Below are 51,959 nucleotides of genomic sequence, written 5' to 3'. Positions count from 1 at the left end.
CACCTGTATACTTAGAGGGCATTATAACCCCAGCCGATTTGGGACGTTTTTTCTCACTCTCTTTACTTAATACGCTAAAGGACTAATCCTTCTTTGACTGAATACCGCCGTCATTTTCCATCTCGTCCAGGAATTCCTGGTTCTTTTCCAACTTCGGGTTGATGTTGAAGAAGTGGTGGTGGATACCAAGCATCCCCGCCAGTAGGAGAAGGTTGAAGACAACCGCGATTCCAAGCAGAACGAGGTTGCAGAACAGTGCATAGTGGGCACCAATTCCGCTACTGATGGACTGCCGCAATCCTAAGATGGAGTAAGTCATTGGCAGGTACCAGTGAATAACGTTGTAGAACTTCATCGTGACCTGCATTGGGAAGGTCCCACCGGAACCACCCAGTTGCAGCATCAGCAGAACCATGGCAACGAACCGGCCCGGGTTATCGAAGGTCATCGAAAGGAACATCACGATTGCCATCGAGGCGAGCCCGAAGCAGATGCTCGTTGCGAAGAGGGACGGGATATGGTCGGTCGTTAAACCGCAGGCCAGCATGATGGCGTCTTCGATTACCGCCATCAGCGTAACCGCGACAGCACCGACAAAGACCTTGCTTGCCCACCAAGCAACCGCAGAGTGACCCTTTTCAGCCACCCGCCGAATTGGGTAGATGAAGTTAAATACCAAGATACCAACATACAAGGCAACTGACAGAACATATGGCGCCAGAGCGTGCCCATAGTTTGGCACGTAACTGTAATTCTTGTGCTTGACCGTCGTTGGCTCAGCAAACATCTTTGCCGTCTTGCCAGTCGGTTTGATTCCGTTGATGGTCTTGGCACCCTTGCCTAACTGACTAGCCAGCTGACTGGCACCATCGTTCAGCTGGGTAATTCCGCTAATCAACGCTGGTGAGTTGTCAGCTAACTGCTGGGTCCCAGCAGCTAAGAGGTTAATCCCGCTGATCAGGCTCGGCATTTGCGCGTTCAATTGAGCAAGCGCACTCGCTAGCTGGCCAGCACCAGAAATCAAGGCTGGACTGTTGGCAACGAGCTGGTTGGCACCGGCCCCCGCCTGGGCAACCCCCGCAGTATATTGACCAATTCCCGCGTTCAGGGTGTTAGCACCGGCGGCAGCAGTGGCAACACCACCCGTGTACGCGTTAACACCAGTGTTCAGTTTGTTGGCACCGGCAGCCAGGGCCCCAGTAGCGCCCTGCAATTCGGCTGAAGCGGAGCCAAGGGTCGCGCTGGTCGTCGCATCCATCCCTTTAAGGGTTGCTTCCAAGGCCGCCGCGGCACTCTCAATCTTTTGGGAACTAGCAGTTGCTGAGCTAGCAGAAGCGTCAATCGTGCTCTTTAGCTTATCAACTCCGCTTTGAACTGCCGTGATTTCAGCGATTACCTTGCTGTTATCCTGACTGCCGCTCTTTGCTGGAGTTGTGTTATTAGAAGCATTGTTCATTGCCGCCTGGATAGCAGACTTCGCACTGTTAATCTGGTTTTGACTATTTTCGTCCTTCCCCTGCGCACCATTTAACGCTGCCAATGCCGCCTGGAGCTGCTGACTGTTGTTTGCGCTGGCTGGTGTTGACGAAGCCTGACCACTATTTGATTCCAGCTGGTTCTTAACACTGCCTAAAGTAGTGCTAATCGCCCCTAATTGACTAGAAACTTCCTTTAATTGCTGGGGAGTCTGGGCAACCGGCGCCAAAGCCTGTTGCAATTCATTGGCCTGCGCCATAATGGTAGTGGATTGGGAGCCAAGCTGCTGTTGCAAGCCGGGAATCATCCCACTAACTTTATTATTCAGCTCCGTACTCCCGGCGGCTAATTGACCAGCCCCAGATTGCAATTCGGCGGACCGGCCGTTTAGGGTGTTTAGACCGGACGCCAATTGACCGGCACCGCCACTCAGCTGGCCCGAGTTTGACTGCAAGAGTCCCAGACCGCTGGCTAATTGGCCCACGCCCCCGGTGTACTGTTGGATTCCGGCGGCGAGCTGGGAACTACCGTTAGCCAGTTGCTGGGCACCGCTGGCTAATGGAGTCACGGCTACCTTCATCTGCTGAACACCGTTATTGACCTGGTATACTCCAGCGACGTACTGGTTTACCCCATCGTTCAGTGTCACGATTCCATCGCTCAGCTGGTGGGCACCATCCGCAGCCTTAGTCATCCCCTTGCCAACAACGCCTAATTCCTTAAACATCGCCTTTGCATAGGCTTGGGTCACCTGAGAACGAATGCTGGTGTTTAGCCGGCTCGTCCCGATTTCCGTCATCACCTGACCGATGTAGTTCAAAGAACCGTTCGTCTCGTAGTGCAGCTTCATCTGCTTCGGGTTCTTATCCATCACGGTCGTCGCGTTTTCAGAGAAGTTTTGGGGAATCGTAATTACGGCATAGTACTGCCGGTGATGGAGGCCATAGTCGGCTTTCTTCTTGGACACAATCTCCCACTTCATCTGGTGGTTCTTCCGCAGCTGGTCAACCGTTTGCTGACCAACCGCCATCTTCTTTCCCTGGTACTCCACCGGTACATCCCGGTTGACGACCGCAATCGGCAGGTCCTGGGTACTTCCGTACGGATCCCAAACCGATTTCAGGAAGAAGATACTGTATAGAAACGGTAACAGGCAAATTACAGAAATAGATAATAGCAAAATATGGTTATGAAAAAGATTCTGTACTTCTGCCTTGATCATCTTGATCATTTTCTTTCCTCACCTCATCTAATTAACTTACTTTGCTGAAAGGGAAAGCACAGACTGCTTAGCAAAGTTAATGAACTCTTCCGTTGGAACATCATAATTATTCTTTTGCCACCAATAGAAGGCCCCGATAATCGACCCGCTAAAGACGTAGGCCATCATTTCGGGATTGCTGGCCTGCTGTAAGGCCTTAATCACGGTGTCCTTCGTCCCGTGGTCCCAACGGTCAAGCAGCACCTGGCTAAACACCTGCAGCATTTCCGTATACAGCGAGCTGTGGGAATTGCTGGATGCCAGGTGGCGAATCATATCCTTATGTCCATCAATATAGAGGACAAATTGCTTAACGACGTCCTCCTCTGATTCACCAGAGTCGGCAATTTGACTGATTTGTGCATCCATCGTCTGCTCCAACAAATCGTACTTATCATTAAAGTAACGGTAAAAGCTGCTCCGGTGCAGCAGCGCCTCGTTGCAAATCTGGTCAACCGTCAAGTGGTCAAAGGAATTCGTCTCCAAGAGCGTTAACAAAGCATTCTGGAAATCCCGAACGGTCCGTGTCACGCGCATACGTTCACCTCCCCTTGTAGCATTTCAATAAAGAACAGTGTATACCGTACGTTAGCAAGACAACAGAATTAATTGGGTATACAAGTATCATCATAATACAAATCAATGAAAATGTTTCAGAAAAATCACCACCGGTTGACATACCAAGAATTTTCTGCCAAAACACGGCACCTCTCCGGCAATATGCTACAATTTAAGTGAGAGTGGGACGACGCGCAGCAAGATAGTTTGACTTGCCAGCCAGCTGCTGCACTGTTGCATTTCCATTTTAAAAATTAGTGAAGAATTTCCAACTTCTTCCAGGAGGCGCTTATCGTGAAGATTGAAAACGTAAAGTTCGGCAGCTATGAGGACCGCGACGTGATTAAGTACACGCTGACTAATGACAACGGCGTTAGCATCAGCGTACTCAACTTCGCCGGAATTTGGCAGGCTTACATGGTTCCCAATAACGAGGGCGGGCAGGTCAACCTGCTGCTCGGTGCCGACAACATCGAAGCCTATGTCAACCCTAATAACGCACCGCTGTATGTCGGCCGGATTGTTGGCCGTTTCGGCGGGCGAATTGCCAAGGGCCAGTTCGACATCGATGGCAACAGCTACCAGATTCCCGCTAACGAGGGCGATAACAGTCTGCACGGTGGCGCTAATGGCCTCAGCCAGCAGTTCTACGACGTCACGACCAGTCAGGATCAGGAAAAGCTGCAGGTGATTTTGACGACCACCATCGGCACGGCAGTTGACCAGTTACCCGGTAACGAGACCGTTAAAATCACCTACACCCTGGACAATGATAACGGGGTCACGATTGACTTTGACGGTCAAACCGACGCCAAGACCCTCTTTAACCCCACGACCCACGCCTACTGGAACCTTTCCGGCGAAGCAAAGACCATTCAAGGGCACGTGTTGACGTTAAATTCGACCTACCACCTGGAGCTAGATGACGAAAAGATTCCCACCGGCCGGAAACTCCTCAATAAGAACACCCCGTTTGACTTCTCCCATCCGACCGTCATGGGGACGGCCTTACAAGAAATGCAGGAACAGCACGTTCCAGAGGGCGGCTTCGACGACATCTTTGTTGTCCTGCCAAGCAACCGGCTAGCCCACGAGCCAGTGGCAACCTTGATGGACGCCGCTTCGGGACGGAAAATTAAAATGTATTCCGACCGCAACGGCCTCGTCGTGTACACTGCCAATGGGCAGCACGCGGATGGCTTCAACCGTCCTGCTGGACAATGGTTTGCCATGGCGATGGAAGGGCAGACCCTTCCTGACACACCGCACCACCCACAGTTCGGTGACATCTCCCTGCGGCCAGGTTACCCGCAACACTATCAAATTCACTATGACTACTTCGCTTAATACGGAATTGGAGGTTATCTTATGCAGAAAAAACTAACTAAGTCCAAGGACAAAGTCTTTCTCGGGGTCTGTGGCGGCATTGCTGACTACCTCGGTGTTGACCCGACAATGATCCGGCTGATTGCGGTCGTCCTGATTGCCTGCACCGGTTTCTTCCCGCTGACCATCATTTACCTGGTGGCAGCGGTCATCATGCCGGATTACCAGGAACCAAGCAAGTATGACGACGCGGTTGACGGTGAATTTAAGGAAAAGTAACTAAAAAAGGGGTTGGGAATTAACTCAACCTCTTTAATATTTTAAAGTTAGTAATGTCTTAGCGCAGTAGCCGGCTGGCAGTTCAAACGCTGATAAATCAGCGCTTGACCGACCCCAAATAGGCTAGCTTTGCGTCGAAAGACAAACGCTAAAAATCAGCTTATTAGCCGATTTTTGGCGTTTTTTCTCACTCGCTTTTTTACTCTTCTTCATTCCGTTCCCGGTAAGCTACCTGGGCGTTCAGCCGGTAATCCGCCGTGGTCAGGATCGTTGAGCCCCGCCGACCAGCGATTTTATGCGGTCCGGCAGTAACTGCTAGCCCGGCGAGGTAAATCCGGTATTTCTGGTGGGCTGAATGAACGTCAGTCAAGCCAATCCGGACTATGTGACCAACTGCCCGCCGCTCCATCTGGTTGATCCCGATGTAGATTTCCAAGCGGTGCCGCAACCGGTCATGTTCCAACTCGAAGTACGGTGGGACCGAGTGGGTATTGAGGGCCTGGACTGGCTTCCCAGTCTCGTTGTACTGCGCGACAATCTGGGCCTCATCCAGGCCGTTATAGTCATTAACAAAGATGCCGTTTGTCAGCAGCTGGTCGACAACCCGTTGCAAGTTGTGCTGTTCGTAGTCATCAATCGCCACCACCGCAGGAATAGTGTTATCCCCACTAAACAGGCCGTTAGACTGGTTGGCAATTACTGGCCCAGCCTGTGCGGCCCGGCCACTGCCCACCCGTTTACCATTGCTATCAAACTTTTGTCCCGTGATTTTCGCAAAGCGGGGCGAGATAAAATCAAACTGCGAAGTTTTTCCCAGGAAATAATAAACAAAGTTGAGGTAGAGGAAGTAGGTGATTGCCACCATCGCGAGACAGTACAAGAAGCCCCGCAGCCAGACCTGGTTGGCAAACAGCCGAAAAGTTACGTAGACCAGGTAGATATCACCGGCGCTCGCAATCCCGATGTAGATACGGGCTTTGAGCTTGGCATCCAAGTTGAAATAACTCAGTGATGAGTTGATCATATCAAGAAAACTAAACATGGTAACCCAACACCTCCTTATTGATCATTGCCAGTGGTCGTTCCAGCCTGCTGGTTAGTAGTTGTCCCGGTACTATTGCCCCCGGTGCTGTTGGTCTGGTTACTATTACCACTATCGTTATTATTGGTCGTCTGCCGTGACTGGTTGCTGTCAGTATTATTATTCGACTGCTGGGTACTGTTCGTCGGCGTGTCTTGGTCATTGCCAGCGGTCGACCGGTTATTGGCCGAACTGCTGTTATCATCAGTCGTGTTATCACTGGACTTGTCTTTATCACTATCACTATGACTATCAGCTGGGTTTTGGCTAACGGACCGGCTAGAGGTGCTGACCACTTTGGCCCCTTCCGTCGTGTGAGTAGCTTTATTAACAACCACGTTCGTTGCTCCCAGCGCTAGGACCAAGGATACCAGCGCAAACGGCGTTACTAACGGTGGAATTTTTGCTGCCATATTACATTCTCCTTTTCTCAACCTATATCATAACCGATTTTGTGTGATGTAAATGTTAAGGAAGATTGAAATTTATTGTAAGTGCTTGCGGCGGCATTCGGCACAAATCCCCCGCAACTCAAAGGTATGGCCCGTAATCTGGGCCCCTGGCAGCTGTTGGGCATAGTAATCCATCTCCAGCGGTGGCATCTGGATTTCCTGTACCCGGCCGCAAACTTCACAGATGAAGTGGTGGTGATGGGCCGCATCACAGCGGTACTTGACCTGCATTTGGTCATTATGCTGACGCAGCTCCACAAGGTCCAGCCGTTCAAACTCCTTTAAGTTCCGGTAAATTGTATCGTGACTAAGGCCCGGATACGCTGCCCGGAGCGCATCATCAATGACCGTAATGTCTTGATAGTGTTCCGGGTCCGCGGTCATAATTTTAAGCATCATTGCCCGCTGCTTGGTCCAGCGTAAGTGCTGGGCACGCAGCTTCACCCGGGCCTGTTCAACCAGCTTATCCAATTACGCCACCTCCTTACCGAAGTACCAATTCTACCATAATTACCGTTAATCCGTTACTGTCTTGCCCACAATCTGGCGCAAGCGTTTCGTTGTCGTTGCCCAATCATCATTCGTGACCACCTGGGCGATTCCCCGGAGCTCCGCTGGCAAATGCAGGTCCCGCTGGTATTCCAGGCTATGGAGCCGGGATTCAATCGCCGGCCGGGCATCCCCCCGTTCCGCCATCCGGTGAGCTAAGGCCGCCAACTTGCTGACTGTCAAAAAGATAACCGTCACCCGCGCACCTAATTGCTGGTAGTAGGTCAGCGCCCCCTTAGTGTCAAGGACAATCACGTCGTCTTGGCCCTGTTGCCAGCCCTCTGCTAACCCTTCTAATGAAGAACCATAGCGGGCCTGGTCGTAAGTCACCGCCTCCAGCAGGTGGAGCTTAGCCATCGACTGGGCAGTTTCAAAATGGTAGTCCACCCCGTCACGTTCACCCGGCCGGGGCAGCCTGGTCGTGTGGGTAATGACCCGGTGGAGGTGAAATTCCGTCCGCAAGTAGCGGGCGACGGTGGTCTTCCCTGAGCCCGCCGCCCCGCAAATTACAAACACCCGTCCCTGCTTAGTCATTGTTCTTCGTCAGGTGGGTATTGACCTGGTCTAACAGCTGCTTGAGGTTATCGTAGGTCAGTCGTTTGCGGGCGTCCTGGTAGTTAAACCAGCCGCAATTTTTAATCTCTTCGGCCTGCAGGTGAATATCCTCCTGAGCGGTCAAGTCTGCGGTGAAGAGGGTCATCTGCTTGCGGTTGCCATTGGGCAGGTCGTATTCAGTGTAAACCTTGAAGCTGGTGTCGATTGGCAGGGTCAGCTGAGTTTCCTCCTTGATTTCCCGCGCCGCCGCCTGCTCTAAGGTCTCATTGCCTTCGACGTGGCCCTTGGGGAAGCCCCAAAAATGCCCCTTATTTTGACTCTCCAACAACAGGTACTCCAATTCACCGGCATTTTGGCGGTAAACCACTGCTCCACTGGTTACTTCAATTGCCATCGTTTAACCATCCTTTTAATAAATAATTAATTCTCTAATTGACTTTTAATCTTATTCTTGGGTATCATGGAATAAGATATTTTTGACTATATTATAGCAAAGGTGGTTTGAAGATGCGCTTAAACATTCTGCGGAAAGAAAGTCTTGATCGTTACCTCGGGGTCGACAAGGATTTCGTTAAGTCCATGACGGCGGTTGACTTAATGGCCCTCGGCATCGGTGCCGTGATTGGGACCGGGATTTTTATCCTGCCCGGTACGGTTGCCGCAAATTCAGCGGGCCCGGGGGTGACCTTATCATTTTTCTTCTCGGCAATCGTCTGCGCCCTCGCCGCAATGTGTTACGCGGAATTCTCCTCCGCCCTCCCCGTTGCCGGTAGCGCCTACTCTTACGGGAACGTGGTCTTCGGTGAATTTTTCGGCTGGATCCTCGGCTGGGCCCTCGTCCTGGAATACATGCTTGCGGTCGCTTCGGTTTCGACTGGGTGGGCCGCCTACTTTAATTCCTTCATCGCCAGCTTTGGGATAAAGCTGCCCAAGGCGGTGTCCGGCCCCTTTGACCCGGCCCACGGCACCTACATCAACCTGGTAGCGATTGTCATCGTCCTCTTGATTAGCTGGATGCTATCCAAGGGAATGCAGTCCTCGATGCGGATTAACAACATCGCGGTTGCCATTAAGATTGCGATTATCGTAATTTTCGTGGTGGTCGGTCTCTTCTTCATCAAGCCGGCCAACTACCACCCCTTCCTGCCCTACCACATGAAGGGGGTCTTTCACGGGGCGACCGTCGTCTTCTTCGCCTACCTCGGCTTTGACGCCGTTTCGTCGTCAGCCGCGGAAGTTAAGAACCCAAAGAAGAATATGCCGGCAGGGATTATCGGCACCCTGGTCGTCGCCACAGTCCTGTACATGGCCGTTTCGGTCGTCCTGACGGGGCTGGTCAAGTACACCAAGCTGGACGTGGCGAACCCGGTCGCCTACGCCCTGGAAATGGTTCACCAGGACTGGATTGCGGAACTGCTGTCCATCGGGGCTTTGATTGGGATGTTCACCATGATGGTGACGATGATTTACTCCAGTTCCCGATTGATCTACTCCATCGGCCGTGACGGGCTCTTGCCATCATTTCTCGCTAAGCTCGACGACAAACACCACGTTCCCCAGCAAGCCCTCTGGGTGGTTTCCATCATTATTGCGTTAATGGGTGGGTTAGTTTCACTAGACCAGCTGACCAGCCTGGTTAACATTGGGACCCTGCTGGCCTTCCTCTTCGTTTCCTTCGGGATCATCCCCCTGCGCCGACGCAAGGACATCGGTAACAAGGGCGGCTTCCGTGTTCCCTTCTACCCGGTCCTGCCGGTTATCTCCGGTTTGGCCTGCCTGGGCATGATGGCAATGCTCTCCAAGGAAACCTGGATTGGCGCCGGCATCTGGTTCGGTCTCGGCATCATCCTCTACTTCAGCTACGGATACTGGCACAGCAAACTTAATCAGGAACGGTAAAAAGGAAGTCCTCGACAGGGCATCTGCCCAACCGCCAATTGACACGGCCGTCCGGACCTGGATACTAGCCTTGCGTTGGCGGAACACGTTATCTCTAGAAATAGTAAAAAAAAGAGTCCGAGAAAATCTCAGGCTCTTTTTTCGTGCGTCCCTTTTCGGGATATTCCGCACTTACTTAGCAAACATCTTAAATTCCAGGAAGAGGTCGTTGTACACGCCCAGCGTCTTGAGAGGCAGGTCGCGGTAAACCTGGAGGTGGGTCATCGTCTTGGCGGGTGGGTAGAATGCCCGGTCCGCCGTCACCCGTTTCGGCAACCGCCGCCGGGCCGCCGCGTTCGGGGTCGCGTAACCAACGTATTCCGCATTTTGGGCTGCGTTGGCTGGTTCCAGCATAAAGTTGATAAAGGCGTAGGCCGCGGCCTTGTTTTTGGCCGCACGAGGGATGACCATGTTATCAAACCAGATGTTGCTTCCCTCGCTCGGCACGACATAATGCAGGTGGTGGTTGACCGATATCATTTCCCGGGCATCCCCAGAGTAGGTGACCCCAACCGCTGCCTCATCCTGTTCCATGTACATCTTCATCTCATCAGCAACGATTGCTTTCACGTTTGGCGTCAGAGTCTTCAAATGATCCTGGGCCTTTTTTAGTTTCGCGTAACTGGTTGTGTTGACCGACTGTCCCTGGGAAATCAGGGCCATGGCGAAGACATCCCGGGCACTGTCGATCAGCATCAAGTTATTCCTGAGCCGGGGATTCCACAGCTGGGACCAGTGCTGGACATCCTGGGCCCGGACTTTCTGGTCATTGTAGATAATTCCCAGCGTCCCCCAAAAGTACGGGACCGAATAGCGGTTTCCCCGGTCGAAGGGCTGGTTGCGGAATTCGGGGGCAATGTAGTGGAAGTTGGTCAACCGGCGGTGATCCAGCGGGGCCAGCAAGTGCTCCTTTTTCATCCGCTGAACCGTGTACTCGCTGGGCACCACCAAATCGTAGTTAGTTCCCCCCTGACGGATCTTCGTCAGCATTGACTCATTGCTATCAAAAGTTTCGTAATCGACCCGGTAGCCGGTTTGCCGTTCAAACTTGCTGATCAGGGCCGGATCAATGTAGTCGCCCCAGTTGTAAATTGTCAGCAGGTTGGCCGTGCCGCCCCGCCGGTGGTTGAGCGCCCAATCGCCAAAAGCCAAGGCCGCGCACAGGGCGACGATTCCGCAGATCACCGCGAAGAGTTTTTTCATTGTGCGTCCCCCTCCTTAACGGTTACAATCCGGTTCCGCCGCCCGCCATGCTTGCTGATAAAGTAGTAGCCCAGCACCAGCAATAGCGATACCAGGAACATGATGGCGGATAGAGCATTGATTTCTAAGTTAATTCCCTGCCGCGCCCGGGAGTAAATCTCCACGGACAGGGTCGAGAAGCCGTTTCCCGTAACAAAGAAGGTCACCGCAAAGTCATCCAAAGAGTAGGTCAGGGCCATAAAGTAGCCGGCCCCAATTCCGGGAGTAATGGCGGGCAGGACGACCTGGGAAAGGGCCTGCCAGCGGGTTGCACCGAGGTCGTAGGCGGCGTCCACCAGGGTCGGGGAAAGCTCATTGATTTTCGGCAGAACCATCAGCACCACGATTGGGATACAAAAGGCAATGTGGCTTAGCAGGACGGATACAAAGCCGAGGCGGATCCCCAGCATGGTAAAGAAGATTAAAAAGCTCGCCCCGATGATAACATCCGGCGACACCATCAGAACATTATTTAAGGACAACAGGCTGTTGCGCCACTTCCCCCGGGTGTTTTTAATTGCCAACGCCCCCAGCGTCCCGATGATGGTCGCAATCAAGGACGCCAGCAGGGCAATAATGATGGTGTTAAAGACGATTGTAATCATCCGGGTATCCCCAAAGAGGTCCGCATAGTGGCGCCAAGAAAAACCGTGGTAGTGTTCCATCGTGGTCCCCGCGCTGAAGGAGAAGACCACCAGGTAGACAATGGGCGCGTATAAAATGACAAAGACCAGGGCCAGGTAAAGTCCCGACCAGTTAAAATGACGCTTGCTCATCGGCGGGTCCCTCCCTTCTGCTTAGTCTCTCCGGTAATGAACATGACGATAAACATGGCAATAATCAAAATCATCCCGATGGTCGATCCCATTCCCCAGTTCTGGGTGGTCAGGAAGTGCTCCTCAATCGCTGTCCCCAGAGTAATCACCCGGTTGCCCCCAATCAGGCGGGTAATCATAAAGAGGGAGAGCGAGGGAATAAAGACCGCCTGAATACCGGCCTTAACCCCCGGCATTGACAACGGCAGGACCACCTTGCGAAAAGTCTGCCACTGGCTGGCGCCGAGGTCCTTGCTGGCATTGATCAGTGATGGGCTGATTTCGGCCAGCGAGTTAAATATTGGCAGGACCATAAAGGGAATTTCAATGTAGGCCGCCACAAACATAAAGCTGGCGTCGGTAAAGAGCAGCTGGTGGCTGCCCAGGCCGACGAACTGCAGGAACTGGTTGATCGACCCGGACCGGCTAAAGAGGCCGATGAAGGCGTAGGTCTTCAGTAAAAGGTTGATCCAGGTTGGCAAGATCACCAGGAGGAGCCAGAACTGCTTGTTTGGCAAGTGGTTAAGTACGTAGGCCGTCGGATAGCTGATCAATAGGGTCACCAGGGTAATCAGAAAGGCGTACCAGACGGAGTTGAAGGTCATCTTCAAGTAGACCCGCGAGGTCAGGTAGCTGCCGTAGTTGCCTAGGGTAAAGTGCCCGCTGATGTCAAAAAATGATTGGTAGAAAATCAGGACCAGCGGCGCAATGACAAAGAGGACGATCCAGAGCGCGTAAGGGACGATAAAGAGTGTTTTTTGCCGCATCAGTCGTCCTCCTCATAGCTGTCCAGCCGGGCATCAAAGTCGGCCTCGGTTTCGTTGTAGCGCATCACGTGAATATCCTCGGGGTCAAAGCTGATTCCCACCTGGGCCCCGACCGTCGTCTTATGGATGGAGTTGATTTTCCACTCGTGCCCGCGGACGTCGTGAACCATGATTTGGTAATCGACCCCCCGGAAGAGCTGGGTATCCACGGTTCCCACCAACTGCCCCTGTTCGACCGAAGTGATGTCCAAGTCTTCAGGGCGGATGACAACCTCGACCCGTTCGTTCGGCCGCATCCCCGCATCGACGCATTCAAAGTCTTGACCGTTGATGGACACCAGGTAGTCCTTCTTCATAATTCCCGGCACGATGTTGCTCTCGCCAATAAAGTCAGCGACAAAGTGGTTCAACGGTTCGTCATAAATATCAACCGGAGTCCCCGTCTGCTGGATTGTACCATCGTTGATAATCATAATCTGGTCGCTCATCGCCAGAGCTTCCTCTTGGTCGTGAGTGACGAAGATAAAGGTGATTCCCAGTTGACGCTGCAACTGGCGCAGTTCTGTCTGCATGTTGACCCGGAGCTTGTGGTCAAGAGCCGACAATGCCTCATCCAGGAGGAGGACTTGCGGTTCGTTGACGATTGCCCGGGCAATTGCCACTCGCTGCCGCTGACCACCAGACATGGCAGTAATTTCCCGTTCCCCGTAGCCCTCCAGTTGGACCAGCTTGAGGGCCTCCTGAACCCGGCGCTTGATTTCCGCCTTTTTGACCCCCCGGATCTGCAAGCCAAAGGCGACGTTTTCGGCCACGTTCATGTGTGGAAAGAGCGCGTAGTCCTGGAAAACCGTATTGACCTGGCGCTGGTTAGCCGGGACATTGTTAATTTTTTGACCATTAAACAGGATTTCCCCGCTGGTCGGCTGGTCAAAACCGGCAATCAGCCGCAGGATCGTCGTCTTTCCGGAGCCCGAGGGCCCCAGCAGGGTGTAGAACTTCCCCGCCTCAATCGTAAAATCAATGTCTTTTAGAACCACGTTATCGTCGAACCGCTTTTCAACGTGGCGGAATTCCATAATATTTTTCGCCATTAGCTATTTCCTCACAAAGTTCTGAATTAAGTCAAGCACCTAAATTATACCGTTAATTAATGAAAAAGTCGGCCCTGCTGCTGGAGAAAATGTTTACAATGGAAGGGAGAGTTAAATTATCAGTAGTCCTGTTTTTAAATGAGGTGAACCAAATGAAATTCAACCAATTTAGCATTATCAGCGCCAGCCCGGCCCAGGAACGCCAGGAGTTGGCAATGCTGCACCTGTTGCGGGCGGAGGAAGTCGACCAGCTGACCCCCGCCGAGCTCTTCGAAACCCTGCTTGTCCGCACCCGTTTAGGTATCAACAGCCCACTGACCGCCGCGGAATGGCTGCACGACCTCCTCGCTACCCCGACCCTAGCCCTCGACGACTGGTTTAAGCTGGGGACGTCCCTGACGACTGATGTTTTTTACCGGGTCGCCTTTCAGCTGTTGCGCTTCGAACCAGAAGTCGACTTTCAACTAGACCAACCCGTTGCCAGCTGGCGAAAGTTGAATTTGCCGCTCCGGGAACACGAAGCGTGGACCAGCGCTGATGTAGTCGACGCTTTCTACCTCCTCCTCAACACCCGGGCCAAGAATGGGCAAAACTACTTGGACCTGCTGACGGCCCAAGGCTTTTTGACCTGGACCTACGACCTGCCAGCTGAACAAAAGCCGCTCTTTTTTAATGGCAAACCCATCGCCAGCTACGACCCCCAGCAGTTTATCCGGGAAGTCGTCTACGTGGAAACCGACATGGACACCGACTTTGATGGGCAGGCTGACCTGGTAAAGGTGGAAATCATGCGGCCACGGGAATCTAATATCAAGAAGGTGCCCGCAGTATTTACCGCCAGCCCGTATAACCAGGGAACCAACGATGAATGGGGCGAAAAAGCAACCCACAACGTCAACCATCCCCTCACCCATAAAACGGCCGACCAGCAGGCCCCAGCTGAAGAAAAATTCCCAACCACCTTTGCCTACCACGCCGTCAAGGGAGAGGCCCAGGAGGCCACCACTAGTTTCACGGGTACCCCTGCCTATACGCTGAATAACTACCTGGCGGTACGCGGCTACGCCATTGTTTACGCAGCCGGAATTGGAACCAAGGATTCAGACGGCTTCCAAACCTGCGGCTCGCCAGAACAAACTGCGTCCATGAAGGCCGTGGTCGAATGGCTGCACGGTGACCGGCGGGCGTTCACCGACCGGAATAGCGGCTATACCATTACGGCCGGCTGGTGTAACGGCAACGTCGCGATGACCGGCCGGTCCTACTTAGGCACCCTCGCAACGGCCGTGGCGACCACCGGAGTTGCCGGCCTCAAAGCAATTATCAGCGAAGCCGCCATTTCGAGCTGGTACGACTACTACCGGGAAAATGGGCTGGTCCGGGCAGCCGGGGGCTTCCAGGGGGAGGACGCCGACACCCTCGCTGACGAAACATTCAGCCGGACGAAGCGTCCCGCCGACTTTTCCCGGGTCAAGGGCCGTTACCTAAAGTATGTTGACCGGATGGCTGCTGCCATGGACCGGCAGACTGGCAACTACAACGACTTCTGGGCTGCCCGGGACTACCGGCCAGCGATTAGCCACATCAAGGCGGCGGTTATGATGGTGCACGGGCTCAACGACACCAATGTCAAGCCGAGCAACGTCAAGGCCTTAGCGGACGGGCTGGCACATTTGCCGGTGACCAGCAAGTTGATCCTCCACCAGGGCCAGCACATTTACATCAATGCCTTCCAGTCCCTCGACTTTTCGGAAATGGTCAACCTCTGGCTGGCTAACAAGCTCTGGGGACTGGACAACCACGCCGATGAGGTCCTGCCGAACGTCCTCGTTCAGTCCAACCTGACGCCAGCTACCTGGACCAGCTATGACCAATGGACCGCGGGGCAAACGGTCAACTACTACCTCCAAGGGCAGACTTTGACCACAAAGCCTAACGATAACGAGGCTGACATCCAACAATTCACCGACCGGCAACCGGATAACACCTACCATGACTGGTGCAAGCACCCAGCCAAGTGGCAGGCCGCACTACTCCATGATGCTGGCCGGTTCAGCCGCCACTTTACCAGTGCTCCCCTTAGCCGGGACACCCTGCTTCGGGGAACGCCACGGCTGACCTTGCAGGTATCTTCCTCCGCCGACCACGGCCTGATCAGTGCCCTGCTGATTGACCGGGGAACTGCCAAACGCCTGACCACGTCACCTGTGATCGTCAACCGGGGCGGCCTGCCACTAGGCTACCACTGGGCCAGCGATGACCTCCGTGAGTTCCAGTTGCAAAAGGCACCGACGGACTACAAAGTCGTCAGCCGTGGTCACATTAACCTCCAAAACCGCCACGGTGCCAGCCAAACCGACGAGCTCTTTGCTGGTCAACTGGTGACGGTCGAATTTGACCTCCAGCCACTGTTCCACCGTCTGGCGGCTGGGCACCAGCTCGAACTAATTATCTACGCGACTGACTACGCCTTCACCCTGCGTGGCAACGAAGACATCAGCTACCGTTTGCCGGTTGCCAACGCCAAGTTGACCATTCCGGGCAGTCAGCAGGTTGGCTAGGCCAAGGGCTGTTCTTAGCATCCCGCGCCAAAATGCGGTAAAATTAGTATTACGTTTTACCATGAATTGGCAAAGGAGAGAATTTGCATGAAAACAGGAACAAAGATTATTACGCTCGATAACGGCTACCACCTCTGGACCAACACCCAGGGCGAGGGCGACATCCACCTGCTCGCCCTCCACGGTGGTCCCGGTGGCAACCATGAATACTGGGAGGATACGGCCGAACAGCTGGCTAAGCAGGGCCTGAACGTTCAGGTAACGATGTACGACCAGTTAGGCTCCCTCTATTCTGACCAGCCCGACTACTCCGACCCGGAAATCGCCAAAAAGTACCTGACTTACGAATACTTCCTCGATGAAGTCGACGAAGTACGGGCAAAGCTGGGGCTCGACAACATCTACCTGATTGGGCAAAGCTGGGGTGGCCTGCTCGTTCAGGAATACGCCGTCAAGTACGGGCAACACCTCAAGGGCGCCATCATTTCTTCAATGGTAGATGAAATCGACGAATACGTCGACCACGTGAACGCCCTCCGGGAAAAGACGTTGCCGGCTGACGCGGTGGCCTTTATGAAGGAGTGCGAGGACCGCAACGATTACAGCAACCCAAAGTACCAAGAGTACGTTCAAATCATGAACGAACAGTACGTGGACCGCAAGCAGCCGTCCAAGCTCTACCACCTCAAAGACCTGGGTGGGGACGCAGTCTACAACGTCTTCCAAGGTGACAACGAGTTTGTCATCACCGGGAAGCTCAAGGACTGGCACTTCCGCGACCAGTTGAAGAACATCAAGGTGCCGACCCTGCTGACCTTTGGGGAGCATGAAACCATGCCGCTCGAAACCGCTAAGACAATGGACAGCTTGATTCCAAACTCCAAGCTGGTCACGACGCCTAACGGGGGTCACCACCACATGGTCGATAACCCGGATGTCTACTACAAGCACCTCGCCGACTTCATTCGGTCAGTCGAAGATGGAACGTTTAATAAGTAAAAATAATCTGAGGCCCAGAGCTCAATAAAATTCGAGCTCTGGGCCTCTATTTTAATTTGTTCCCGTAATAATTTTTAATTATGGTCGCACTAATCCTGCTTCCGACGTTTGCGACTAAGTCCGAGCCAGCCACTGGTTAGTCCAAATAAGGCTAAACCAACTGCTGCTAGTGATTCCTGGTTATTACCAGTTTGCGGTAGCTGGGCAGCGACCGGTGCGGTTTTGCCAGTATCGGCTAGTTTAGCCATCCCAGGAGTAGCAGCACTGACCCTCACACCTTGAGGATTGGACTTTTGGCTGCCAGTGCTTGGCGTAGTCGGCTCAGTCGTAGCTGGTCCTTCCCCTTGTGCCGTTGGATCCGGCAGGTAGGTAATCAAAATTGGGCTAAATTCGCTCTTCGCCGTAACCGTCACGGCTGGTGCGTTTCTGCTCGGCTTGTAGCCAGGTATCTCAGGAGCATTATACTCGGCGAAACTAGCAGTCGACCACTCTTCTTCAGGGGCGTTGTAAGTGATGTTCACCCGTTTATCCAGCGCTGCCTGCTGGATGATTTGCTGTTTGCTACCATCTGGTTTAACCACGGTAATGGTACGTGAAATCGTCTTTTCCACGTATGGGTAGTAGCCAACCATCACTGGCAGGTACGTTTTAGCCTTCAAAACACCATTATCGTCATCGAGTGAATACGGGCCGTAGTCTTTGATGTCGTTCGCGCTGAGATCTGCAAACTTAAATCCCGTAATTTCTTGGTCATTCCGCTCCCTTGCAGGCTGGAAGTCACTGTTGGTAACAAATTGAATAAACGACGGCATGGGGAAGGGGAGTGGCAAGGCAGTATTAATCTGCTTGGTCTCCGCAGTGGAAGCGTACAGCCGGATCGGGTACTTTTGGTAGTCAGAATCCGTTCCCGCCTGACCAACCCATTCGGCGACTCCTCTGCCATCCGTATCAGAAGACCCAGTCAGCACTCCATTAGCCAGCTCACCTGGATCCGTCAGCTTAAACACCTGCCCAGCTGTCTTCAAGATTGTCCAGTCATCATCGTAGGACACAATCTCGTGGGTCACCAAGTCATAGCTGACATGACCGGTCATTTTACCAAGCAGCGTTCCGTTAGTTATTGGCCAGTACCGAACTCCCTCACCATTATCATACTCATGCTTAGTAAGCGAGCCGACCATGACCGGTTCCTTATCCGAACCAAAGTTGATTTCCCTAACTTGCTGGTAATAAACGTCATTTTCTACCAACCGGTGTTCGAGCTGGTGTTTTAAATGAATCCTGACAAGCTGTGGCGTAAAGTAGCTGCTAGGTACATTATAAGTGTATTCCGTGGGGGTCGTGCTATCGGTCAGCCGATAATTGTCGGGGATTTCCACCTGAAAGCTCTCACCAAACTTCCCGTACTTATATTCGGAGTCAACCTGCTGACCGTTCCGATCGTCATCAATAAAAATAACCTCGGCAACAGTCGGGTTGGCAGCATACGTGATGCTAACGTTACTATCACTGGTGTTACTATCAACATGAAGCCGGTCCACCTTAGTTGAACTAGGCGTATAGCCGGTAATTGCCGGTACGTCATACTGGTCAAAATTGCCAGTCGTCCAAGCGGAGTATGTTACCTTCCCGGTAGCACCGTCTACACTTGCCGTCCGGGTCAACTTAACCTCTTGCGGAACGGTGGTAACTTTCCCCTGGGGATCCGTAACCGTGATGGTCCTGGTAATTATCTTATTTAAGTCACTATTAGTTACGCCGCTAGACTGGTTACTAGCAGCTTGGGGTGCCGTCTGAATGTTTGCCGCTTGAGAGCTCCCCTGGCTCCCCGCCGCTGCCGTATTTGCTTACTGGTGGCTGCACTGCCATTTTGAACAACTACTGAAGATTTTTCAGCCTCATTGGCAGGAGTTGCAGCAAAACTTGTCTCACCCGTAGAATAGATGGCAACACCAACTAAAATAGATACCACGCCAACAGACAGTTTTCGTAACGCAAACCGTTCTCGCCCCGGCTTCTCCTTTCGCAAACGTTCTTGGGTATTATTCTTTGATAATGCCATACTAAAACCTCCTTTATAATACCTAAATACACCTATACTATACCCAAGTTAGTTATGAAAAATAAGTGGATTTTTTGTCAAATAAGTGGACATTATTTAACATAAGTCGCTTAATAAGACATATTATCTACCGGTCACACCGGCCTTAATTTTCGCGCTTAAATAAGTTAAAAATCCCTTAACCGGGCCTAGTCAGGCTGCTAAATATGGTAGGATAAGATTAGTAAATATAAGATGGGAGGAGAACAACGCATCACAATAAAGCCGCACTAACTACCCGCCGATCTGGCCCGTTGTAATGTCGCTTTACTACTTGTCGAAGGAGCACAATGAAACAAGCATACCAACTAACTACTGACGAAATCATGCATGCCAACGGTCTGACAGAATTGACCGCCGGCCTGAGCGATCACGAGGCTCAGCAACGGCTTGCCAAGGATGGTAAGAACGTTTTGGAAGTTAAGCCAACACCAAAATGGAAGATTTTCCTGCGTCAGTTTAACAACATCGTGATCTACATCTTACTCGTCGCTACTCTGCTGACGATTCTAATCGGTCACTACACCGACGCCATCGTCATCCTGGCGGTGGTTATCCTCAACTCGCTGATCGGTTATTTCCAGGAGACCAGCGCTGCCAACGCCCTTGCTAAGATCCAGGAAATGATGGCCCAGCACGCGACCGTCTACCGGGATGGGCAACGCCAGGATATTGACGCCGCAAACCTGGTTGTCGGTGACGTGGTCTTCCTCGAGGTCGGAGATAACGTTCCCGCCGACCTGCGGATTGTCTCGGCCGACAACCTCCGGATCGAAGAATCAGCCCTGACCGGGGAAACCAACTCGGTCATCAAAACGGACGAGGCCCTGACCGATCCCGACGTTCCCCTCGCTGACCGGGTCAACATGGCCTACTCCTCCACCTCCGTCACCAGCGGGAGCGGAATCGGAATCGTCGTCGCCACCGGTGAGCAGACCGAGATCGGAAAGATTTCCCAAGAGGTTGCCCAGATCAAGCCGAAGAAGACCCGCCTGACGAAGGAAATCGACCACGTCGGCAAGGTCGTTTCCTACATCACCATCATCGGCTCGGCAATCATCTTCATCGTCGGTTTCTTCCTGCAAATCTACTCCCTGCCAGCCCTGGCGCTGGCCGTCGTCGCCATGCTGGTCGGGTCGATTCCAGAAGGACTCCCTGCTACAACCTCGGTCATTCTGGCTTTCGGGGTTTCCAAGATGGCGAAACGCTACCAGACGATTATCAAGTCGATGCCGGCAGTGGAAACGCTCGGTTCAGTCGACGTAATTGCAACCGACAAGACCGGGACGCTGACGAAGAATGAAATGACCGCGATTGAACTCTGGGCTGGTGACCACCACTACACGGTCACCGGGACTGGCTACGCACCAAAGGGCCAGCTGCTGGCAAACGGACACCCCGCTGAGTTGACCGACCAGCTCAAGCTCTTGGTCGAAGCCGGCTTCCAGGCCAACGATACCGTACTCAGCGAAGAAGATGGCATGTGGACCATCAACGGTGAGCCGACGGACGGGGCCTTCTTAACCCTCTACCGGAAGGTCATGGGAGTCGACTACCAGTCACCATTTAAACCACTGGACCTCCTGCCCTTCGATTCGGACTACCGATACATTGCCGAACTGACGAAGGATCAGAAAAACGACCAGCAGGTTATCTTTGTCAAAGGGTCCCCGGATAAGCTCTTTGAAATGGCTGCGAAGGCGGATCCGCACTTTAACACCGCCAAGTGGCAGAACCGGGTCGATGAGTGGTCCAAGCAAGGGAAACGGGTAATCGCCCTCGGCTACCAGACCGTCACCGGCGAAAACCTGATGGAAGTTGAACACGACCACCTCTACCGGGGAATCCACCTGCTCGGCCTTGCCGCTCTCCAGGATGCTCCGCGGGAAGAAGTGATTGCCGCCCTGAAGAAGATGAACCAGGCCGGCGTAGCGGTCAAGATGATTACCGGGGACGACCCGCAAACCGCCCGGGCCATTGGTCATCAATTGGGCTTGGCCCCGGGCGAAATCCACGCCATCACTGGTGCGGAATGGGACCGGCTCTCGCCAGACGAACAGGCAGAAGCCGCCAAGTTTAACCAGGTCTTTGCCCGGACCACCCCGCAAAATAAGCTCGAAATCGTCAATGCCCTGCAAAAGGACCAGTTGGTGACCGCCATGGTTGGTGACGGGGTCAACGATGCCCCAGCACTGAAACAGGCCGACATTGGGGTCGCAATGGGAATCAAGGGAACCGACGTGGCTAAGGACGCCGCTGACATGATCCTTGGCGATGATAACTTCGCCACGATGGCCGCGGTGATTGAAGAGGGCCGGCGGATTTACGACAACATCAAGAAGAGTATCCTCTTCCTCCTGCCGACTTCCTTTGCCGAAGGGCTGGTCGTCGCCTTCTCCATTCTGACCGCCCAGCAGGTGCCACTCCAGCCAGTTCAGCTGCTGTGGATCAACCTGGTGGCCGCCATCACGATCCAGTTTGCCTTCGTCTTTGAAAAGGCCGCGCCGGGGTTGATGAACCGGCCGCCGCGCCCCGTTTCCGCCCGCTTGATGGACCGGCACGACTTAATCCAAATGGGCTACGTTTCCGCCCTGATGGCAATCTTTGCCCTCGTTTCCTACGATTGGTTTACGGGCCACGGGAGCAGCGTCGTGAACGCGACAACGATGATGATTAACGTCATTGTCATCAGCAAGCTGTTCTACTTCTTTAGTATCCGGACCGACCGTTATGGCATCAGCCAAATCAAGACGATCACTGGCAAAGCCTGGCTGGTAATCGGGATCATGCTGGCCTTCCAACTGCTTTTGACCTACCTGCCATTTATGCAGGCCGCCTTCCACGTGACGGGAATCAGCCTGACCGAGTGGCTAGCAGTTGTTATCTTCTCCTGCCTGATTATGCTAGTGGCAGAGTTTGATAAGTGGTTACGGTTGAGAAAGGAAGCACACAATGACTAAGATTAATACCTTTATTTTTGACATTGATGGTACCCTGATTGATACCTTCGATATGTACATGCCAGCGATGGTGGAGACCCTGCGCAAGCACGGTTACCCAGTCAAGGATGAGCAGGCAACGATGAAGCACCTCTTCGGAATCACCGGGGACGACGCGCTAAGACTCTTTGGCGTCCAGGCCGCCGAACGGGCAGCAATCCAAAAGGAATGGTTCGCCCTTGCCTACCAACGTGAGGACCGGGTCAAGCCCTTCCCCAAGATTCCTGAGGCCCTCACCGAATTAGCGGCCGTTTCCGGGAACCGGCTAGGGGTGGCCACTTCAAAACTGCGGTCAGAATACGACCACTTCGCCGAGACCTACCCCTTCGCACAACTGTTTGATACCGTGATTACCTCGGCGGACACGGTCAACCACAAGCCCGACCCCGAGCCAATCCTCGCGGCAGTCGAAAAGCTCGGCGCCCGGCCAGAAGAAAGCGTCTATGTTGGTGATACCGTTAATGACCTGCGGGCGGCGAAGGCGGCTGGGGTCAAATTTGCCGGGGCCCTGTACGGTTCGGCTAATCCAGACGCCATTAAGGATGCCGACTACCCGTTAACCAGTCCCCTGGACTTACTAAAAATCTAATAAGACTTTGGCGCCCCCGTCGACGCGTAACTAGTCTTTAAAAGCACAAATAGGGTTCCAGAGTTCGGCCTTGCCGAGCACTGGAACCCTATTGTGTATTGTCTTGCTTTTATTAAAGCGAAAGGACTTCTGTCGCAGCCGCCTTCGCATTCTAAACTTGCTTAGTTATTAATCTTGTCGTTTGCGATTTACCGCGCCCAGGCCAATTGCCGTTAAGAAAGCGGTCAAGCCAAGGGCCAGCAGTCCCCGGCTATTCGCCTGCCCCGTTTGCGGCAAGTGCTTACCTTGTGCATTCTGGCTGTCAGCGGCGGACAGCTGAGCAGCAGCGGGGCTAACCGCCACACTGGCAGAAGTAGCTGTTCCCGCTCCGCTTCCTGGCGTGTTTCCTGGAGTGGCGGGGGTAACCTTCCCAGCGTCGTTAGGGTCAATCGTCTCTGGGGTTTGTGGTTGGGTGTAGACCAGGTAAACATGTTCGACCGTCCCGTCTGGAAGATCATTGTCAACCGCTTCTACTGGTGCAGTCTTAGTTGCCAGTTGCTGACCATCAACCGTGTCCCTTGCGGCCCGTTCAATTTGCCAGTGCCCCGCAAGTGCTCCCGCTGGTACGTCAATGAAGTCTTGCCGCACCTGCTGGTAACTAGCCTGGTTACCGGTAACCGTTACCCCGTCACCTGTGGCGGGAGTAAGAACCGTCCAGGTCTTCCGTGGTGTCGTCTGGTTAGCTGAATCAACAATATAAATTGGGTTGCCAGCGTCATCCTTAACAACGTTCCCGTCCTTATCTACCAGCTGCTTAGCATTGACCAAGTTGCCATCCGGGTCCGTGAAATAGGACGTCGTGTAGTTAATCAGTTGTGTTTGACTAGCCTGCAACTGGTCGTGGGCCGGGTTATCAGCCACAAAGTGCACGATCCGCTTAACCGTCTTTTGCTCCGTCTGTGAAGTGGCTTTCTTTGCCAGGTGAATCGTGTAGACATACTTAGCGTAATCCTCAATTCCCTCGCTGTGGCTTTGGTTGGCAGCATTATTAGTACTGATCTGACCAAAGTCATCGGAAACTACCACGTAGCCCTGGTCCTGGTAACCGGCAACCGCAGCATAAATTGTCCGCCGCGTTTGTTCCGCCGCATCCCGGGTATGCTGGTAACCATCCCCAGCTTCGGGAACTGACAAGTAGTTATCACGGTCACCACCGTACACGTTTAGGACCTTGTTATTCGTATCATCAATAATTGAGACCTTGTAAGTTGGCCCGTAAGGATCGTAAACGGTAATCCCTGAAAGGGTGCTTAAATCCGCATTCGGGTCAATCGTGACTGCCGGAGAGTAGCCATACGGCAAGTCGTAGCCCTGCGGGTGTCCATAGTGTTCCTGGTAAACGTACTTCGGGAAGGTGTTCGTAGTTACCGCCTGCCAAGGACTATAAGTGGTGTTGCCAGCACTATCAGTGGCCTTTTCCCGAGTAAATTCAAGTGACTGGGAACCTCCGTAGTGCTGAATCTCCGGGTGGTCGAGGTTGTCACCAGAGTCGTCAGTGAAACCATAATAGAAGGTCCGGGTAACCGTCATCCGGGTACCGTCTGCGGAAATTTCCACTATTACGGCCTCATGACGGGCGGCTTTAGGAACCACATCGCCAATCTTGAGCTTGCTCTCGTCGTACTTATAGGTCACCGTTTGCAAATCCTGCCAGTCGTTAGCGGAAACCTTCCAGGAATCGATGCCAAAGTTCATTTGGTAGTGGCCCCCAACCGCTGCTTCGTCTGCAATCCAATCCGTAACGGTTGGTGAAGCAACTTGGTCATAGTCGATTGTAATCGGGTCGGTCCCGTCGTTTTCAATAGTCGTGACCTTGCCAGTTTGGAGGTTTTTGATCGTATAAGTGACGGTCTGCTTCCCCGTTGCCTTATCAATTACCACCACCGGTGTCACTTCGTATTGGACCTGGTAATCTGGAATCAGTTTGCCATCATCATCCACCATCTGGCTGCCATCATAGGGGTAGGCCCGGCGGTAATGGATAGTCCGGGTAATCGTTTTCGTTGGGTAGTCAGCGTGTGTTTCTACCCGGTGCTTGAGGTGGATTTGCACCGTCATCAACGAATCTGTAAATTCTGTCGGCAGGGTATAGCTGCCATTCAGGACATAGGGATCATGACGACCAGTCAGCGCCCGCAGCATCCGGTCAACACTCCGGGTGCCGTTATTGTACGCGGTGGTGCTGATTTTTTCACCAATAAAACCGTGTGCATAATGGTGGCCGTTATTTTCACTTGGCAAGTACGGGCTGTCGATAATTGCACCATTATTGTCGTCATCGACAAAGGTCAAGTCCACCGTCGCGGGCTGCTTGGCCGGTTCGCTAGTGCTAGTCGCCTGCGCTGAACGAGCTGCCGTTGGTGAAGCTACCTGATGGGCGCTATTGACCGACGCACCTGATTGGTCGCTAGTGGCCTGGGTCGTTTCCGTTACAGTAGACTGCTTGCTATTAAGTGCCACCGCATCCTGGTGGGTGACCGGGGAAGCCGCTACCGTTGCTACAGACTGGTCATTACTATCGGCCAACTCAGCATTACTACTAGCGTGGGCGGTTGTGTTTCCAGCAACAACAATGCTAGTTCCTAATAAAACGGAAGCAACTCCAATGCTAAGTTTGCGCAAGCCAAACCGCTGCTGCTCTTGCGTGTGGCTACGTTGATACTCCTGCTTATTATATTTAACCAACATATTTCCTCCCTTGAGTTAAGTACAATTAGAATATAATAAAAGTATTATACACTGCTTGGTAAGAGTTGAAAACACCTTTAGTTCATCCTAGAATATTTATTTAGGGTCTTCCAAAGGAGTGGTTAACGATGACCTTCTATGCAGAAAGCTATTTTGAACAGCAACAGCAACTGGAGAGCATGATCAACTATGCAATCATGGTTCTTCTCCTCATCCTGATTGTCTTTAATGTCAGTCGCTACCTTCGCCACCGTCTACATTCACGCAACCGGGACCTCGGAATCATCTTTTTTCTTCTTTTGCTAATCTTCACGGGCTTGCAAATCACCAACTTGGAACATGACTACCACCAGCACGCCCAGACATTACAAATGCGGCCCTTCATCCAAGCCGTGGCTAAGGATCACGGCCTGCGGGCTTCACAAGTCGTTGTTAATTCAACAACGCTCACGGACGGAATCCTTGTCCGCTTCCGGGGTCGCGACTACCGGGTCAATATGAGCCCCAACGGCGATAACTACACGCTCACCCGCGCCCACGTTGTCGACCACACCGTCACCATTCGTAAGTAAAGGAGTGAGCATATGGACTACGGTCTGATTACGATTAAGTTCATCCTCGGGATGGTCTGCTTAATCTTTCAAATCAACATTCTTGGCAAGGGGAATCTGGCCCCGACTTCTGCCGTCGACCAGGTTCAAAACTACGTCCTCGGGGGAATTATTGGCGGAATTATCTATAACCGTGACATTACGGTCCTCCAATTTGTAATGGTTCTCCTCATTTGGACCGTAATTGTCTTTATCGTTAAATTTTTCAAAGAACACAACCGAATAATTCAAAAGGTAATTGATGGCCAGCCCCAGATCTTGATCAAAAACGGACAAATCCGGGTTGAAGAGTGCATGCGTGCTGGCATAACCGCTAGTGAGCTCATGTTTCGCCTGCGCACCCAGGGGGTCTACGAGCTCAGCAAGGTCAAAAGCGGCATTCTGGAACAAAACGGCCAGCTGGTTGTAATTGAAAATAACGAGCAAGATGTGCGATTCCCCCTTATTAACGATGGACAAATCAACCATGACGTCCTCGAATTAATTCACCATGACAATGACTGGCTGCTAGAGCAAATTCACCGGGCCGGCTACCAGGAAGTCAAGGACATCTATCTCGGTGAATACGTCCATGGTCAATTACACCTAACCCCTTATCCCAGTGATTAACGAGCAACGAGGGAACGTGACAGAAGTCATTTATGACTTCGTCTTCACGCCCCCGTCGACGCGCAGCTAGTCTTTAGAAAGCACAAAGAGGGCTTCAGAGTTCGGCTTTGCCGAGCACTGAAGCCCCTTTGTGTACTGCGCTGTTCGTCTTTTATCTAAGTAATAGTACTTATGTCACAGCCTCTCTTACTAGTTCTTAACTATTATCCTTCGTGCCAACTACTCCAGTCCTACGCCCAGTACGTGGCTCTCAGCACTTCCTATTTCTTAAAAAGTGCCGCCATCTTGGCAGCTACCGCCGGGTCTAAATTATCGGCCAGGGTGCTCTCTTCTTGCTTGTGCTCCTCCTGCTGGTTCTCAATCGTCTGGGCCAAGTCATCAGCGACTGCCTGTTCCCCGACCTTGACCGGGTTAACGTTTAGCCGGCCCCCGGCAGCATCAGCGTGACCACCACCGCCAAAGTATTTTTCAGCAAATTTAGCCACGTCCAGCTTGCCGTTACTCCGGAGGGAAACGCTGACCGGGCTGATCACCAGAGCGGCCTCCACATCCGGATGCTGTTCCAAAAGCGCGTGGGCAATCTCCGACTTGTAATCACTCGCGTAGACGATGCCAAATTGGTGCCCGTCTAATTCGGTTTTCAGGACATCCTTGAGGTGGCTCTTGAGGTACTTCGCCCGCCGCTCATTCAGGGTCCGGATCAGCAATTGGTTAGCCGCGTGGTACTTTTCCCAGCCGGCCGCGAAAACATCCGCCACAAAGGAAGCCGAATCTTGCAAGGGGTAGAACCAGAAGAGCTGGTCCAGCTCGTCAGCTGCGGTCCGTTCCTCGTCGGCCATCTCCGGGTCGTTTTGCCAGTCCCAGGTATCGTAAGCCCGGATTAATTCCACCAGGTAGGCTAGTTCCTGCCGCCGCTCTGCTGGCAGGTCAGCAAAGTGGGGCTGCTGGGTCAGCCAGTCCCAGGCTAAGCTGGCCGCACTTGGGTTCACCTGCGGATTGGCTGGCACCACGCTATTGGCGGCGTACTTTTGCCGCAAGCCGGCCTCGCTCTCGTGGTGGTCAAACACCAGCCAGTGGTTGGCAAAATTGGCATTCAGCTGTTGGAAGGTGTAGTCGCTATCCGGGGTCATATCCATGATGTAGACGTCCGTAAAGCGGCCGGCCTCTGGGCTCCGCAGCCAGCGGGCAAATTCGTCATCGATCCGCCCCGCACCGCAGTTGGTCATGTCAAACTCGACATCCCCAAACATCGTTGGCTGAACTGCCTGGAGGAGCATTGGCGCGCCAAAGCCATCTAAATCATTATGTGAGAAAAGTTTAATTAACCGTTTGACCATGTTCATGTCCACCTTATTAAATTTATTTAAGCTCATTATACAATTTTTTATCCCGGACCGCTGAACCGGCCAGCGGATTAACTGACAGGTCCGGCACAAATTGGTATGATTGAGGTAATCAGCTTTTTGAAAGGACCATGTCATCATGAAAATATATGATTACCGGCAGGAACTGATTGACCTGCTGAATAACACCAGTGCGGATCCAGCTAGTCTGACACAGACCCTCCGCAGCCTGACCACCATTGTCCACGTCCTCAACCACTATGCAGAGGTTCCCGTGTCCCCGGCCGTTAGCGGCCAGCCGCGCCAGACCAAGCCCCGGTTCCACCAGCACCAGGTTCACCCGGCCAACCAGCCACTGCCTGAAAATAGCAAGCGCCAGTTGAAATCACTGCTGACCGGCCCCGCGACCGACACCCAGGAAGAAAATCAGCGGCCGACCGTCAGCCAAGCCCAAACGGCAGCTGCTCCCCAGGAAATCACCCCTGAGGAACGCCTGGCCGCCGACAACCGCTACATCGTTCACCGAAAGCTAAGCGGTGCGGAAATCAACCACCACTACTACTCGGAAACGCTACTCCACCGACTGCCCTTTGCGGTTAACGACGGTGATATCGTTGAAGTCGACCCCCAGCAACGGGTCCGGGGACTGCCCACCATCCGCCGTGTAACCGGCGACCAGCTGCCTGACTACCAGCCAGAAAAAGTAACGGTGATTGAATACGCGGAACTCAAGCCGGTTCCCGGTTCGGATGTTCTCCAAATCAGCAGCACCCTAAAGAAGAACTCACTCCTCGACCAGGCACCGGAAAACACGATCGTTGTGGACCCCTTCAAGTATCCTGGACGGAACCTCAAGGCGGGAATGGTTATCGACTACGCCTACTACGACCGTGACAACGGCCTAAGGGATGCCGCTGATGGTGCGATTCGCTGGATCCACGAAAAAAGCGACTACGACACTACTAAGCAACCGGTCAAGCCCAAGCAGGTCAAGAAGGTCGCCCACCCACGGCATGATTATGAAAAGAAACTTGACTACGACCTAAAGCAGCGGACCGTCCTCGTGATTACCGGGGTCCGGGATAAGGTGCAGGGTCTCAAGCCGGTCATCACCAAGCACCACGGGGTCTTTCACGGCCTCGACGCCTCTGCAGAAGAAAAAGTTTCCTCCTCCACTCTCAAGCGGGAGATTCGCAATGCTGATATCGTCGTGGTCTGCATTGATGCAATCCACCACCGGATTAGCCAGCTGGCTAACCACCACGCTAAACGTTATGAGAAGCCCCTGGCCATTGCTAACGTCACTTCGAATACGGGGGTTGAACGGGCAATTGGCCGGGCATTAAATGGCGACCCTGCCTATGCAGCTGCGAGTGAAAAAATGGATTAATTTAAAATTCCTATTGACAATCATTAGACTATGGTTAAAATAATAAGCAACATTTTAATTATCTGATCGCAATGAGAAAGAAGAGTAGGTTGTCTGTTACCGGCAGCGAGTCCCGTGAGGTGTGAGGGGATCGGTTAACATTCGACTGAAAATCACTTTCGAGTCCTAATCTTAAAATCCAGTAAGATTAGGTGGGTACACCCATTATCGTGTCAGCGTATCGCTTATTAGCCGTACGTGAAGAGGCCGGAGAACGGCCTGAATAAAGGGTGGTACCACGCCACGGCGTCCCTTAACCAATGTAAGTTGGTTAAGGGACTTTTTTATTGGATCAGAATAATTGCCATTATTTTATCCTAGGAGGGATTTACCATGCGTGATTTAACATCACCTCGTTTATCATTCAAGCAATATTTGATCGTTGCCTCACTATTGTTCGGGCTCTTCTTCGGTGCCGGAAACTTGATTTTCCCCCTGCACCTCGGTCAGCTGGCCGGGGCCAACTGGGCTCCGGCCGCCCTGGGCTTCTTAGTAACCGGGGTCTTGCTGCCGCTACTATCGGTCCTCGCCGTCGCCGTTACCCGGGCCGAAGGGGTCTATGACATCGGCCTGCCGCTCGGGCCGGCCTTTGCCCTCGTCTTCATGGTATTGATTCACGCCACGATTGGTCCCCTCTTTGGAACCCCGCGGACTGCAACCGTCTCCTTTACCGTTGGGGTCGCCCCGTTCCTGCCAAAAGTTGCTCAGGGCTGGGCACTGCTCCTCTTCTCGGCGCTTTTCTTCTTAGCCGCCTTTCTCTTCTCCTACAAGGAAAACCAGATCCTGGCTAACGTCGGCAAGGTCCTAAACCCCGTCTTTTTGGCGCTCCTCTTCCTCGTCTTTGTCGTGGCCTTTGCCAATCCGCTGGGGAACCCCGCTAGTGCACCGGTTACCAGTGCCTACGTCCACAATGCCGTCACCAACGGTTTCTTGGAGGGTTATAACACGATGGACGCCCTCGCCGGCCTCGCCTTTGGGGTCACCGTCGTTACCGCTGTTCGTTCGATGGGTCAGCGCCAGGCCAAGGATGTTTCCAGGGTAGTCGCTAAGTCCGGGGTCCTTGCGGTAAGCGGCATCGGGCTGATCTACCTGCTCTTAATCCTGATGGGCGCCATGTCCCTGGGACGGTTTAAAGTTTCCGCCGATGGTGGGGTCGCTTTTAACCAGTTGGTCAACGCCTATGCCGGTGCCTTTGGTCAGGTTGTCCTTGCCTTTCTCCTGACCGTAACTTGTTTAACCACCGCGGTAGGCCTGGTGGCCGCCTTTGCCCAGGACTTCCACAAGCACTTCCCTAAGGTCAGCTACCACGCTTGGCTGGCCCTCAGCTGCCTCGCTTCATTTCTAACAGCAAACTTCGGTCTGGATCAAATCATTGCCTGGTCAACGCCAATGCTAATGTTCCTCTACCCGCTCTCGATGGTTCTAATCCTGCTATCGGTCAGCTCGCCGCTCTTCCACCGGGATGGGGTTGTCTACTTCTTCGTCGTACTGTTCACCGTTGTTCCAGCACTTGGCGATATGGTAGTTGCCTTTCCAGCAGTCGTCAGTGCCAGTCACTTTGGACAGGTGGTAGCCGGCTGGCGCAGCACCCTGCCACTTGCTAGCATGGGTCTTTCCTGGCTCGTACCAGCGCTGGCAGGCCTGGCCGTTGGGCTTGTCTGCCACCACTTCCGCCGGCAACATGCAACCGACGAAGGTACTGAGTTAAATTAACGCAGCGAAAGAGCGTAGAAGTAACATTACTAAGTAAAAAATCAAATGAGGTCTAAAGCTCGACTAAGCCGAACTTTAGACCTCTGTTTGTGCTCGCGGGGGTTCGCCACAGGGCTAGCTGCGGGTCGAAAGACGAAGTCATAAATGACCTCTGTCTCCCCTTTTTCTACTTATCATATTGTGCTAGCTTAAATTTCTTAATCGCGTAAATCAGCTTGCTGGCGTAATCCGGATCCGTTGCATAGCCGCCGGTTTGCAAGGCCAGTGCTGCCTGCCGGTATGTCTTGGCCGTTTGGACCGCCCTGAAACGCGCGTGATTATCACTCGTCCCGTTGACAATCAGTTGGGTGTGGGCGTTGATTGATGCAGCCCAGCTATTATAGGTTTGAAAGTATTGCTTGACCTTCACCGTCTTGCCATTCACGTTTTCTGTCGTGTACATCCGCACCCGGTTACTCTTGCCGTTCGCCTTGATACCAAAAAGGTTATTATACTTCGCCGCCAGCTTGCTCCGGCCCCAGTCGGATTCCAATCCCGCCTGGGCAATCGTGATGCTTGCCGGGATGTGGTACTTTTTCTGTTCCCGCTGGGCTGCCGGGGCCACCTGTTTGATAAACTGCTGGACCGTAATGTCGGTCGAGTGGCGCTCACGTTGCGGCTGCTGCTGAGTATGCAGCTGGTAGAGTCCCACCACCAGCAGGACTAGCAGAATCCCACTGATGAGTGTCCCGATAATTAGAGGCTTGCGCTTAATTTGCATTGCCGCCCTCTCCCCTCGTCTGATTCTTTTTCCCATTATAAGAACCAGTGAGCGTTGATACGAGCACTCCAACGGAAGTTTTAGGGAATCTTCGCAAAATAAGCACAGAAACTACTTATTCGATAGGTGCTGCTTGACCTTATTAAACCGTTTGGCGTCCAAAACCTTCATCTTCGGGAAGCTCTTAATCATCCGCCGCTCATTCCAGCTCAACGCGGTCCCAGGGTGCTTTTGGAGGTGGTCAACAAAGGTCTGGTCCCAGTGCTCCAACTGGTGGCGCCGCAATTGCCGCTCCTCTGGCAGGGCCTTTTTGACCCGCTCCCGCAGCTGCTCTTGAAAGGCGTTGATCCGCTGGTCCCACTGCTTGGTGGTCATGTGGAAGTGCTTGATACTGATCATCGTCAGCACAGTATCAGTTCCCATCCCCACAACAATCAGTAGGGCGAGCATTCCATGGGTCCAGCCTTCCTCCCAATTAATCACCCGTTGAATGAAGGGTTGGATGTAGCGGACGAGGATAACCACCCCAATTCCCCAGAAAAGGGAGATCTGGGGTGCAATCCGGCCCTGCAGGTTCCCCCACAGGTCTGAGTAGTCCCATAGTTTCATGTGAAACACCTTTTCTAAAAAGAGGCTGGCAACGTATTCAAAGACGCTGGCGACAATCATCCCCACAATAAATAGGAGGATAACGTTATCCCGCACTCGGTAGGTCGTAATCAGAATCGTGGTGACGGCAAAACCGTAGACCGGGCAGTAAGGGCCAAACAAAAATCCCCGGTAAGCATACTGGTGGTCCTTAATCGAACAATAGGCTGTCTCCCACAGCCAGCCAACGACGGAATAGGTAAAGAAGAGCACAATCACTTCCGAAAGTGTGTAGGGCATGTTGGGCCTCCTAGTTCTTTAAGCTCAGTTTTTCAACATTTAAAATTTTATCCAGCCAACCGGTGTAGAAACTCTCCTCGTGACTGACCAGAATCAGGTTGCCCGGGAATTCCTGGAGTGCTTTTTTAAGGCCCTCCTTGGTTTCATCATCCAGGTGGTTGGTCGGTTCATCCATAATCAGGAAGTTACAAGGGGTCAATTCCAAGATTGCCAGCTTGACCTTCGTCTGTTCACCACCGGAAAGCTGGTGGAGGGGCTTCATCGTATTGGCGGCGTTAATCCCGGCCCGGGCCAATTTCGTCCGAATCGTCCGCGGCTGCATCGTCGGAAACATATTTTGAATTGTCTGCAAGGGGGTAAGCTGGGGATCATCCCATTCCAGGTCCTGGTCGAAGTAGTTAACCTTCGCGGATGGTGAGAAGCTGGCCTTCCCCGCGAGTGCCGGAATCTTTTTCAGGATTGACTTAATCAGCGTTGACTTGCCGACCCCATTGAAACCGGTAAAAAGGAGTTTCTCCCCCATCGTCATGGAGAAGGTCACCGGGGCCAGCAGGGGCCGCCCATAACCAACGGAGAGTTCGTTGACCCGCAGGGCGTTCGCCGAACCGGTATTCTCATACGGAAAGTGAAAGGTCGCCTTGAGGTTGTCAGCTGGCGGATCGGTCTTTTTCATCCGTGCCAGCATCTTTTCCCGGGACTTGGCCATCGTCGACTTGGAGCCGGCCTTGTTTTTCCGAATGAACCGTTCAGCCTTTTCAATTACGACCTGCTGCTTTTCGTATTCCCGCTCCTGAGCCTCCTTGCGTTCTTCCTTTTGCCGCATCGCCTGTTGGAAGCTTCCCCGGTACTTGGTAATCTTGCCAAAGGAGACGTCACAGACCGTGTTGGTGACCCGTTCAAGGAAGTCGTAGTCGTGGGAAATAATCATTGCGGCCCCCTGGTACTGGTTGAGGTAGTCAATCAGCCATTCGATGTGGGCAGTGTCCAGGTAATTGGTCGGTTCGTCAAGAAGGATAACGTCCGGATTTTCCAGCAGCATCTTCGCCAGGATAATCTTGGAACGCTGGCCGCCACTCATCTCAGACACCACGTGGTCCTTGCCGATTTCAGTCAAGCCCAAACCGTTCATGACCCGCTCGATTTCAGTTTCAATGTCGTAGAAGTTATTGGCATCAAGCTGCTCCTGGATGCGGCCGGCCCGGGCCAGCAGGCTGTCGTCCATCTTCGTAGCGTAGTCCTCATACAGCTTATTCATCCGGTCGTTCAATTCGTATAGGTTGGCAAAGGCCGTGTGGAGAAACTGAATCAGGGTCATCCCCTTGGGAATATCCACGTACTGGTCCAGGTAGCCAATCTTGACTCCCTTTTGCCACTTGACCGCCCCCTCGACCGGGAGGACCTTACCAATCAAAATTTTAATCAATGTTGACTTGCCGGCCCCGTTTTGACCAACAATCCCCATGTGTTCGTGTTTTTCCAACTGGAAGCTGGCGTCTTCATAGAGTTTTTTATCGGCATAACTCATCGTCAGCCCTTCGACATCTAAAACTGCCATTCTTTTCTCCTTTATGTCTATCAAGCTCTTATTTTCATAGTATCACAGCCGGCCTGGTACCAGCAATTCATCGGGTTCGCCAACAAAATGAGAAGATTTTAATATTTTCTATTGACAGGGCCAGGCCGCTTAGCTATACTAAAAAACAATTACTAACAAGGGAGTAAGTTTAATGAAGCAAAATCAGTTCAACAAGCAAATTAACCGTTGGCAAAGCCGGTAGTTTCAGGTTGATTCGTCATGGATGCAACCTGAAAAGCAGATTGCATCTGTGCCGGCTGATTTTGCAATCATTCAGTCCGCATGGATCCACATGCGGACTTTTATTTTGCCCAGCGAAACGGGAGTCCAGGTCATGTGGGCTCCCGTTTTTATTTGGAAAGGTGTGAAGATTAATGAAGCGAATGTATACCCTGATTGCCCTGCTACTGGCCTTCCTCGGTGTCGCGTTCTTTAGCGAAAATGGCGGGTTGGTCAAACGGCGGGTCCCGCGAGTGGGAGTGTTGACCTTGATGCACCACCCCGCCCTCGACCAAATCTATAAGGGATTCGTCGATGAGCTAGCCAGGGAGGGTTACCACGACGGCAAAAATATTCAAATCGAATACCAAAACGCCAACGGTGACCAGAGCAACCTTAAAACCATGGCGTCCAAGCTAGTTAACGATAACTGCAACGTTATTTACAGCATTACGACGCCGGCCGCCCAAGCCGCGGCGAACTCTACCAGCAAGATTCCCATCGTTCTAGGCGCCGTCACCGATCCGAAGGGGGCTGGCCTGGTCAAGAACAACCGCCACCCCGGTGGCAACATCAGCGGCGTTTCCGACCAGTCGCCAATCAGGGAGCAGCTCAACCTGGTTAAGGAATTTATGCCCCACCTCAAGACTCTCGGGGTAATTTATACTTCCAGCGACGCCTCAGCAGTCGCTGGTCACCAGCAGATTCAGCAGGAATGCAAGAAGATGGGGATCCGGCTCAAGTCCTACTCAATCGCCAACAGCAACGACCTCAACCAGGTCTCCGAGCAGATGCTCCAGGAAGTCGATGCGGTGGTTGTACCAACCGATAACACCATCGCCGGCGCTATGCAGACACTGGTCAAGAATGCTAACGCGGCCAACAAGCCGGTCTTCCCAGCGGCCGCCTCGATGGTTAAGCAGGGCGGCCTCGCCACATACAGTGTCAACCAGTACCAGCTAGGCGTCCGCGGTGCCAAGATGACCGTCGCCATTCTCAAGGGGAAGAAGCCAGCGAACATGCCAATCCAATACGTCCGGCATGGCGACCCAGTGTTAAACCTTAAGCAGGCCCGCCGGCTTCACATCCAAATACCCAAGCAATTTGAACACGAAGCCAAGACGAAGGGAGAGATTTATCAATGAATCTAATGGTATCAGCAATCGGGCAGGGACTCTTATGGGCACTCCTGGGTCTCGGCCTCTACCTCACCTTCCGGATCCTCGACTTCTGTGACATGACCGTCGAGGGAACCTTCCCCCTCGGCGCAGCCACCGCGGTCACTGCAATTTCACACGGTATTAACCCCCTGCTGGCAACCCTGCTCGCCATCGGTGCCGGGATGCTGGCTGGCCTAGTCACCGGCCTCCTCTATACGAAGGGGAAAATTCCCAGTCTACTTGCCGGAATTCTGACGATGACCGCCATCTATTCGGTCAACCTCCGAATCATGGGGAAGTCGAACATCTCTTTGCTGGGGAAGCCAACCCTCTTTAACGGTCGCTTCATGACCAGCCTGCCCCAGTACTTCGACAGCGTTGTCATGGGAATCATCATCATTGCCGTTATCACCATCTTGATGGTCCTCTTCCTCGCTACGGATTACGGACAGGCCTTCATCGCAACTGGGGACAACCCAACAATGGCGAAATCACTGGGAATCCACACCGATAAGATGATCATCGTTGGCCTAATGGTTTCCAACGGGATGGTCGGCCTCTGTGGCGCCCTGATTGCCCAAAATAATGGCTACGCCGACATCAACATGGGGATTGGGACTATCGTGATTGCCCTGGCCTCCATCATCATTGGCGAAGTGGCCTTTGGCGAATTAACACTTAACCAGCGGCTAGTCGCGGTGACTCTCGGAAGTATCATTTACCGGATCATCCTGCTGGTCGTCCTCCAGCTCGGCTTCTCCGCTAACGACCTCAACCTGATTTCGTCCGTCGTCCTGGCAATCTGCATGATGCTGCCGCAGCTTGAACAGCACCTCCACCTGAAAAAGCCGATTTTGAAAGGAGTACGTCCGCATGAGTAAGCCGATTTTAGAATTAAAAAACGTGCAAACCGTCGTTAATAAAGGAACCGCCAACGAAACGACGATCCTCAAGGGAATCAACCTTGCCATTAACGAAGGCGACTTCATTACCATCGTCGGGACAAACGGGGCCGGCAAGTCCACCCTCTTTAACGTCATCGGCGGCAACCTCAGCGTCGACGCAGGACAGATTCTCCACAACGGCACCGACATCACGAAGAGTTCTGAGGAACAGCGGACGACCTTTTTAGCCCGGGTGTTCCAGGACCCCAAGCTCGGTACCGCCCCGCGGATGACCGTTGCCGAAAATATGCTGCTCGCCACGAAACGTGGTGAACGCCGCCACCTGGTACACCGGAAGCTCAAGGCCAACATCGCCCGCTTCACAGAGCTGGCCGCAACGATGAACAATGGTCTGGAAAAGCGAATGACGACTGCGACCGGTGCCCTATCCGGTGGACAACGACAAGCCCTGAGCTTCCTGATGGCAACCCTCAAGCGGCCCGACATCCTCCTCCTGGACGAACACACGGCGGCCCTCGACCCGCATACCAGTCTAAACCTGCTCCACGCAACGAACGAGCGGATTACGCACGACCACCTGACCGCCCTGATGATTACCCACCACCTAGAGGACGCCCTTACTTACGGCAACCGGCTGATTGTCCTCCAAAACGGGCAGATTAAGGCCGACTTCTGCGGACAGGAAAAGCAGGAATTAACGGTTGAAAAACTCTACCATTATTTTGAAGATTAACCTTACGAAGACCTGACGACTGTGATATAGTAACAATGGTTATATTTGAGGATTACTGGTTAAACACACACGAACGCCAGTCGTACTGGCAGTTCCACTACCCTGGTAATCCATAAACGGGTGGGGCTGAGAATTAACTCAGCCTCTTTGCTATTTTAAAGCTAAAAATGCAACAACGCAGTAGCTGGCCGTTCAAACGCTGATAAATCAGCATTTGACCAACCCCAAATAGGCTTGCTACGCGGCGTAGCCATCCTTCCTACAGGCTAGCTGCGCGGCGACGGAGGTGGGACAACGAACTAGCCAGGCTAGTTCTGTCCCACTCACTCTCACCCGTTTCCACTTTATTTATAAAGGAGCCGTAGCGATGAACGAATTGTTTGAACACACCTCAATTAAGAAGGCCTACTTCACCCTGGCGATGCCGGTCGTCTTGTCGATGGCGGTGACCCTCGTCTACAACCTGGTCGACACCTTCTTCGTTTCCAAAACCGGCAACCCGGACTTGGTCGCCGGCGTCTCACAGGCCGCGCCGATTTTCACCCTCATGATTGCCATTGGTGATATTTTCGGTCTGGGAGGCAGCTCACTGATTTCCCGCTTATTTGGCGAACACCAGGACCGCATCGCCCGGAATGTTTCCGGCTACTGTTTCTACTATTCAATTGCCTGCGGTGTAGTCGTCACGGTTATTATGCTCGTCTTTCAAACCCCAATTCTCCACCTATTGGGGGCCTCGCCAGCGACCTGGCAGTTTGCCCGCGAATACTACCTGGTGATTGCCTGGGGAGCACCCTTCATTATCTTCGGTCTCTCGCCAACCAATATTTTACGAACGGAGGGGCTGGCCGTTCAGTCCATGATTGCCTCAATGGTCGGCACGGTCATCAATATTTTCTTAAACCCCGTCTTCATCTTTAGCTGTGGTCTGGGGGCCGGCGGTTCTGCCCTGGCAACGGTCACTTCCAGCGTGATTGCTGACATCCTAATGGTCTACTTTTTACGGACCAAGAGCAAGAAACTAACGACCTCGATTCATGAAACCAAAATCAGTCGCCAGCTCCAGGGCCAAATTTATGCTATCGGAATCCCAGCCTCCGTGACTAACATCATGGTGACCTTTGCCACCGCAATGACCAACCGCTATCTAATCGCCTACGGGGCTAACAGCGTCGCCGCGATGGGAATTGCGATGAAGGCTAATTCGATCATTATTATGATCATGGTCGGCTTTGCTTTTGGAGCCCAGCCACTAATCGGCTATGCCTATGGGGCCCGGGATGAGCAGCGCTTCAACGAAGTAATTCACTTTGACCTCCTGGTAATCATCAGTCTGAACGTCGTCTTGACAGTCCTCCTGTTGATTTTTGCTCCCCACATCATCGCCCTCTTTATGAACCGTCCAGCGATTGTTCGGGAGGGGGCCCTCATGCTCCGCTGGCTATCATTGACGACCACCTTCGCCGGCATCATCCTCGTCTTTACAACCACGTTCCAGTCAATGGGCAAGGCCGTTCCTGCCTTCTGGCTTTCCTTTAGCCGACAGGGCCTCATCTTTGGGGTTGCCATCGCGGTATTGGCAAAGTTCTTTGGCTATACCGGAATTTTAGCTGCCCAAGCCTGCTCAGACCTGCTGACCCTTATTCTCTCCTTAGTCTTTTATCAGCTTTACCGGCCACACTTTGATAAAACCAAGAAGCACCGTTAAATCAAGAAAAATTAAAAGGAGCAACTCACGCGCTGTGGGTTGCTCCTTTTATTGACCATTAATTATCTAATTTAGTTTTCGCGCTTCTTGTTCAAGCCGAGAAGGCCGAGCAGACTAGCAACTGCCCCCATCCCTAAGCCGAGAACAGCAGCTTGGTTGTCGTTACCGGTCTGTGGCAACTGGTGAGCATTGTTGTTGGCCTTAGCTGGGGTAACCTGTTGACTAGTGGCAACTGGTGCAACCGGTGAAGCAGGCTGACCAGGTTGGTCATTGTCGACAATCACACCAGGCATTCCTGGGTTAGCCGGCGTAGTAGGATCTACTGGAGTAGTAGGGTTCGTTCGGTTTTCTGGGGTCGTCGGCGTAGTTGGCACTGTTGGATTCGTTGGATTAGTAGGATCCGTTGGCTTCGTCGGGTCAGTTGGGTGATCCGGAGTTGGGTCGTTCGGGTCGATGATTTCCGAGTTCTTAGCGTAAACAAAAGTCGTTACGTATTGGTAAGGAGTAAAGTTACCGCTCGTTGCTCCTTCAGTCTTAACCAGGTGATAGCCCTTGATATCCTTTGGCTTAGCAGTCCATTGACCAGCTGAGTACCAGTATGAGCTTGCATTGATACCATTAGCTGTTTGGTCCGGGTTAGCGTAGTTGTGGGCGATAAGGTCGCTGTCGGCTAATTTGTTGCCATCTTCATCCACGTAGTTTACTAGGACCGGCTTGTTAGGTACCAGGTAGATGTAAGTACCATCAGCATAATTGTTGTAGTAATCATCGTTGTACAGCTTATTTGTCGTTCCAATGTAAGAGAAGCCCTGCTTCCGGTAGTGGTCAATTAGCGCCTGGCTCCGCTTTTCAACATCACCATTATTGTCACCATCATTCTTCTGTCCTTGAACACCAGAAATTCGGAACATTCCCGGCAGGTTCTCCCATGAGTTCACAATCACCGCACCAGTGCTTCCCTTGCCAGTGGTCGTTGTTACGGAATCAGCATTATCCATCACTTTCTTGTATTGGAAGACTAACCGAATTGGATTTTCATCATTGTATGAGTTTTCAGTTTGCCCATCAATTTGACCTTCCAGTACCGGTGCGGATACCAGCTTGTAGCCAGGAATGTCGAAGGCAGCACCTTCGTACTTAGAAGCATCTGGCATGGTAACATCACCATTTTGGTGTTGGAACGATTCAGTCGTCATGTAGTAGCTTGGCATTTTCATCGATGCCAAAACATGGCCGTTATCGGTATCAACGTATTCTACCTGGATTGGTGATAGAACCGCGTAGTTCAAAGTAATATTAATGTAGCCAATCGTTGTTCCATATTCAGTAGTTACCACTTTTTCGGGAACAACCCCTTCTTTCAAAACGGCAGAGCCTGAATCATTAAAGTTAAAGTATTGGTCCAGTACTTCTGGGTTCAGCAACTTGTAACCCGGAATTGGCTTCTTGTAGGCTTGATAAGTTTGACCATTACCAGTTGAGTAAAGCGTCACTGTTTCTGGAGTCCAGTAAGAGTAGTGTCCGGTACTCCGGTTCAACGTTTGAACGTTTCCGCCACGGGTTACATCATGGCGGGTAACAGTAATGTAGTAAACACTGACATTCTTATTTTCCGTAGCCGACTGAGTATTATCATTTTCCGTAGCCGGTGCAACCGTGGCGTTAGGTTGGCTTTGGTTAGCAGAAGCATTAGTAGTATTTGTGTCGGTAGCTGCAACATTCTGTTTTTCATTTACTGATTGATTAGCATTTGATTGGTTAGCAGTATTAGTGTTAACAACCACCGGCTGATTAGTCGTACTGTTTGGGGTATTAGTATCGGCACTTGCTGAGCTGACACCCATAAAAGTTAAACCGATTAGGACTGAGGCAACGCCCACGCTGAGCTTCTTCAGAGTAAACCGTTGGTTCTTTTGTGCTTGCTTCTTTAACATTTCACTTTGATTATTACTTGATAACATATCCCTAAGTCCTCCCAAAATTCATTACAACTATTTTATAACATATAACCATTTCACTTATCAAGTGAAATAGATAAATTTTTTGTTTTAATTTTCAGAAACGCTGTTAAATAGGCATTTCCAGAAGGAGGTAATTTTGCTCATTTATAAATAATCAAGCCCGTTCTGGTTATCTAATGATTTTAATTTATCATGTTAAGCGATAAAACTCACCATTTTGCTGATAAATAGATAAGTGACACCCCCCTGTCTGGACAGCATGCAATCACTAACGGAGCGGAAATAAAAAACAGCCCGTGCCAAAGTTTCAGGCACGAGCTATTTACACAATTATTCTATTTTCTCATCAGTGATTCGCCAAAATTAGTTTTCACGCTTCTTGTTCAAGCCAAGGAGACCAAGCAGACTAGCAACTGCGCCCATTCCTAAGCCAAGAACAGCAGCTTGGTTGTTGTTACCGGTTTGTGGCAACTGTTGTGCGTTGTTAGCCTTAGCAGGCGTAACTTGCTTGCCGGCTTGGGTTGGCACTACTGGTTGACCTGGTTGGCCATTGTCAACAATCACACCAGGCGTTCCTGGGTTAGCTGGCGTAGTTGGGTTTACCGGAGTAGTAGGATTCGTTGGGTTTTCTGGAGTCGTCGGCGTAGTTGGATCGGTTGGGTTAGTAGGATCCGTTGGCTTCGTCGGGTCGGTCGGGTCAGTTGGGGTTGGCTTGTCTGGATCGTTCGGGTCGATGATTTCTGGCGTGTAGTAAACCGTTACGGTTTGGTCGCTAGAAGGATCACTCGGGTTGATCTTAGTAGCAGCAACTTCAGTCAGTTCAGGGTTTTGGTAACCACTAATCTTTGGTGAAACAACTGCTGCCCAGCCGTCTTGGTCACTTGTCCAGCCATCACCGGAAACCAGGTTGCCCTGAGCATCAACATAACCCTTGAGCTGGCCAGTAACCTTGTCAACCAAGGCAGTCCGGCTTGCCTTAACAGTCTGAACCACTGGAGTAGCAACCTGTTCATTGGTCTTACTGTCCACGTAGTTGATCGTCCGGGTGTAAGTGTGGTTCAGCTGGTCAGAGTAAGTACCAGCTGGGAACTTTGGACCATCAGGGTTCGATGGGTTAACCGGGTCAGTTGGGGTTGCCGGCTTGTCTGGGGTAACCGTAATCGTATCGTGTTCAACGTTAATAGTCACAGTCTGAGTGCCCTTAACGATTGAGCCTGGTACAACTACATCGGCGTTCAGAACCTTGTATCCAGCCTTTTGCAGTTCAGCAATGGTCGTCGCCTTGTCGTAGCTAACAGGAGTGTCAACGTCCTGGTCACCAGTGTTGTAAGTGTAGTTGTCCAAATCCTTGTTATCAGTAACATCGTGAACAGTTACAACCACGTTTCCTTGATCCTTAGCGTAAACAAAGGTCGTTACATATTGGTAAGCAGTGAATTCACCGTTCGTAGCCCCTTCAGTCTTAACCAAGTGGTAGCCCTGGATGTCCTTCGGCTTAGCAGTCCATTCGCCAGCAGGGTTCCAGTTTGCGCTGTGGTTAACACCCTGGTTAGTCTGGTCAGGGTTAGCAGCGTTCGTTGCGATCGTATCGCTATCCGCAAGCTTGTTCCCCTGTTCATCAACGTAGTTAACTTGAACTGCCTGGTTTGGAATTAAGTAAATTTTTGTCCAAGTAGCGTAGTAGTTGTAGTAATCGTCATTGAAGATCTTGTTGGTCGTACCAATGTAGGAGAAGCCCTGCTTCTTGTAACGGTCAATCAGATCTTGAGTACGCTTTTCAACGTCACCGTTATCCGCACTATTCTTCAGGCCGTAAACTCCGCTGATGCTGAACATACCTGGTAAGTTTGTCCAGGTGTTAGCAGAAATCGCTGCTCCTGTACTGCCCTTGCCTGGGGTAGTCGTAGCGGATTCAGCGTTGTCCATTACTTTCTTGTATTGGAAAGTCAAGTAGATGTAATTCTTATCTTGAAGGGAGTTCTGGGTTTGACCGTCAATCTTCCCTTCAATCAGCGGTGCTGAAACCAACTTGTAACCCGGGATGTTAATAGCAGCCCCTTCGTACTTAGAAGCATCTGGTGCCTTTGGGTCACCAGCCAGCCGTTCTGGCGATACGGTCGACATGTAATAGCTTGGTAATTCCATTGAAGCCAAAACGTGACCGTTATCAGTGTCAACATATTGAACCTTAATTGGCGACAGAACACCGTAGTTCAAGGTAAGGTTGATTTTTCCTTCTACCATCCCATTTTCCAGAACCCGCGTCTCAGGAGTAAGTACCCCCTTCTTCATGATGGCATAACCATTAGCGTCAAAGTCAAAGTATTGATCTAAGATTTCAGGGTTCAGTAACTGGTATCCCGCAACTGGTGCCTTAAAGTTTTGTGCAGTGGTCGCGCCAGGATAAACAACCGTTCCCTTGTAGTCACTCTTATATTCATAGCGACCAGTCATCTTGTTCAGCACTTGAATGTTGCCGCCCCGAGTAACGTCATGGAAGTTTACCGTAATGTTGTAGTAGTTCGGTACCTTTGCCTCGGCTGCTTGGTTGTTATTGTTTTCGGCAGCTGGCGTAACATTGGCAGTTGCTTGGTTAGCAGTTTGGTTGTTGTTAGCAGCCGCCTGCGTGTTCGTGCCCTGAGCAGCTGCTGCATTATTTTCGCTTACTGGTTGATTAGTGGTTGCATGGTTATCGTTCTGCGTACCCTTGTCAGTGTTGACTACCGCTGGCTGGTTAGCCGCATCGCTCTGGGTGTTAGTATCTGCGCTAACAGAGCTAGCTCCCATGAAAGTCAAACCAATTAAGACTGAGGCAACGCCAACGCTCAACTTTTTAATCGTAAACCGTTGGTGCTTTTGTGCTTGCTTCTTTAACATTTCGTTTTGATTATGACTTGATAACATATTCCCAAAATCCTCCCAAATTCATGTTGATTATTTTATACCACTTTCCATGTTTGATTATCAAGTGAAAATAATAAAAAATTACTATTTGTATTTTTAAAACGCTGTTATATCAACATTTGTTAACGATAATTTTTTTATTATAATTTCGGAAATATGATTGGTTTTGCTTATCTGTCGATTTACACTTATCACTGTTTCTAAAAATATCGCTTGTTTACTGATAAGTAGATAAGCAAAATAAAAACCAACCTGACAGCTTAACTATCATGGTCAGCTGTCAGGCTGGTTAAGTTCGTAACTAGGGCTCCCGTTCTAACACCGGGACTACTCTTCGGCTAACTTCCGGTTAAAATAATGGGCCAGTTTTGCCTCTGGGTATACCCCGGTAACTTTTTCCTTGGCGACGCCATTGCGGAAGACAACCAGCGACGGGATACTCATTACCTTGTAACGCTGGGCAAGCTCTTGGCCGTTGTCGACGTTGAACTTCACAAATTTAATTTGACCCGCAAACTGTTGCTCCAGCTTCTCTAAGACCGGCGCCATCATCTTGCAGGGCCCACACCACGGTGCCCAAAAGTCAACGACCGTCAGCGGCCCGGTAATCGTCTGGTCAAAGTTCTCTTGTGTTGCTTCAATTGCCATTACTTCTGCTCCTTTTGTTTATCTTTACCACGCCGGATAAAGTGGACAATAATTGTCAGCCCAAATACTACCAGCATAAAGATGCCAAAGTATTGTGATGGTATTTCGATGTCGATTGCCGGAATCGTTAAGAAGAGCTTAATCGCAATCACAAAGATTAAGGCGTAAGCCATTGGTTCGAGTTCCGGAATCTTGCGCATCAGTTTCATGATAATCTCGGCTACTCCCCGCATGCAGGCAATCCCAATCAAGCCCCCAATCAGGACGATTACCGGGTTAGGTGAAACCGCCAGCGAAGCTAATACCGAGTCAACGGAGAAAATGATGTCCATAAATTCAATCTGGGCAACGACCAGCCAGAAGCGTTTCCGGCCCGTCGCCCGGTCGGCAGTTGTGCGGACTTTTCGCCGTCGTCGGCCGTGGTAGCGATTATGGAAGAACCGGTATACCAGATACATCAGGTAGGCGGCCCCGATTACTTTGATTTCCCAGAAGTTGATTAGGTAGACCCCAATCCCGATGATTAAGAAGCGGAAGAGGTAAGAACCCCAAATTCCGTAAAAGAGGGACTCCTCCTGCTCCTTGAGGGTTGGCAGCACCCGGGTTTGCGCAGCTAAAACGACCGCATTATCGACTGACAGTAGGCACTCAATTATTACTAGCGACAAAATAATGAGCCAATCCTGGCCTGAAGTAATAACCGTTGCCCAGTTATGTGGGTCAAAAAACGGCCCATATAACTTTTCTAAAAGTGACAATTAGTGTCCTCCTTGTAGCATTATTTGCAATCTAACTTTTCTAAATCGTATTTTACCAGATAATCCGTAAAATAGGACGGCAAAGGTGCCGTAACCTGAATTCTTTTAAAAGAAAAGGGCAGGACCAATTCCTGTGTGGCGCCGTGCAGCAGCATCCGCGAAGAACCATCCCGGCCGTACAAGGGGTCACCAATAATCGGGTGCCCATGATAGGCAAGGTGGACCCGGAGCTGGTGGGTCCGTCCCGTTGCGAGCTGCAGGAGGACGAGCGTGCGATTGTGCCGGCTTGCCAGCACCTGGTAGTTGGTTTGCGCTGGTTTGGCATTTTCGCCAGCGACGCAGTACTTACGCACGTCCCGTGGATCCTTACCCAGGGGTTCAGTAAACTTTCCCCGGCCGGTCAGTTTGCCGGCAACCACTGCCAGATAACGACGGTGAATTTGCCCGGAGCTGATCAAGCGGTTGAGGACCGGCACAACCACCGGATTTTTAGCAATAATCATTGCCCCGCTGGTCTCCTGGTCAAGGCGGTGGACCATAAAGGCTCCGCAATCCTTTGCCGTTAGGTAGCCCGCCACGTCGTTCATCAGCGTCCCCGTTTCGCCGTGATAATTTGGGTGGCTCTTTTGTCCCTGCGGCTTATTGACCACTACCAGGTCACGATTTTCAAACAGAACCCTAACCTGTGGGTTACTGGTCGGTCGGTAATCATTTGCCGCTGGGGTTCGGAACTCATCCCCGTTAAAGGCCAGCGTCACCCGGTCCCCAGCTGCGACCGCCGTGTTCATATAGGCATAGCGACCATTTAGCAGGACATGGTGACGGCGGCGTAAAAAGTGAACATAGCGGTTCGGCAGCAGCCACTGGTCATGCAGTAAAATCCGTAGGCTGCAACGAGCCTGGTTCTCCGGCAGGTACTCCTCAATTTTCCAGCGAATTTTGTCCGTCATTTTTCCACCCCTCTTATACGTTAGTTTTATTTTATAATTATTTCCCAGGAAATGGAAAAGCGTCCTCTTTACTTTTCCCCGTTTATAGCGTTGAATATTAATGTAAGCACTTATAGGAGGTGAATAGCTTGCTCAGTACCGAAGAAATTAACGATCACAGTCGGTGGATCAGTGTATTTGAACCACTCCCCCGCGAGCGGGCAGACCTGATCAAAAAATACGAAGTGACCCAAGAACTGCTGGACTATGCTATTGACCCCTACGAAAAAGCCCGGGTTGAAGTCGACCCGGATGCGGGGGTAACCTTGTTGATTTTCGACGTCTACGTCCCGACCCACGCGGTGACTGCTCCTCAGACGGCCCCCATTGGGATCATGCTGACAACCAATAACATTATTACCTTCACCAACGCCAAGACGAACTTTGTTAACGGCATCATCGCCAACCAGCTTAAAGTTTTGCAGAAGCGGGGCCCAATTACCGATAAACTCAACCTGGTTTTCCCGGTTCTTTACCGGCTTTCAACGAACTACTTTGGTCCTCTCCGCCGGGTCGACCAGCAGCGGCAGCAAATCCAGCGCAACCTGCAAAAGCGAACCGGGCGGAACGCCATTACCGAGTTCATGGAAATCGAAACTGGTCTGGTCTACATGTTAACTTCCCTCAAGGGGAATGTTTCCCTGCTTGAGGAGTTCAAACGGCGGTTTGCCCCCCGGATGTCGACCCGGCAGCGCAACGACCTGGACGACGTGATCGTCGAAGCACAACAGGGGCTGGAGATGGCCCAGATGACCTCTGATGTCTCCGAGCGGGTCTCCAACGCTTACAGTAAGGTTTTGGATAGCGACCTAAACCAAACGATGAAGTACCTGACCATCTATTCGATTGTCCTGTCAATTCCCACGATTGTTTCGGGATTTTATGGAGAAAACGTGAAACTGCCCTTAGCTGATGGGAACCTTTCCTGGCTCCTCACCCTGGTAATTACTCTCGTGCTGATGGTCGCCTGCGTGATTTTTCTCATCAACCGCCGCTGGTGGAAGTAACCCCCTTGCACGACGACAGTGAGGGTGGTAGGATTACTAACATCGAACAAGCAAATTAATAGCCTATATAATGCCGAGATATGGTCGGCAGTTTCTACCCGGAGCCTTAAATTCCGGACTATAAGCGTTTCAATACTTATACTGAAAAGAAGCTGCAGCATTTCCTTGCCGCAGCTTCTTTTGCTAGGCTGTGATTTGACTTCCAAACTATTAGGAGGAATTCCACGTGAAGCAAGCAACTTCATCTGTTTATCGCGGCCAAGCCAACCGCCGCACATTTACCAGCGAATGGCACAACCTGGTGCTCGGCTTTCAGCACCTTTTAGCTATGTATTCTGGGGACGTCCTGGTGCCCCTCCTCATTGGCCACTACCTGCACTTTTCCGCCCTCCAGATGACCTACCTGGTATCCATCGACATCTTTATGTGTGGGGTGGCGACGCTCCTGCAGCTCAAGCAAACGCCACTGACGGGGATTGGCCTCCCCGTTGTCCTTGGCTGTGCCGTTCAGGCCGTGACGCCCCTTGAGTCAATCGGTGGCAAGCTCGGAATCACCTACATGTACGGTGCCATCATCGCCGCCGGAATCTTCGTCTTCCTGATTGCCGGCTTCTTCGCCCGCCTCAAGCGTTTCTTCCCGCCTGTCGTTACTGGGTCATTAATTACGATCATTGGTTTCACCCTAGTCCCGGTTGGCTTTCAAGATCTCGGTGGCGGCACCCCGACCGCCGCTTCGTTCGGGAACCCCACGAACCTGTTAGTCGGCTTTTTGACGATTATTATCATCCTAGTCATCAGCGCCTTTGCCCGGGGCTTTATGAAGTCAATCGCCATTCTGATTGGAATCCTAGTGGCTTCATTTATCGCCGGTGGCCTCGGCCAGGTATCGTTAACCCCGGTTAGTGAAGCAGCCTGGTTCCATACGCCCCAGCTATTCTTCTTTGGGGTGCCCCACTTCAACCTGAGTGCCATGGTCACCATGATGCTGGTTTCCCTGACCACCATGATCGAGTCCACCGGGGTGTTCTTCGCCCTCAGTGACATCACCGGCCGCCAGCTCACCACAAAGGATTTGGAACGGGGCTACCGGGCCGAGGGGATTGCCGCGGTCCTGGGCGGACTTTTCAACACCTTCCCCTACTCAACTTTCTCGGAAAATGTTGGGGTTCTCAAAATGTCCGGGGTTAAAACCCGGCGGCCAGTCTACTATGCCGCCTTCCTGCTGCTCCTGCTCGGCCTGTTGCCAAAGGTCGGCGCGCTGGCAACTGTAATTCCAGAACCCGTCCTCGGTGGTGCCATGATTGTCATGTTTGGGATGGTCGGCGTCCAGGGGGTACAGATTCTTCACAAAGTTGATTTCACCAAAAACTCGAACCTCCTGACCGCTTCCGTTTCCATCGGGCTAGGACTCGGGATTACCATGTACCCTCAACTCTTCCAGCACATGCCGACCGAAGTCCAGATTATCCTGGGCAACGGAATCGTCGTCACCAGCATTTCGGCAGTCCTGCTTAACCTGCTCTTCAACCACCGCTGGGCAACAGAAAAATAATTGGCCGTTGACAAACGCCTAGCAAGACGATAATATAATGGCAACAATTTTCGTTCTAGTAGGTCCTGCGTTGGGTGTCAGAGAGCCGGTGGTGATGTGCGAACCGGTCAGGCGGAGCGGCTGAATTATCACGAAATCTCAATTGTCCGGCCATGATCAGTGCCGTTACCACCTGATAAGAGTGCGGCAATAGTCCGTAAGCTGGGTGGTACCACGGTTTAAATAATCGTCCCGTTGATTTAGTTCAACGGGACGTTTTTTTGTTTAAGGAGGAAGTTATCATGAGCAACTGTGGTGGGGTCATCCGTTATCTTAGCTGCTAAACTGCAACGCTAACGATTAAGGAGGACCTAGGTTATGAAAAAAGTACACTTTAAAGAAGCCGTTATTATTCTGATTACTATGTTGATCATCTTGGGAACCGCCGTCATTAAGTTCGGCCTGTCACCCCAGATTCCCGTCCTGTTTACGATTGCCCTGCTCATCTTCTGGGCCCGCTTTCGGGGAGCATCCTGGGAGGATATCCACCAGGGAATCCAGGAGGGAATTGGGACGGCCATCATCCCGATTTTCATCTTTATTCTGATTGGGGCCTTGATTGCCGTCTGGATTAAGGCCGGAATCATCCCCGCCATCATGGTGGTTGGTTTCAAGCTGATTTCTAGTCAGTTCTTTATCCCCTCAACATTTGTGGTCTGCTCACTGGTCGGCCTGTCGATTGGGAGCGGCTTTACCACTATTTCCACGATTGGAATCGCCCTCTTTGGGATGGGGGTCGCAATGAACATCAACCCAGCCCTAATTGCTGGGGCGATCATCTCCGGGGCCGTCTTTGGCGATAAGATGTCACCCCTTTCGGATTCAACCAACCTCGCGTCCGCAATTGCTGGCAGCGACCTCTTTGCCCACATTAAGAACATGATGTGGTCCACCATCCCCTCGTTTGTCGTTTCGCTAATCCTCTTCTGGCTGCTCGGCAGCGCGGGTTCCCATATCGACGCGGGTAAAATCGCCCGGACTACGGCCGTCTTGACCCAGCACTTCACCATCAGCTGGTGGGCGCTCTTGCCAATCGCCCTGATGTTTATCTGCGCTTGGCGGCACATCCCGGCAATTCCAACCCTCTTTATCAATATCTTCGTTACGGTCATCATGATTTTCTGCCAACACCCGCACGAATCATTATCCTCACTGACTGGTTTAATTACCGACGGTTTCGTGGCCCACACCAGTGATAGTTCCGTTAACACCCTGCTATCACGGGGTGGCATCTCCAGCATGATGACCACCGTTTCCCTGATTATCGTGACCCTCTCCCTTGGGGGCCTGCTAATGAAGTTCCAGGTAGTTCAAGCTGCGATGGAACCGCTGGTCAAGCACCTGCGCAAGCCGGGACCATTGGTTACTACGACCATCCTGGCCGGAATTGGTATCAACCTCTTCGTCGGTGAACAGTACCTCTCCGTTATTTTGCCAGGGAAGGCGTTCAAACCCGCCTTTGCACGGATTGGCCTTTCGCCGCTAGCACTCAGTCGGGTACTCGAAGATGGTGGAAGTGTGATTAACTACCTCATCCCATGGGGCGTTGCCGGCTCCTTTGCCGCTTCCACCCTTGGTGTTCCCGTTTTACACTTCCTGCCCTTCGTCTTCTTCAGTCTTTTCTCACCGGTATTCTCCATCCTGAGCAGGTTCACCGGTATCGGGCTCAAATGGGCTGGCAAAAAAGAGCAAAACTAGCTATGTTATAAAACCTAAGGAATAAGAAAGACCCCCAATTAGCTTGTTAGCTAATTGGGGGTCTTCGTCCTTCAATGCTGTATGGAGAAAACGCAGTATTTAACCTGCCATCTACTGCGCTGAGGCATTGTAATCTAAAAACGATTATATTCGCCCCTTAACGTCTTTATCCTTAAACGACTTCGGGTCCGGAATAAAGGAGATATCGGCGTCAATAATCCCAAACTGCTCGCGGAGCATCTTCTCAATGCGTTCCGACAGCTGGAAACTCTCCAGCACCGTCATCTTACTATTAACCATCAGGGTAGCGTCCAAAGTGACTACGTTGCCGTTGTAGTGAGCCTTGAGTTCGACCACCTGACGCACCTTTGCAACATTGAGAATCGCGTCCCGGTACTCTTTTTCGGCTCGGGGATCAAAGTAGTCCGTCAGGTTGAGGCTACTATCAAAGAAGATTTTTAAACCGGAATACAGGATAAAGAAACCAACGACAATACTGGTGGCACCATCAAGCCAGGCGAGGTCAAACAGAAGTGCGCCGCCGATGGCAACCATCGTCCCAATACTGGTAAAGGCATCGCTCAGGCTGTCCTGGGCCGACGCCAGCAGGGCCGCGTTTTGCAGCTTCCGTCCGGTCCGTCGGTTCATGTACCACACCACCAACATGATGACGGAGGCCACGCCAGCCCCAATCAGGGCCACTGGCTGGGGAACCACCCGGCTGCTCGGGTTCAGCAGGGCCTTGATTCCGTCAATAATAACGCTGAGGGCAATGGCGATCATCACGACCGCGGTCACCAGTGAAAAGATGGTTTCGTAACGCCAGCGGACGAACTGGACCCGCTGGTCAGAGCCCATGTGATCCTGGTAGTTGCCAGCTGGGAGCTTGGCGCCAATGATGTCGTCATCATCAACGTCCTGGGCAATGTGCAGGCCAATCATCAAGAGAACTGTTGAAATAATTCCTGATAAGTTATTAAAGGCATCAGCCCGCAAAGTCTGTGACCTACTGATAGCCGCTAGCCAGTATTCAATGATTGAAATAACCAGGTAGGCCACCACATTGTAAACCAAGTGGCGTTGGGCGGCCCGAATCTTCGCCAGCTCATTGGCCTGGGTCCGCTCCCAGACAGCCATCTCGTGCTTTGTATGCTTCTTAAACTTTGACATCAATCTCTAACTTCCCTTGAAAATGCGTTAGGTCTATTGTAACGCAAACTTTGATAGGCAAAAGTAAGAACCAAGAGGCTGGGAATTAACTCAGCCTCTTAACTATTTTATAGATTAATAATGCCGCAGCGCAGTAGCTGGCTGGCAGTTCAAGCGCTGATAAATCAGCGCTTGACCAACCTATCCATCCTTGCGGAGGTTCGAAGACAAACG

General features: G+C 51.9%; 42 protein-coding genes, 1 riboswitch and 1 other annotated feature. Of the genes, 18 read left to right on the top strand and 24 right to left on the bottom strand.

The features are described 5' to 3' along the window. Positions 1 to 82 precede the first annotated feature (82 nt). On the bottom strand, positions 83 to 2,707 hold the full coding sequence (locus FC49_RS05165) for a YhgE/Pip domain-containing protein (RefSeq protein ID WP_056984445.1): 2,625 nt from the start codon (positions 2,705 to 2,707) through the stop codon (positions 83 to 85). Between the two features lie 27 nt (positions 2,708 to 2,734). Then, complete coding sequence (locus FC49_RS05160) at positions 2,735 to 3,274, bottom strand: TetR/AcrR family transcriptional regulator (RefSeq protein WP_056984444.1); 540 nt, start codon at positions 3,272 to 3,274, stop codon at positions 2,735 to 2,737. Between the two features lie 315 nt (positions 3,275 to 3,589). On the opposite strand from FC49_RS05160, the gene FC49_RS05155 reads away from it, so the two are divergent. Continuing rightward, entirely contained in the window at positions 3,590 to 4,642 is a 1,053-nt protein-coding gene (locus tag FC49_RS05155) for an aldose epimerase family protein (RefSeq protein ID WP_003712954.1), read from the top strand. Positions 4,643 to 4,663: 21 nt separating this feature from the next. Next, positions 4,664 to 4,900, top strand: a complete 237-nt coding sequence (locus tag FC49_RS05150; RefSeq protein ID WP_003712968.1) for a PspC domain-containing protein — start codon at positions 4,664 to 4,666, stop codon at positions 4,898 to 4,900. A gap of 199 nt (positions 4,901 to 5,099) precedes the next feature. On the opposite strand, the gene FC49_RS05145 is transcribed toward FC49_RS05150, so the two are convergent. From FC49_RS05145 to FC49_RS05125, 5 genes are all read right to left on the bottom strand, one after another. Further along, a complete protein-coding gene (locus FC49_RS05145) occupies positions 5,100 to 5,942 on the bottom strand; it encodes a DUF6681 family protein (protein ID WP_003715559.1) in 843 nt (280 codons plus the stop codon). Positions 5,943 to 5,959: 17 nt separating this feature from the next. Then, complete coding sequence (locus tag FC49_RS05140; RefSeq protein WP_003715596.1) at positions 5,960 to 6,394, bottom strand: hypothetical protein; 435 nt, start codon at positions 6,392 to 6,394, stop codon at positions 5,960 to 5,962. Between the two features lie 72 nt (positions 6,395 to 6,466). Beyond that, positions 6,467 to 6,904 carry a Fur family transcriptional regulator gene (locus FC49_RS05135; protein ID WP_003715601.1) on the bottom strand — a complete coding sequence of 146 codons (438 nt, stop codon included), beginning with the start codon at positions 6,902 to 6,904 and terminating at the stop codon, positions 6,467 to 6,469. A gap of 45 nt (positions 6,905 to 6,949) precedes the next feature. After that, the gene (locus FC49_RS05130; RefSeq protein WP_003715519.1) at positions 6,950 to 7,516 is read right to left on the bottom strand and encodes a guanylate kinase; all 567 of its coding nucleotides are present in this window, start codon (positions 7,514 to 7,516) and stop codon (positions 6,950 to 6,952) included. Beyond that, positions 7,509 to 7,931 carry a bis(5'-nucleosyl)-tetraphosphatase gene (locus FC49_RS05125; RefSeq protein ID WP_003715560.1) on the bottom strand — a complete coding sequence of 141 codons (423 nt, stop codon included), beginning with the start codon at positions 7,929 to 7,931 and terminating at the stop codon, positions 7,509 to 7,511. Before FC49_RS05125 ends, FC49_RS05130 begins: the two co-directional genes overlap by 8 nt. 113 nt (positions 7,932 to 8,044) lie before the next feature. On the opposite strand from FC49_RS05125, the gene FC49_RS05120 reads away from it, so the two are divergent. Beyond that, complete coding sequence (locus FC49_RS05120; RefSeq protein WP_003715585.1) at positions 8,045 to 9,436, top strand: APC family permease; 1,392 nt, start codon at positions 8,045 to 8,047, stop codon at positions 9,434 to 9,436. 171 nt (positions 9,437 to 9,607) lie between these two features. On the opposite strand, the gene FC49_RS05115 is transcribed toward FC49_RS05120, so the two are convergent. Genes FC49_RS05115 through FC49_RS05100 form a run of 4 tightly spaced genes read right to left on the bottom strand, consistent with a single transcriptional unit; the run spans position 9,608 to position 13,390 of the window. Then, positions 9,608 to 10,678 (bottom strand): ABC transporter substrate-binding protein, encoded by a 1,071-nt coding sequence (locus FC49_RS05115; RefSeq protein WP_003715493.1) that lies wholly within the window; start codon positions 10,676 to 10,678, stop codon positions 9,608 to 9,610. After that, positions 10,675 to 11,493, bottom strand: a complete 819-nt coding sequence (locus FC49_RS05110; RefSeq protein ID WP_003715533.1) for an ABC transporter permease — start codon at positions 11,491 to 11,493, stop codon at positions 10,675 to 10,677. Before FC49_RS05110 ends, FC49_RS05115 begins: the two co-directional genes overlap by 4 nt. After that, a complete protein-coding gene (locus FC49_RS05105; protein WP_003715615.1) occupies positions 11,490 to 12,299 on the bottom strand; it encodes an ABC transporter permease in 810 nt (269 codons plus the stop codon). Before FC49_RS05105 ends, FC49_RS05110 begins: the two co-directional genes overlap by 4 nt. Then, positions 12,299 to 13,390, bottom strand: coding sequence for an ABC transporter ATP-binding protein (locus tag FC49_RS05100; RefSeq protein ID WP_003715550.1), 1,092 nt, complete (start codon positions 13,388 to 13,390; stop codon positions 12,299 to 12,301). The genes FC49_RS05105 and FC49_RS05100 overlap by 1 nt, the downstream gene beginning before the upstream one ends. 152 nt (positions 13,391 to 13,542) lie before the next feature. On the opposite strand from FC49_RS05100, the gene FC49_RS05095 reads away from it, so the two are divergent. Further along, entirely contained in the window at positions 13,543 to 15,951 is a 2,409-nt protein-coding gene (locus FC49_RS05095; protein ID WP_056984443.1) for a Xaa-Pro dipeptidyl-peptidase, read from the top strand. Between the two features lie 87 nt (positions 15,952 to 16,038). Continuing rightward, the gene (locus tag FC49_RS05090) at positions 16,039 to 16,950 is read left to right on the top strand and encodes a proline-specific peptidase family protein (RefSeq protein ID WP_003712929.1); all 912 of its coding nucleotides are present in this window, start codon (positions 16,039 to 16,041) and stop codon (positions 16,948 to 16,950) included. A gap of 89 nt (positions 16,951 to 17,039) precedes the next feature. Here FC49_RS05090 and FC49_RS05085 read toward each other — a convergent pair whose 3' ends face one another. Then, positions 17,040 to 18,749, bottom strand: a complete 1,710-nt coding sequence (locus FC49_RS05085) for a mucin-binding protein (RefSeq protein WP_341459435.1) — start codon at positions 18,747 to 18,749, stop codon at positions 17,040 to 17,042. Beyond that, on the bottom strand, positions 18,704 to 19,012 hold the full coding sequence (locus FC49_RS05080; RefSeq protein WP_056984442.1) for a YSIRK-type signal peptide-containing protein: 309 nt from the start codon (positions 19,010 to 19,012) through the stop codon (positions 18,704 to 18,706). Before FC49_RS05080 ends, FC49_RS05085 begins: the two co-directional genes overlap by 46 nt. A gap of 329 nt (positions 19,013 to 19,341) precedes the next feature. On the opposite strand from FC49_RS05080, the gene FC49_RS05075 reads away from it, so the two are divergent. Both FC49_RS05075 and FC49_RS05070 read left to right on the top strand, forming a co-directional pair. Then, positions 19,342 to 22,011, top strand: coding sequence for an HAD-IC family P-type ATPase (locus tag FC49_RS05075; protein ID WP_056984441.1), 2,670 nt, complete (start codon positions 19,342 to 19,344; stop codon positions 22,009 to 22,011). Continuing rightward, positions 22,004 to 22,639, top strand: coding sequence for an HAD family hydrolase (locus FC49_RS05070; protein WP_003715534.1), 636 nt, complete (start codon positions 22,004 to 22,006; stop codon positions 22,637 to 22,639). Before FC49_RS05075 ends, FC49_RS05070 begins: the two co-directional genes overlap by 8 nt. 168 nt (positions 22,640 to 22,807) lie before the next feature. On the opposite strand, the gene FC49_RS05065 is transcribed toward FC49_RS05070, so the two are convergent. After that, positions 22,808 to 25,363, bottom strand: coding sequence for a YSIRK-type signal peptide-containing protein (locus FC49_RS05065; protein WP_235804871.1), 2,556 nt, complete (start codon positions 25,361 to 25,363; stop codon positions 22,808 to 22,810). A 131-nt stretch (positions 25,364 to 25,494) separates the two neighbouring features. Here FC49_RS05065 and FC49_RS05060 point away from each other — a divergent pair, with 131 nt between their 5' ends. Both FC49_RS05060 and FC49_RS05055 read left to right on the top strand, forming a co-directional pair. Beyond that, positions 25,495 to 25,938 carry a DUF3290 family protein gene (locus FC49_RS05060; protein ID WP_003715501.1) on the top strand — a complete coding sequence of 148 codons (444 nt, stop codon included), beginning with the start codon at positions 25,495 to 25,497 and terminating at the stop codon, positions 25,936 to 25,938. Positions 25,939 to 25,950: 12 nt separating this feature from the next. Continuing rightward, positions 25,951 to 26,586, top strand: a complete 636-nt coding sequence (locus tag FC49_RS05055) for a DUF421 domain-containing protein (RefSeq protein WP_003715545.1) — start codon at positions 25,951 to 25,953, stop codon at positions 26,584 to 26,586. Between the two features lie 260 nt (positions 26,587 to 26,846). Here the strand turns inward: FC49_RS05055 and FC49_RS05050 are convergent, their stop codons facing one another. Continuing rightward, a complete protein-coding gene (locus FC49_RS05050; RefSeq protein WP_056984439.1) occupies positions 26,847 to 27,923 on the bottom strand; it encodes a DHHA1 domain-containing protein in 1,077 nt (358 codons plus the stop codon). A 145-nt stretch (positions 27,924 to 28,068) separates the two neighbouring features. Here FC49_RS05050 and FC49_RS05045 point away from each other — a divergent pair, with 145 nt between their 5' ends. Both FC49_RS05045 and brnQ read left to right on the top strand, forming a co-directional pair. Beyond that, positions 28,069 to 29,319, top strand: a complete 1,251-nt coding sequence (locus FC49_RS05045; RefSeq protein ID WP_003715522.1) for a DUF2325 domain-containing protein — start codon at positions 28,069 to 28,071, stop codon at positions 29,317 to 29,319. A gap of 62 nt (positions 29,320 to 29,381) precedes the next feature. Then, positions 29,382 to 29,615 (top strand) — a binding site (T-box leader). Between the two features lie 76 nt (positions 29,616 to 29,691). Beyond that, the gene (gene brnQ, locus FC49_RS05040; protein ID WP_056984438.1) at positions 29,692 to 31,071 is read left to right on the top strand and encodes a branched-chain amino acid transport system II carrier protein; all 1,380 of its coding nucleotides are present in this window, start codon (positions 29,692 to 29,694) and stop codon (positions 31,069 to 31,071) included. A gap of 166 nt (positions 31,072 to 31,237) precedes the next feature. Here the strand turns inward: brnQ and FC49_RS05035 are convergent, their stop codons facing one another. The 3 genes from FC49_RS05035 to FC49_RS05025 all read right to left on the bottom strand — a co-directional run bounded on the left by FC49_RS05035 (position 31,238) and on the right by FC49_RS05025 (position 34,274). Then, on the bottom strand, positions 31,238 to 31,831 hold the full coding sequence (locus FC49_RS05035) for a glycoside hydrolase family 73 protein (protein ID WP_056984437.1): 594 nt from the start codon (positions 31,829 to 31,831) through the stop codon (positions 31,238 to 31,240). A gap of 111 nt (positions 31,832 to 31,942) precedes the next feature. Next, positions 31,943 to 32,719 (bottom strand): putative ABC transporter permease, encoded by a 777-nt coding sequence (locus FC49_RS05030; protein WP_056984436.1) that lies wholly within the window; start codon positions 32,717 to 32,719, stop codon positions 31,943 to 31,945. A 10-nt stretch (positions 32,720 to 32,729) separates the two neighbouring features. After that, positions 32,730 to 34,274, bottom strand: a complete 1,545-nt coding sequence (locus tag FC49_RS05025; protein WP_056984435.1) for an ABC-F family ATP-binding cassette domain-containing protein — start codon at positions 34,272 to 34,274, stop codon at positions 32,730 to 32,732. A gap of 395 nt (positions 34,275 to 34,669) precedes the next feature. Between FC49_RS05025 and trpX the strand changes: the two genes are divergently transcribed. From trpX to FC49_RS05005, 4 genes are all read left to right on the top strand, one after another. Continuing rightward, entirely contained in the window at positions 34,670 to 35,659 is a 990-nt protein-coding gene (gene trpX / locus FC49_RS05020; protein ID WP_003715506.1) for a tryptophan ABC transporter substrate-binding protein, read from the top strand. Continuing rightward, on the top strand, positions 35,656 to 36,555 hold the full coding sequence (locus FC49_RS05015) for an ABC transporter permease (RefSeq protein WP_056984434.1): 900 nt from the start codon (positions 35,656 to 35,658) through the stop codon (positions 36,553 to 36,555). Before trpX ends, FC49_RS05015 begins: the two co-directional genes overlap by 4 nt. Beyond that, a complete protein-coding gene (locus FC49_RS05010; protein WP_003712282.1) occupies positions 36,548 to 37,312 on the top strand; it encodes an ABC transporter ATP-binding protein in 765 nt (254 codons plus the stop codon). Before FC49_RS05015 ends, FC49_RS05010 begins: the two co-directional genes overlap by 8 nt. 367 nt (positions 37,313 to 37,679) lie before the next feature. After that, entirely contained in the window at positions 37,680 to 39,020 is a 1,341-nt protein-coding gene (locus FC49_RS05005; RefSeq protein ID WP_003712290.1) for an MATE family efflux transporter, read from the top strand. A 71-nt stretch (positions 39,021 to 39,091) separates the two neighbouring features. Here FC49_RS05005 and FC49_RS05000 read toward each other — a convergent pair whose 3' ends face one another. From FC49_RS05000 to FC49_RS04980, 5 genes are all read right to left on the bottom strand, one after another. After that, a complete protein-coding gene (locus FC49_RS05000) occupies positions 39,092 to 40,981 on the bottom strand; it encodes a MucBP domain-containing protein (RefSeq protein ID WP_003712284.1) in 1,890 nt (629 codons plus the stop codon). Between the two features lie 363 nt (positions 40,982 to 41,344). Then, positions 41,345 to 43,885, bottom strand: coding sequence for a mucin-binding protein (locus tag FC49_RS04995; RefSeq protein WP_056984433.1), 2,541 nt, complete (start codon positions 43,883 to 43,885; stop codon positions 41,345 to 41,347). A 327-nt stretch (positions 43,886 to 44,212) separates the two neighbouring features. Beyond that, entirely contained in the window at positions 44,213 to 44,533 is a 321-nt protein-coding gene (gene trxA, locus FC49_RS04990) for a thioredoxin (RefSeq protein WP_003712307.1), read from the bottom strand. Then, positions 44,533 to 45,291, bottom strand: a complete 759-nt coding sequence (locus FC49_RS04985) for a TerC family protein (RefSeq protein ID WP_003715563.1) — start codon at positions 45,289 to 45,291, stop codon at positions 44,533 to 44,535. The genes trxA and FC49_RS04985 overlap by 1 nt, the downstream gene beginning before the upstream one ends. Before the next feature lie 20 nt (positions 45,292 to 45,311). Continuing rightward, entirely contained in the window at positions 45,312 to 46,241 is a 930-nt protein-coding gene (locus FC49_RS04980) for an RluA family pseudouridine synthase (RefSeq protein WP_003715492.1), read from the bottom strand. Positions 46,242 to 46,369: 128 nt separating this feature from the next. Here FC49_RS04980 and FC49_RS04975 point away from each other — a divergent pair, with 128 nt between their 5' ends. From FC49_RS04975 to nhaC, 3 genes are all read left to right on the top strand, one after another. Beyond that, positions 46,370 to 47,287 carry a magnesium transporter CorA family protein gene (locus FC49_RS04975; RefSeq protein WP_003712302.1) on the top strand — a complete coding sequence of 306 codons (918 nt, stop codon included), beginning with the start codon at positions 46,370 to 46,372 and terminating at the stop codon, positions 47,285 to 47,287. A gap of 43 nt (positions 47,288 to 47,330) precedes the next feature. Further along, positions 47,331 to 47,428, top strand: a riboswitch (purine riboswitch). Between the two features lie 85 nt (positions 47,429 to 47,513). After that, positions 47,514 to 48,839 (top strand): nucleobase:cation symporter-2 family protein, encoded by a 1,326-nt coding sequence (locus tag FC49_RS04970; RefSeq protein WP_056984432.1) that lies wholly within the window; start codon positions 47,514 to 47,516, stop codon positions 48,837 to 48,839. Between the two features lie 357 nt (positions 48,840 to 49,196). Then, entirely contained in the window at positions 49,197 to 50,576 is a 1,380-nt protein-coding gene (nhaC, locus tag FC49_RS04965; RefSeq protein WP_056984431.1) for a Na+/H+ antiporter NhaC, read from the top strand. 144 nt (positions 50,577 to 50,720) lie between these two features. Here the strand turns inward: nhaC and FC49_RS04960 are convergent, their stop codons facing one another. Beyond that, positions 50,721 to 51,746, bottom strand: a complete 1,026-nt coding sequence (locus FC49_RS04960) for a cation diffusion facilitator family transporter (RefSeq protein ID WP_003712311.1) — start codon at positions 51,744 to 51,746, stop codon at positions 50,721 to 50,723. Between the last annotated feature and the right edge of the window lie 213 nt (positions 51,747 to 51,959).

The organism is Limosilactobacillus oris DSM 4864, assembly GCF_001434465.1.
Lineage (GTDB): Bacteria > Bacillota > Bacilli > Lactobacillales > Lactobacillaceae > Limosilactobacillus > Limosilactobacillus oris.
The sequence above is the reverse complement of the archived record's forward strand: the minus strand, read 5'-3'. Positions and strand labels throughout refer to the sequence as shown.

Coding starts and splice junctions, on each gene's coding strand:
- FC49_RS05165 (WP_056984445.1), bottom strand. CDS start 2,707: ATGATCAAGATGATCAAGGCAGAAGTACAGAATCTTTTTCATAACCAT.
- FC49_RS05160 (WP_056984444.1), bottom strand. CDS start 3,274: ATGCGCGTGACACGGACCGTTCGGGATTTCCAGAATGCTTTGTTAACG.
- FC49_RS05150 (WP_003712968.1), top strand. CDS start 4,664: ATGCAGAAAAAACTAACTAAGTCCAAGGACAAAGTCTTTCTCGGGGTC.
- FC49_RS05145 (WP_003715559.1), bottom strand. CDS start 5,942: ATGTTTAGTTTTCTTGATATGATCAACTCATCACTGAGTTATTTCAAC.
- FC49_RS05140 (WP_003715596.1), bottom strand. CDS start 6,394: ATGGCAGCAAAAATTCCACCGTTAGTAACGCCGTTTGCGCTGGTATCC.
- FC49_RS05130 (WP_003715519.1), bottom strand. CDS start 7,516: ATGACTAAGCAGGGACGGGTGTTTGTAATTTGCGGGGCGGCGGGCTCA.
- FC49_RS05125 (WP_003715560.1), bottom strand. CDS start 7,931: ATGGCAATTGAAGTAACCAGTGGAGCAGTGGTTTACCGCCAAAATGCC.
- FC49_RS05120 (WP_003715585.1), top strand. CDS start 8,045: ATGCGCTTAAACATTCTGCGGAAAGAAAGTCTTGATCGTTACCTCGGG.
- FC49_RS05115 (WP_003715493.1), bottom strand. CDS start 10,678: ATGAAAAAACTCTTCGCGGTGATCTGCGGAATCGTCGCCCTGTGCGCG.
- FC49_RS05110 (WP_003715533.1), bottom strand. CDS start 11,493: ATGAGCAAGCGTCATTTTAACTGGTCGGGACTTTACCTGGCCCTGGTC.
- FC49_RS05105 (WP_003715615.1), bottom strand. CDS start 12,299: ATGCGGCAAAAAACACTCTTTATCGTCCCTTACGCGCTCTGGATCGTC.
- FC49_RS05100 (WP_003715550.1), bottom strand. CDS start 13,390: ATGGCGAAAAATATTATGGAATTCCGCCACGTTGAAAAGCGGTTCGAC.
- FC49_RS05095 (WP_056984443.1), top strand. CDS start 13,543: ATGAAATTCAACCAATTTAGCATTATCAGCGCCAGCCCGGCCCAGGAA.
- FC49_RS05090 (WP_003712929.1), top strand. CDS start 16,039: ATGAAAACAGGAACAAAGATTATTACGCTCGATAACGGCTACCACCTC.
- FC49_RS05080 (WP_056984442.1), bottom strand. CDS start 19,012: ATGGCATTATCAAAGAATAATACCCAAGAACGTTTGCGAAAGGAGAAG.
- FC49_RS05075 (WP_056984441.1), top strand. CDS start 19,342: ATGAAACAAGCATACCAACTAACTACTGACGAAATCATGCATGCCAAC.
- FC49_RS05070 (WP_003715534.1), top strand. CDS start 22,004: ATGACTAAGATTAATACCTTTATTTTTGACATTGATGGTACCCTGATT.
- FC49_RS05060 (WP_003715501.1), top strand. CDS start 25,495: ATGACCTTCTATGCAGAAAGCTATTTTGAACAGCAACAGCAACTGGAG.
- FC49_RS05055 (WP_003715545.1), top strand. CDS start 25,951: ATGGACTACGGTCTGATTACGATTAAGTTCATCCTCGGGATGGTCTGC.
- FC49_RS05050 (WP_056984439.1), bottom strand. CDS start 27,923: ATGGTCAAACGGTTAATTAAACTTTTCTCACATAATGATTTAGATGGC.
- FC49_RS05045 (WP_003715522.1), top strand. CDS start 28,069: ATGAAAATATATGATTACCGGCAGGAACTGATTGACCTGCTGAATAAC.
- brnQ (WP_056984438.1), top strand. CDS start 29,692: ATGCGTGATTTAACATCACCTCGTTTATCATTCAAGCAATATTTGATC.
- FC49_RS05035 (WP_056984437.1), bottom strand. CDS start 31,831: ATGCAAATTAAGCGCAAGCCTCTAATTATCGGGACACTCATCAGTGGG.
- FC49_RS05030 (WP_056984436.1), bottom strand. CDS start 32,719: ATGCCCTACACACTTTCGGAAGTGATTGTGCTCTTCTTTACCTATTCC.
- FC49_RS05025 (WP_056984435.1), bottom strand. CDS start 34,274: ATGGCAGTTTTAGATGTCGAAGGGCTGACGATGAGTTATGCCGATAAA.
- trpX (WP_003715506.1), top strand. CDS start 34,670: ATGAAGCGAATGTATACCCTGATTGCCCTGCTACTGGCCTTCCTCGGT.
- FC49_RS05015 (WP_056984434.1), top strand. CDS start 35,656: ATGAATCTAATGGTATCAGCAATCGGGCAGGGACTCTTATGGGCACTC.
- FC49_RS05010 (WP_003712282.1), top strand. CDS start 36,548: ATGAGTAAGCCGATTTTAGAATTAAAAAACGTGCAAACCGTCGTTAAT.
- FC49_RS05005 (WP_003712290.1), top strand. CDS start 37,680: ATGAACGAATTGTTTGAACACACCTCAATTAAGAAGGCCTACTTCACC.
- FC49_RS05000 (WP_003712284.1), bottom strand. CDS start 40,981: ATGTTATCAAGTAATAATCAAAGTGAAATGTTAAAGAAGCAAGCACAA.
- FC49_RS04995 (WP_056984433.1), bottom strand. CDS start 43,885: ATGTTATCAAGTCATAATCAAAACGAAATGTTAAAGAAGCAAGCACAA.
- trxA (WP_003712307.1), bottom strand. CDS start 44,533: ATGGCAATTGAAGCAACACAAGAGAACTTTGACCAGACGATTACCGGG.
- FC49_RS04980 (WP_003715492.1), bottom strand. CDS start 46,241: ATGACGGACAAAATTCGCTGGAAAATTGAGGAGTACCTGCCGGAGAAC.
- nhaC (WP_056984431.1), top strand. CDS start 49,197: ATGAAAAAAGTACACTTTAAAGAAGCCGTTATTATTCTGATTACTATG.
- FC49_RS04960 (WP_003712311.1), bottom strand. CDS start 51,746: ATGTCAAAGTTTAAGAAGCATACAAAGCACGAGATGGCTGTCTGGGAG.